The 57,148-nt window shown below is 38.0% G+C and carries 63 protein-coding genes, 1 other RNA gene, 1 pseudogene, 1 riboswitch and 1 other annotated feature (2 of these 67 running past the window's edge); of the genes and pseudogenes, 50 read left to right on the forward strand and 15 right to left on the reverse strand.

Going from position 1 to position 57,148, the window contains the following annotated elements; genetic code table 11:
* Positions 1–5,589, forward strand: the 3' portion of a protein-coding gene (locus FS458_RS09700) for a carboxypeptidase regulatory-like domain-containing protein (protein WP_144699900.1). The gene continues 2,604 nt to the left of window position 1, outside the view; the window shows 5,589 of its 8,193 coding nt (coding positions 2,605–8,193); its start codon lies off the left edge, out of view; its stop codon occupies positions 5,587–5,589.
* Positions 5,590–5,888: 299 nt separating this feature from the next.
* On the opposite strand, the gene FS458_RS09705 is transcribed toward FS458_RS09700, so the two are convergent.
* Both FS458_RS09705 and FS458_RS09710 read right to left on the reverse strand, forming a co-directional pair.
* The gene (locus FS458_RS09705; RefSeq protein WP_144699902.1) at positions 5,889–6,812 is read right to left on the reverse strand and encodes a S66 peptidase family protein; all 924 of its coding nucleotides are present in this window, start codon (positions 6,810–6,812) and stop codon (positions 5,889–5,891) included.
* A gap of 112 nt (positions 6,813–6,924) precedes the next feature.
* The gene (locus FS458_RS09710) at positions 6,925–8,004 is read right to left on the reverse strand and encodes a nitric oxide synthase oxygenase (RefSeq protein WP_144699904.1); all 1,080 of its coding nucleotides are present in this window, start codon (positions 8,002–8,004) and stop codon (positions 6,925–6,927) included.
* Between the two features lie 109 nt (positions 8,005–8,113).
* On the opposite strand from FS458_RS09710, the gene FS458_RS09715 reads away from it, so the two are divergent.
* The 3 genes from FS458_RS09715 to FS458_RS09725 all read left to right on the forward strand — a co-directional run bounded on the left by FS458_RS09715 (position 8,114) and on the right by FS458_RS09725 (position 10,514).
* Positions 8,114–8,602, forward strand: a complete 489-nt coding sequence (locus FS458_RS09715) for an NUDIX hydrolase (RefSeq protein WP_144699906.1) — start codon at positions 8,114–8,116, stop codon at positions 8,600–8,602.
* A 10-nt stretch (positions 8,603–8,612) separates the two neighbouring features.
* Positions 8,613–9,092, forward strand: coding sequence for an HIT family protein (locus FS458_RS09720; protein ID WP_260858546.1), 480 nt, complete (start codon positions 8,613–8,615; stop codon positions 9,090–9,092).
* A gap of 289 nt (positions 9,093–9,381) precedes the next feature.
* Positions 9,382–9,485, forward strand: a riboswitch (purine riboswitch).
* A 165-nt stretch (positions 9,486–9,650) separates the two neighbouring features.
* On the forward strand, positions 9,651–10,514 hold the full coding sequence (locus FS458_RS09725; RefSeq protein ID WP_144699908.1) for a 5'-methylthioadenosine/S-adenosylhomocysteine nucleosidase: 864 nt from the start codon (positions 9,651–9,653) through the stop codon (positions 10,512–10,514).
* Positions 10,515–10,552: 38 nt separating this feature from the next.
* On the opposite strand, the gene FS458_RS09730 is transcribed toward FS458_RS09725, so the two are convergent.
* A complete protein-coding gene (locus FS458_RS09730) occupies positions 10,553–10,981 on the reverse strand; it encodes a MarR family winged helix-turn-helix transcriptional regulator (RefSeq protein ID WP_144699910.1) in 429 nt (142 codons plus the stop codon).
* Positions 10,982–11,148: 167 nt separating this feature from the next.
* Between FS458_RS09730 and FS458_RS09735 the strand changes: the two are divergent.
* A pseudogene (locus FS458_RS09735) lies at positions 11,149–12,385 on the forward strand (MFS transporter).
* A gap of 93 nt (positions 12,386–12,478) precedes the next feature.
* Here the strand turns inward: FS458_RS09735 and cyoE are convergent.
* The 4 genes from cyoE to FS458_RS09755 form a co-directional block, all read right to left on the reverse strand.
* Complete coding sequence (cyoE, locus tag FS458_RS09740; protein WP_144699912.1) at positions 12,479–13,393, reverse strand: heme o synthase; 915 nt, start codon at positions 13,391–13,393, stop codon at positions 12,479–12,481.
* Positions 13,394–13,588: 195 nt separating this feature from the next.
* Positions 13,589–14,056: a DMT family transporter gene (locus FS458_RS09745; protein ID WP_144699914.1), complete on the reverse strand. Its 468-nt coding sequence runs from the start codon at positions 14,054–14,056 to the stop codon at positions 13,589–13,591.
* Between the two features lie 18 nt (positions 14,057–14,074).
* On the reverse strand, positions 14,075–14,503 hold the full coding sequence (locus FS458_RS09750; RefSeq protein WP_144699916.1) for a DMT family transporter: 429 nt from the start codon (positions 14,501–14,503) through the stop codon (positions 14,075–14,077).
* Between the two features lie 63 nt (positions 14,504–14,566).
* On the reverse strand, positions 14,567–14,884 hold the full coding sequence (locus FS458_RS09755) for an ArsR/SmtB family transcription factor (protein ID WP_144699918.1): 318 nt from the start codon (positions 14,882–14,884) through the stop codon (positions 14,567–14,569).
* Positions 14,885–15,017: 133 nt separating this feature from the next.
* On the opposite strand from FS458_RS09755, the gene FS458_RS09760 reads away from it, so the two are divergent.
* The 6 genes from FS458_RS09760 to FS458_RS09785 all read left to right on the forward strand — a co-directional run bounded on the left by FS458_RS09760 (position 15,018) and on the right by FS458_RS09785 (position 18,669).
* Positions 15,018–15,275, forward strand: coding sequence for a hypothetical protein (locus FS458_RS09760; RefSeq protein WP_144699920.1), 258 nt, complete (start codon positions 15,018–15,020; stop codon positions 15,273–15,275).
* A 506-nt stretch (positions 15,276–15,781) separates the two neighbouring features.
* A complete protein-coding gene (locus FS458_RS09765) occupies positions 15,782–16,195 on the forward strand; it encodes a MarR family winged helix-turn-helix transcriptional regulator (RefSeq protein ID WP_144699922.1) in 414 nt (137 codons plus the stop codon).
* Complete coding sequence (locus FS458_RS09770; RefSeq protein ID WP_144699923.1) at positions 16,186–16,533, forward strand: DUF3147 family protein; 348 nt, start codon at positions 16,186–16,188, stop codon at positions 16,531–16,533. The genes FS458_RS09765 and FS458_RS09770 overlap by 10 nt, the downstream gene beginning before the upstream one ends.
* A 35-nt stretch (positions 16,534–16,568) precedes the next feature.
* Positions 16,569–16,763: a DNA-directed RNA polymerase subunit alpha C-terminal domain-containing protein gene (locus FS458_RS09775; RefSeq protein WP_144699925.1), complete on the forward strand. Its 195-nt coding sequence runs from the start codon at positions 16,569–16,571 to the stop codon at positions 16,761–16,763.
* 35 nt (positions 16,764–16,798) lie between these two features.
* A complete protein-coding gene (locus FS458_RS09780; protein WP_144699928.1) occupies positions 16,799–17,725 on the forward strand; it encodes a GNAT family N-acetyltransferase in 927 nt (308 codons plus the stop codon).
* A 32-nt stretch (positions 17,726–17,757) separates the two neighbouring features.
* Positions 17,758–18,669: an alpha/beta fold hydrolase gene (locus tag FS458_RS09785; protein ID WP_144699930.1), complete on the forward strand. Its 912-nt coding sequence runs from the start codon at positions 17,758–17,760 to the stop codon at positions 18,667–18,669.
* 37 nt (positions 18,670–18,706) lie between these two features.
* On the opposite strand, the gene FS458_RS09790 is transcribed toward FS458_RS09785, so the two are convergent.
* A complete protein-coding gene (locus FS458_RS09790; protein ID WP_144699932.1) occupies positions 18,707–19,117 on the reverse strand; it encodes an NUDIX hydrolase in 411 nt (136 codons plus the stop codon).
* An 83-nt stretch (positions 19,118–19,200) separates the two neighbouring features.
* Here FS458_RS09790 and FS458_RS09795 point away from each other — a divergent pair, with 83 nt between their 5' ends.
* The 7 genes from FS458_RS09795 (at position 19,201) to FS458_RS09820 (ending at position 24,116) form a co-directional block, all read left to right on the forward strand.
* Positions 19,201–19,761 carry an AAA family ATPase gene (locus tag FS458_RS09795; protein ID WP_144699934.1) on the forward strand — a complete coding sequence of 187 codons (561 nt, stop codon included), beginning with the start codon at positions 19,201–19,203 and terminating at the stop codon, positions 19,759–19,761.
* 171 nt (positions 19,762–19,932) lie between these two features.
* Positions 19,933–20,658 (forward strand): hypothetical protein, encoded by a 726-nt coding sequence (locus FS458_RS09800; protein ID WP_144699936.1) that lies wholly within the window; start codon positions 19,933–19,935, stop codon positions 20,656–20,658.
* A 20-nt stretch (positions 20,659–20,678) separates the two neighbouring features.
* A complete protein-coding gene (locus tag FS458_RS09805) occupies positions 20,679–21,086 on the forward strand; it encodes a GntR family transcriptional regulator (protein WP_144699938.1) in 408 nt (135 codons plus the stop codon).
* The gene (locus FS458_RS09810; protein WP_144699940.1) at positions 21,083–21,937 is read left to right on the forward strand and encodes an ABC transporter ATP-binding protein; all 855 of its coding nucleotides are present in this window, start codon (positions 21,083–21,085) and stop codon (positions 21,935–21,937) included. The genes FS458_RS09805 and FS458_RS09810 overlap by 4 nt, the downstream gene beginning before the upstream one ends.
* Positions 21,938–21,940: 3 nt before the next feature.
* On the forward strand, positions 21,941–22,336 hold the full coding sequence (locus FS458_RS21200; protein WP_313957523.1) for an ABC transporter ATP-binding protein: 396 nt from the start codon (positions 21,941–21,943) through the stop codon (positions 22,334–22,336).
* 12 nt (positions 22,337–22,348) lie between these two features.
* A complete protein-coding gene (locus tag FS458_RS21205) occupies positions 22,349–22,873 on the forward strand; it encodes an ABC transporter ATP-binding protein (RefSeq protein ID WP_313957524.1) in 525 nt (174 codons plus the stop codon).
* Positions 22,866–24,116, forward strand: coding sequence for an ABC transporter permease (locus tag FS458_RS09820; protein ID WP_144699942.1), 1,251 nt, complete (start codon positions 22,866–22,868; stop codon positions 24,114–24,116). The genes FS458_RS21205 and FS458_RS09820 overlap by 8 nt, the downstream gene beginning before the upstream one ends.
* 66 nt (positions 24,117–24,182) lie before the next feature.
* Here the strand turns inward: FS458_RS09820 and FS458_RS09825 are convergent, their stop codons facing one another.
* Positions 24,183–25,118: an RNA polymerase sigma factor gene (locus tag FS458_RS09825; protein WP_144699945.1), complete on the reverse strand. Its 936-nt coding sequence runs from the start codon at positions 25,116–25,118 to the stop codon at positions 24,183–24,185.
* A 151-nt stretch (positions 25,119–25,269) separates the two neighbouring features.
* Here FS458_RS09825 and FS458_RS09830 point away from each other — a divergent pair, with 151 nt between their 5' ends.
* Genes FS458_RS09830 through FS458_RS09840 form a run of 3 tightly spaced genes read left to right on the forward strand, consistent with a single transcriptional unit; the run spans position 25,270 to position 26,959 of the window.
* Positions 25,270–25,635, forward strand: coding sequence for a serine hydrolase (locus tag FS458_RS09830; protein ID WP_144699947.1), 366 nt, complete (start codon positions 25,270–25,272; stop codon positions 25,633–25,635).
* A 17-nt stretch (positions 25,636–25,652) separates the two neighbouring features.
* On the forward strand, positions 25,653–26,060 hold the full coding sequence (locus FS458_RS09835; RefSeq protein ID WP_144699949.1) for a hypothetical protein: 408 nt from the start codon (positions 25,653–25,655) through the stop codon (positions 26,058–26,060).
* Positions 26,057–26,959, forward strand: coding sequence for an aminoglycoside phosphotransferase family protein (locus FS458_RS09840; protein WP_144699951.1), 903 nt, complete (start codon positions 26,057–26,059; stop codon positions 26,957–26,959). The genes FS458_RS09835 and FS458_RS09840 overlap by 4 nt, the downstream gene beginning before the upstream one ends.
* 46 nt (positions 26,960–27,005) lie before the next feature.
* On the opposite strand, the gene FS458_RS09845 is transcribed toward FS458_RS09840, so the two are convergent.
* Positions 27,006–27,917 (reverse strand): NAD(P)-dependent alcohol dehydrogenase, encoded by a 912-nt coding sequence (locus FS458_RS09845; RefSeq protein ID WP_144699953.1) that lies wholly within the window; start codon positions 27,915–27,917, stop codon positions 27,006–27,008.
* Between the two features lie 440 nt (positions 27,918–28,357).
* On the opposite strand from FS458_RS09845, the gene FS458_RS20680 reads away from it, so the two are divergent.
* From FS458_RS20680 to FS458_RS09865, 5 genes are all read left to right on the forward strand, one after another.
* A complete protein-coding gene (locus FS458_RS20680; RefSeq protein ID WP_186320509.1) occupies positions 28,358–28,525 on the forward strand; it encodes a hypothetical protein in 168 nt (55 codons plus the stop codon).
* Positions 28,526–28,538: 13 nt separating this feature from the next.
* Positions 28,539–29,018 carry a DUF5662 family protein gene (locus FS458_RS09850; RefSeq protein WP_260858550.1) on the forward strand — a complete coding sequence of 160 codons (480 nt, stop codon included), beginning with the start codon at positions 28,539–28,541 and terminating at the stop codon, positions 29,016–29,018.
* 85 nt (positions 29,019–29,103) lie between these two features.
* Complete coding sequence (locus tag FS458_RS09855; protein ID WP_144700121.1) at positions 29,104–29,610, forward strand: sigma-70 family RNA polymerase sigma factor; 507 nt, start codon at positions 29,104–29,106, stop codon at positions 29,608–29,610.
* Positions 29,594–30,637 carry an anti-sigma factor gene (locus FS458_RS09860; protein ID WP_144700123.1) on the forward strand — a complete coding sequence of 348 codons (1,044 nt, stop codon included), beginning with the start codon at positions 29,594–29,596 and terminating at the stop codon, positions 30,635–30,637. The genes FS458_RS09855 and FS458_RS09860 overlap by 17 nt, the downstream gene beginning before the upstream one ends.
* Positions 30,622–30,927: a hypothetical protein gene (locus FS458_RS09865; protein WP_144700125.1), complete on the forward strand. Its 306-nt coding sequence runs from the start codon at positions 30,622–30,624 to the stop codon at positions 30,925–30,927. Before FS458_RS09860 ends, FS458_RS09865 begins: the two co-directional genes overlap by 16 nt.
* A 49-nt stretch (positions 30,928–30,976) precedes the next feature.
* Here the strand turns inward: FS458_RS09865 and FS458_RS09870 are convergent, their stop codons facing one another.
* Positions 30,977–32,629 carry an ABC transporter substrate-binding protein gene (locus FS458_RS09870; protein ID WP_144700127.1) on the reverse strand — a complete coding sequence of 551 codons (1,653 nt, stop codon included), beginning with the start codon at positions 32,627–32,629 and terminating at the stop codon, positions 30,977–30,979.
* A 100-nt stretch (positions 32,630–32,729) separates the two neighbouring features.
* On the opposite strand from FS458_RS09870, the gene FS458_RS09875 reads away from it, so the two are divergent.
* Positions 32,730–33,995, forward strand: coding sequence for an MDR family MFS transporter (locus FS458_RS09875; RefSeq protein WP_144700129.1), 1,266 nt, complete (start codon positions 32,730–32,732; stop codon positions 33,993–33,995).
* Positions 33,996–34,266: 271 nt separating this feature from the next.
* Here FS458_RS09875 and FS458_RS09880 read toward each other — a convergent pair whose 3' ends face one another.
* A complete protein-coding gene (locus FS458_RS09880) occupies positions 34,267–34,587 on the reverse strand; it encodes a hypothetical protein (RefSeq protein ID WP_144700131.1) in 321 nt (106 codons plus the stop codon).
* Positions 34,588–34,838: 251 nt separating this feature from the next.
* Between FS458_RS09880 and FS458_RS09885 the strand changes: the two genes are divergently transcribed.
* Entirely contained in the window at positions 34,839–35,129 is a 291-nt protein-coding gene (locus FS458_RS09885) for a hypothetical protein (protein WP_231607237.1), read from the forward strand.
* 15 nt (positions 35,130–35,144) lie between these two features.
* Entirely contained in the window at positions 35,145–35,771 is a 627-nt protein-coding gene (locus FS458_RS09890; protein ID WP_260858551.1) for a pyridoxamine 5'-phosphate oxidase family protein, read from the forward strand.
* Between the two features lie 54 nt (positions 35,772–35,825).
* Here the strand turns inward: FS458_RS09890 and FS458_RS09895 are convergent, their stop codons facing one another.
* Together FS458_RS09895 and FS458_RS09900 are read right to left on the reverse strand one after the other, a co-directional pair.
* Positions 35,826–36,611, reverse strand: coding sequence for an aminoglycoside 6-adenylyltransferase (locus FS458_RS09895; protein ID WP_144700133.1), 786 nt, complete (start codon positions 36,609–36,611; stop codon positions 35,826–35,828).
* A gap of 154 nt (positions 36,612–36,765) precedes the next feature.
* Positions 36,766–38,103 (reverse strand): FAD-binding oxidoreductase, encoded by a 1,338-nt coding sequence (locus FS458_RS09900; RefSeq protein WP_144700135.1) that lies wholly within the window; start codon positions 38,101–38,103, stop codon positions 36,766–36,768.
* A 281-nt stretch (positions 38,104–38,384) separates the two neighbouring features.
* Between FS458_RS09900 and FS458_RS09905 the strand changes: the two genes are divergently transcribed.
* From FS458_RS09905 to FS458_RS09930, 6 genes are all read left to right on the forward strand, one after another.
* Positions 38,385–40,562: an FUSC family protein gene (locus tag FS458_RS09905; protein WP_260858552.1), complete on the forward strand. Its 2,178-nt coding sequence runs from the start codon at positions 38,385–38,387 to the stop codon at positions 40,560–40,562.
* A gap of 156 nt (positions 40,563–40,718) precedes the next feature.
* On the forward strand, positions 40,719–41,255 hold the full coding sequence (locus FS458_RS09910; RefSeq protein ID WP_144700137.1) for a GNAT family N-acetyltransferase: 537 nt from the start codon (positions 40,719–40,721) through the stop codon (positions 41,253–41,255).
* Positions 41,239–41,664, forward strand: coding sequence for a flavoprotein (locus FS458_RS09915; protein WP_144700139.1), 426 nt, complete (start codon positions 41,239–41,241; stop codon positions 41,662–41,664). Before FS458_RS09910 ends, FS458_RS09915 begins: the two co-directional genes overlap by 17 nt.
* Positions 41,665–41,672: 8 nt before the next feature.
* Complete coding sequence (locus tag FS458_RS09920) at positions 41,673–42,161, forward strand: dihydrofolate reductase (RefSeq protein ID WP_144700140.1); 489 nt, start codon at positions 41,673–41,675, stop codon at positions 42,159–42,161.
* A 64-nt stretch (positions 42,162–42,225) separates the two neighbouring features.
* Positions 42,226–42,447, forward strand: a binding site (T-box leader).
* Positions 42,448–42,487: 40 nt separating this feature from the next.
* Positions 42,488–42,949 carry an HIT family protein gene (locus FS458_RS09925; RefSeq protein ID WP_144700142.1) on the forward strand — a complete coding sequence of 154 codons (462 nt, stop codon included), beginning with the start codon at positions 42,488–42,490 and terminating at the stop codon, positions 42,947–42,949.
* Positions 42,936–43,739 carry a protein phosphatase 2C domain-containing protein gene (locus FS458_RS09930; protein ID WP_144700144.1) on the forward strand — a complete coding sequence of 268 codons (804 nt, stop codon included), beginning with the start codon at positions 42,936–42,938 and terminating at the stop codon, positions 43,737–43,739. The genes FS458_RS09925 and FS458_RS09930 overlap by 14 nt, the downstream gene beginning before the upstream one ends.
* Positions 43,740–43,786: 47 nt before the next feature.
* On the opposite strand, the gene FS458_RS09935 is transcribed toward FS458_RS09930, so the two are convergent.
* Positions 43,787–44,158, reverse strand: a complete 372-nt coding sequence (locus FS458_RS09935) for a cyclic-phosphate processing receiver domain-containing protein (RefSeq protein ID WP_144700146.1) — start codon at positions 44,156–44,158, stop codon at positions 43,787–43,789.
* A 373-nt stretch (positions 44,159–44,531) separates the two neighbouring features.
* Here FS458_RS09935 and FS458_RS09940 point away from each other — a divergent pair, with 373 nt between their 5' ends.
* The 15 genes from FS458_RS09940 to FS458_RS10005 all read left to right on the forward strand — a co-directional run.
* Positions 44,532–46,808 (forward strand): DEAD/DEAH box helicase, encoded by a 2,277-nt coding sequence (locus FS458_RS09940; protein WP_144700147.1) that lies wholly within the window; start codon positions 44,532–44,534, stop codon positions 46,806–46,808.
* Positions 46,798–48,063 carry a ribonuclease H-like domain-containing protein gene (locus FS458_RS09945; RefSeq protein ID WP_144700149.1) on the forward strand — a complete coding sequence of 422 codons (1,266 nt, stop codon included), beginning with the start codon at positions 46,798–46,800 and terminating at the stop codon, positions 48,061–48,063. Before FS458_RS09940 ends, FS458_RS09945 begins: the two co-directional genes overlap by 11 nt.
* Before the next feature lie 412 nt (positions 48,064–48,475).
* The gene (locus tag FS458_RS09950; RefSeq protein ID WP_144700151.1) at positions 48,476–49,036 is read left to right on the forward strand and encodes a DUF1273 domain-containing protein; all 561 of its coding nucleotides are present in this window, start codon (positions 48,476–48,478) and stop codon (positions 49,034–49,036) included.
* Between the two features lie 82 nt (positions 49,037–49,118).
* A complete protein-coding gene (gpsB, locus tag FS458_RS09955; RefSeq protein WP_137789389.1) occupies positions 49,119–49,433 on the forward strand; it encodes a cell division regulator GpsB in 315 nt (104 codons plus the stop codon).
* 75 nt (positions 49,434–49,508) lie between these two features.
* Positions 49,509–49,919, forward strand: an RNA gene (rnpB, locus tag FS458_RS09960) — RNase P RNA component class B.
* A gap of 134 nt (positions 49,920–50,053) precedes the next feature.
* On the forward strand, positions 50,054–51,202 hold the full coding sequence (locus tag FS458_RS09965; RefSeq protein ID WP_144700153.1) for a THUMP domain-containing class I SAM-dependent RNA methyltransferase: 1,149 nt from the start codon (positions 50,054–50,056) through the stop codon (positions 51,200–51,202).
* Between the two features lie 107 nt (positions 51,203–51,309).
* Entirely contained in the window at positions 51,310–52,230 is a 921-nt protein-coding gene (locus FS458_RS09970; protein WP_144700155.1) for a tyrosine-type recombinase/integrase, read from the forward strand.
* Between the two features lie 659 nt (positions 52,231–52,889).
* Positions 52,890–53,156 carry a hypothetical protein gene (locus FS458_RS21210; RefSeq protein WP_144700157.1) on the forward strand — a complete coding sequence of 89 codons (267 nt, stop codon included), beginning with the start codon at positions 52,890–52,892 and terminating at the stop codon, positions 53,154–53,156.
* A gap of 31 nt (positions 53,157–53,187) precedes the next feature.
* Positions 53,188–53,871, forward strand: a complete 684-nt coding sequence (locus FS458_RS09980) for a UPF0489 family protein (RefSeq protein WP_144700159.1) — start codon at positions 53,188–53,190, stop codon at positions 53,869–53,871.
* Positions 53,872–53,880: 9 nt separating this feature from the next.
* Complete coding sequence (locus FS458_RS09985; RefSeq protein WP_144700161.1) at positions 53,881–54,231, forward strand: helix-turn-helix domain-containing protein; 351 nt, start codon at positions 53,881–53,883, stop codon at positions 54,229–54,231.
* Between the two features lie 72 nt (positions 54,232–54,303).
* Entirely contained in the window at positions 54,304–54,462 is a 159-nt protein-coding gene (locus FS458_RS20685) for a hypothetical protein (RefSeq protein ID WP_186320510.1), read from the forward strand.
* Between the two features lie 374 nt (positions 54,463–54,836).
* Positions 54,837–55,034, forward strand: coding sequence for a hypothetical protein (locus tag FS458_RS09990; protein WP_144700163.1), 198 nt, complete (start codon positions 54,837–54,839; stop codon positions 55,032–55,034).
* Between the two features lie 153 nt (positions 55,035–55,187).
* Positions 55,188–55,376, forward strand: a complete 189-nt coding sequence (locus FS458_RS09995) for a DUF5659 domain-containing protein (RefSeq protein ID WP_144700165.1) — start codon at positions 55,188–55,190, stop codon at positions 55,374–55,376.
* 19 nt (positions 55,377–55,395) lie between these two features.
* Positions 55,396–56,466 carry a hypothetical protein gene (locus FS458_RS10000; RefSeq protein WP_144700167.1) on the forward strand — a complete coding sequence of 357 codons (1,071 nt, stop codon included), beginning with the start codon at positions 55,396–55,398 and terminating at the stop codon, positions 56,464–56,466.
* Positions 56,467–56,691: 225 nt separating this feature from the next.
* Positions 56,692–57,148 carry the 5' portion of a hypothetical protein gene (locus FS458_RS10005; protein ID WP_144700169.1) on the forward strand. The gene runs 2,846 nt beyond the window's last position, so only the first 457 of its 3,303 coding nucleotides appear in the window; the start codon lies at positions 56,692–56,694; its stop codon lies off the right edge, out of view.

The raw sequence follows: 57,148 nt of genomic DNA on the forward strand, positions 1-57,148 counted from the left end.
ACTGTTTTCAATAGTACAACAGGAACACCCATTACAGGAGCATCTATTGAAGTAAGGATTCTAAATCTAAACGGTACGCCTATTGCATCTGCATTTACCGATCCAAACGGAATGTATGAAGTTCAAAACCTGGCACCAGGCACGTATGCGGTAGTGGTGAGTGCCAATAATTTTCAAACGAATACGGCAACCGTCATATTAACAGCCGGAGAAACAGAAACGACAAACATCTCCCTCGACCCATCACCAGGCAGTATTTCAGGAAATATTACAGGATCAGGCGGACCAATCAGCGGGGCGACAGTCAGAGTAACGGATTTGAACGGACTAACGATTTTGACGACGTTAACGGACGCACTAGGAAACTATTTAATTACAGGACTGGCGCCGGGGTCTTATAATGTTATCGTTTCAGCACCAGGTTTTCAGACAAATCAAACAGGAGCCATTGTTCAACCGAACTTAATCACGATTCGCAATGTAGACCTGCCTCCTAATCCGGGAACGATTGATGGCCAAATCTCACCGGCCTTTGGAGGAGGGACGATTCAGCTCTTTACAGCTGATAATATTTTAATCAGTTCCGCAACAACAGCTCCTGGAGGCGTGTTCCGATTTGATTCCATTGCACCAGGACAATACACAATAACAGCGTCATTGCCAAATTATCAGACAGCTGTTACAGGGGTTAGTGTTTTTGCGGATCAGACGTCATCGGTTTCACTGACGCTACAGCCGAACCCAGCCACTGTTTCAGGACAGATCACGAGTACATCTGGTACACCGATAAAAGATGCAATCGTGCAAATCCTCGATGCTAACGAAACGATCATTGGTTTAGGTTCTACTGATAGCAACGGAAACTATTCAATTGGTAACTTACCTCCAGGAACTTTCCAGGTGAGTATCACAGCTCAGAATTTTTCTTCACTGATCGCAGGGATCTCAACCACGCCAGGTCTCGTTATTTCTGGAGCGAATTATCAGCTAGAACCAAATCCGGGTGCGATCGCCGGTCAAGTGACCGATGAGAACGGAACGCCGCTAAGTGGTGTGACGCTCATCGTCCGTACAACAAACGGGGCTTTTATAGGCTCAGCTTTAACATCTCCTGCAGGAAACTATATTGTAAACAACCTTGCACCAGGAAGCTATACGGTTACGGCTAACAAAGACGATTTTTCCACTGTAACAACAGGCGCAATCGTTACGAGCAATCAGACTGCCGGTGCCAATATTCAGCTGTCGAGCACAGTCGGAAACGTGTCTGGCCAGGTTGTTGATCAGGACGGCAATCCAATAACAGGAAATGATATTCAAGTCCGCCTTCTGCATTCTTCGGGTCAGCTGCTCAGAGCGTTCCTTGCGAATCCAGATGGAACATTCATCGTTTTAGGTTTAAGTCCGGGCAGGTATTTTATAAACGTAAGTGCGGATCAATACAGCTCGAACACCGTTCCTGTTGATGTGGTTACAGGAACAACCGTACCGGTGACTGTACCATTAAGCTTATTGCCGGCTACAGTTACAGGCCAAGTGGTCAATGCCAGTTCTGGTGCACCGATTCCAGGGTCCGTCATTTTAGTAACAACAGTAAACGGAATCTTTATCAACCGTTCGATCAGCGGCAGCAACGGCGAATTCACCATCTCTAACATTCCTCCAGGAAATGCCGTTATCAGTACATCTGCTGATAACTTTGGATCGAATACGGCCACGATTTTTCTTAATCCAAATGAAACAAAGAACGTTATACTGCGCTTGTCTCCAACACCTGGATCTTTAAGCGGAATGGTTACCGATGTGCGAACAGGTAATTCAATACCGGGAACCATCGTAATCGTTTCGACCGATACAGGCGCTATTATTACAACTGCTGTAGCAGATCAATTTGGAATGTATTTGGTTCCTGATCTTAATCCGGGAACATATAGAGCCACAGCAACAGCGGATGGTTTTACAACAGATGCGGCGAGCTTCACCATTCAACCGAATGCGGCGAGTGTTTTAAGCTTTGCCCTGTCACCGTCGCCAGGTACCATTTCGGGCGTAATCAGTGACCGGCAGAGTGGCCAGCCGCTAGCAGGTGTATCGGTTATTGCCAGACAGCTGTCATCTGTCGGCCCAATTGTAGGAACTACGCTGACAAACAGCGACGGACAATATATATTCAGTGCGCTTTCGCCAAACTCTTATACCATTGTGGCGTCTCTGCAGGATTATGGATCAGAAACAGCATCTACTGTTGTTCAGCCGAATCAGACTACGACCTTAAACATTCTGCTTACAAATAGTCCGGGTTCTGTTACAGGTATCGTTACGAATGAAGATACAGGCGCTCTGCTTGCCAATGTTTTGATTCGTTTGTTCACAAATGCGGGCGTTCTCATCACTTCTGTGTTAACAGATGCTGCAGGCGGTTATTTTATAAACGGTTTCTCAGCTGGACAATACAGGCTCGTAGCCGTCGATCCGCGGTTTCAGAGAGAAGAAGTAACGTTTACAGTTGGACCAGGTGGAACGGCTTCTGTAAATATCGCTCTAAACCAAATTTTAGGAAGAATTGCCGGGAAAATTACGGATGCTGAAACAAGAGGTCCGCTCGTTGGAAGTGTTGTTATTGTCTTCCGCTCCACTGAAACAGATCCAATTGCCAGATCATTAACAGACAGTCTAGGAAACTATGTAGTGGCTGGCCTGCCGCCTGACACGTACAATGTGGTGGCAACCGCGGTCAATTATGCGAGAAACTCTACAGGAGCTGTAGTTACAGCTGATGAAACAACGATTACGAACATCGCTCTTATCCCGAACCCAGCAACCATTCGCGGAACGGTCCGCAGCACTTCCGGTGATCCGATAATAGATGCCACAGTAAAAGTTGTAAACTTAAATGGAGTCGTTGCAGGTACAGCTTCTACAAGCTCGGACGGGACGTATGAAATTTCAAATATTGCTCCTGGGACGTACACTACTGTGGTTACAGCCCCAGGCTTTGCGAACTTTACTGGAGGAATTACCATTGGCCCAGGAGAAGTTCGTCCAAATGTTAACTTTACACTTGAACCAAATCCAGGAAACATCCAAGGTGTTGTAAGGAATGCTACTACAGGTGACCCGGTAATCGGTGCGGTCATAAGTGTCATCAACTCCATTGGCATCATTATCCGTACAACGACAACAGATTCAAACGGCGCTTATTTGGCTTCAGGTTTAGCTCCAAACACGTATACCGTTAGTGCTGACAAGTTTGGTTTTTCTCCTAACACGGTTGGAGCCATCGTTACAAGCAATCAGACAACAAATGCATCGATCACGATTTCCACCATTCAAGGAGACATACAAGGTTCTGTTGTGGATGCAGCAGGCAATCCGATCGTAAACCGGCAAATTGCAGTAAAACTGACCAATACAAGCGGTGTGATTATTCGAACCATTATCACAAACAACTTAGGACAATTCTCTTTCCTTGATATACGTCCAGGAAGCTATTTGTTAAACGTGAATGCAGCAGGATTTCAGTCCAAAACCGTACCGGTCAATGTTGCAGCTAATGAAGTGACTCAAGTGGTTATTAATTTAGCAACTGCATTTGGAGCGGTACGAGGAACTGTTGTTGAAAGCGGGACAGGAACGCCGATTAATGGTGCGCGGATTACGGTAACCGATATCGCCAACATTGTGGTTGCAACAGGAATAACAGATAGCAATGGGCAGTTCTTCATTACCAATCTGCCGCTAGGTACGCTGAATGTATCTGCTTCAAAAACAGGATTCGGAAGCGCAACAAAAGGTGTTATCGTTCAAGACGGTCAAATCGCGGAAACGCGGCTAGAGCTAGTGTCGGATCCTGGTGAGCTCACAGGCGTTATTTCTAACCAGCGTACTGGAAATCCAATTCCTGGCGCTTCTGTTCGAGTTATTGACAGCACACAAAGTACGGTTACTTCGATTTTATCTGCTAACGATGGAAGGTATTCCGTATCTGGTTTAGCACCGGGCCGCTACCAAGTAAATGTTACAGCCGTGAATTTTGATTCCAGTCTATCCGGGGTTTTCATTTTAGCCAATGATACGACTGTAGAAAACGTTCAATTGAATCCAAATCCGGGAAGCTTAGCGGGTACCGTCACAAGTCTTACAACCGGTGTACCGATACCGAACGCTTCTATTGAGATTCGTGCATTTGGCGTTGCAGGTCCCGTTATAGCCGTTACCGTAACGAATAATGAAGGACAATACCGCGTGAACAGTCTTCCGCCAGGAGTTTATACGGTTGTGGCAAATGCAGCTGGTTTTGGAACAGCAGAAGCCAGTGAAGAAGTATTCAGTAATTCGGTGAGCATTCAAGATCTCGTTCTGCTTTCTCAAATTTCAGCTGTTGGTGGAAGGGTGACCGATCAAGGCGGGCAGCCACTCGCTGATACCCTCATAACCCTTGCAAAAGATGGAGCAGCAGTAGTTGTTCAGGTTCAGACTGATATAGACGGCCGCTATTTTATCGATAATATTGATGCAGGTTCATACAGCATCGTAGCTCTTAATCAGAACTTTCAGCAGTCGCTTCAAACGTTTACAGTTCAACCTGGAAATACAGCAACCATAAACTTCGTGTTAGCCGGCAACCCTGGAACGATCGCAGGGAGAGTGACAGACCGAGTTACTGGTCTTGCAATACCTGGTGCAGTAGTATTTGTCTTTAGCGCAAACAATGAGCCGATCACAAGTGACGTAGCAGATGCAGACGGCAATTATTCTGTAACAGGCTTAGCTCCTGGAACTTATTCCGTCCGTGCCACAGCTACTCGTTATGCAAGTGATGCAAGATTAATAGCCGTTACCGCGGGAACAGTAACAACAGCTGATTTTCAGCTTGCAGGAAACCCTGTTACGATCAGGGGGAATGTTTCATCAGATGTTCCAGTCTTTAATGCAATTGTTTCTGTATTCGATGAAAACGGATTATTCGTTGGCCGCGGAGCAACTGGACCGAACGGAAATTATGTAATCGGAAACTTGCCAGCTGGTATCCTTACTGTAACGGCATCAGCACCTGGCTTTGACGATCAATCACAAGTTGTAACAGCCCTGCCAGGGGACGACTTAACCGTAAACTTTGTGCTAGGTTCAGGGTTTGGTGCACTAGATGGAAGAGTGGTCAATGCCTTTACGAGACTGCCAGTTTCAGGGGCAACGGTTGTTTTGCGAAATGACGCTGCAAGCTTTGAAACGGTCTCAGGAACAGATGGTACCTTTAGCTTCGGAAACCTGGCGCCAGGTGTTTATTCCATTACCGTTACACAAAATGGATATCGCGTGTTCACAGGAACGGTAACCATTATAGACGGTGAAACGACAGAGATTATCGTTAATCTTTTACCTCTCGTGGTACCAAATGGCGTAGTTGTTATCATTAACGGTAAGCCGCTCTGTATCCCGGGAAGCGCGTGTCCTACGATCTTTACCCTTGTAAGAATCGATCTAAATGCTGGCTGTGCCGTATTAACTTACTTTGTTGACAGTCCAAGAGGTCCGGTACGCCGAACCCTTGTTGTAGGATTGAATTGTGCAACACTAGTAAACTATTAAAATAAAATGAATGAGAGATTGACCTTCACAGTTAAGGTCAATCTCTTTTTGTTGTTTAGCGGTAACGTGGTGTGAGTGGGTTGAGTTTTTTGTAGGGGGGAGGGTATACGGATGTGTGATGTTTGTCGAAAGTTGTCAACTCGCTGATATATGGTTGAAACTCGCCGTAATATAGCCGAAACTCGCCGGAAAAACTCCGGAATTTCAGGAATTAATCCATGAATTTCTAGAAGTAACACTTTGTATACCCCGTGTGGTATGGGGTGGGACACGTGCTAAGAGCGAAAAGATGCACTTTTCTATGGACTAACTGCCGGTTCCATTACGGTCAGTGTACGGTTAACCGTATTCATGTTTACGTTTACGCCTAAAGGAATCGCTGCTTTATAGTAGCCATGCGCACTTGCAAGGTTTACCATTAATGGCTTTCCAAGTGGAACGAGGAATTCATCAATCACATTTTCGTACGTTTTCCCATAAGCGGGCTGGCATTCCGTACATTCACCCATAATGATTCCGATGCAATCATCAAATTTTCCTGCAAGCTTCAAATGATTCAAATACCGGAAAATGGTATTAACAGGTTCATGAGTATCTTCTAGAAATAAGATCTTTCCCTTTGTGTCAATTTCATACGGTGTTCCTAAACTTCCTACAAAAGAAGTAAGATTCCCGCCAACAATCGGTCCCGTGACATTGCCGGCTACTTTACTGACAAGCGGAATTGCCGGCGGGTTGTTAATCGGCCACGGTGCAGTTAATTGAGTGACGCTATTGAAAAATTGATTATAGTTATATGATGGCGTTCTCTGGCGGAAATCTAAGAGCATCAGACTTTGAAACGTAACAAGGTCAGCAAATTGATAAAGAACATTCAGCAAAATGGTAATATCACTATAACCCGAAACAATCTTAGGGTTGCTTTTAATGACGTTGAAGTCCAGAAAGGGAAGAATGCTGGCAACGCCAACACCGCCTCTAGTAGGCAGGATCAACTTCACTTGCGGGTTTCTAAACATGTTCATTAAATCTGATGCCTGCTGCTGTGGCGTCCCGGCTAAAAATCCATTAGCGGCGTATACATAATCTCCCACCACGACTTGAAATCCCATGTTTCTTAATGTATTGATTCCTTCATTAATAATGTTTGCTTCTAGCGGGCTTCCTAATGTTACGATTCCGATTGTGTCGCCCCGTTGTAATTGACGCGGTTTCATTGCCATACATACAGCTCCCTCCATCGAACCAGAAAACCTCTTACAATTATATTTTGTTTGGGAGGAAGGTATGAAAAAAACGTCCAGATACAGTTCCTGAACGTTTTCGGGTCTATGGTTAGTAAGGCTTGTCTTGATAAAAAAAATTCGGCTTTACGATTTCGTTTTTATAAGGCTTATGAAAGATGTGGGTAGTTGCAGGAGACATCGGCGGAATGAGCCATGCCCAGTTTCCGGTTACTTTACGGCCACTCTCGGTTTCTTTTTCTTCAAACTTCTTAAACTGCTGCGCTGCCGTATGATGGTCGACGATACTAACACCTTCTTCTCTAAATGAATGCAGCACCGCAATGTTTAGTTCCACAAGTGCTTTATCTTTCCAAAGCGAGATGGAACTTTTCGTATCGAGGTCCATAAGTGATGCGATCTGTGGCAGCATGTTGTACCGGTCTTCATCTGCTAAGTTTCGAGCACCAATTTCAGTCCCCATATACCAACCGTTAAAAGGGGCTGCCGTATAGCGAATGCCGCCAATTTCAAGCGCCATATCTGATATAAAAGGGACACCGTACCATTTCAGCTGCAAATCCTGAAACCACTCATATTCCGGGTGGCGAATATCCACCTCGAGGGTAGCCGCTTCAGGCAGTTCAAAGATTTTAGGTGTGTTGTTGTTGATTTGAATCACGATCGGAAGGATATCGAACTTTCCGTATTTCGGCTCCCATCCTAACTCGATACATTTCTTCGTAAAATCGATAGATGCGGGGTCACCAACCACACCATCTTCTAAAACATAGCCCGCATAACGAATCAACTGGTGGTTCCAGATGCGAATGTGGTGATTCTCTGTTTTGGGTGAAAAAATCGTGATGGTTGGACGGATGCGCCCGTGATTTGTGGCATACTCCATATGTTCAATAATCGCTTGAAAGATGTCTTCTTCTGTTTCCAGATGTCGTTTATCGAATGTATTCATCTGATCCCAGAACAGTCTTCCAATACAGCGATTGCTGTTCCGCCAAGCGACTTTTGCTCCGTACTCTAATTCAAAGGGCGTGTGTTTGTATGTGCCTTCAAGATGGATTTCGCTCGTAATCTCGTTGATTCTGTTCTGAATTTCTTCTTCTGTTTTATTTAACTCCTGATAGCAGGCAGTGATAAATTCCGTTACTTCTTGTAAAAGATTGGTTTTCAAAGTAAAGCCCCCAACAAAATAAGTGTATTATTATAATAGCCGAGTTTTCAAGGAAATACCGCTCGGAAGTGTTACAAAAAACGTACATGAATCTTTGGGGGAATGATGATTGAGAGCTCCATACCAAGTTTTGGTTATACCATATCGAATCATAGGAAGTTATGTTAAGTACGCCATTTTAAAAAGAGCAGACCAAAATTATTGGCAAGGAATTGCTGGTGGTGGTGAAGGAGAAGAAACGCCGGTTGAAGCAGCAAGACGTGAAGCATTAGAAGAAGCGGGTTTAAGCGCATCGTGCAACCTTATCCAGCTAGATTCAGTGACATCGCTGCCGGTAAAACATGTTGTTGGTCATTATTTATGGGGTGAGGACATATATGTTATTCCTGAATACTCATTTGGTTTGGAAGTGTTGAATGATGAGTTAACGCTCTCGAGTGAGCACTCTACATACAAGTGGGTTGATTATGAAGAAGCATTGACCTTACTTAAATGGGATAGCAACAAAACGGCACTGTGGGAACTATACGAAAGAATAAACAATCAGAATACAGAAAAGGGAATTAATACTAATATTGAAACAAAAATAAAAGAATGAGGTTTTAGCGGTGACGAATACAAGCTGTTTAATTTGTGAGCGTATTGAAATGATTGAAAACGAAACAAATCCTTATTTTGTTGCTGAGTTAGAAACAGGTTATGTGGTCATTGGAGATCATCAGTATTTTAAGGGATACAGTCTTTTTCTATCTAAACAACATAGGACCGAACTTCATTTTTTAGAGAACGACGTCAAAAATAAGTTTTTGATTGAAATGAGTCAAGTGGCTGAAGCCGTATATAAGGCCTTCAATGTTGAAAAGTTAAACTATGAATTACTCGGGAATGGAGATTCGCATCTACACTGGCATCTGTTTCCCCGAAGAGAAAATGATTCACCAGTAAAAGGACCTGTCTGGTGGGTAAATCGTGAAGAGATGTTCTCGGAGGAAGTAAAGCCTTCCCCTGAAAAACTTGAAGAGATGAAAACGGAATTATACGAGGAATTGATAAAAATTACTCCTATTAAAAGAAGTTTCAAAGAGTGAGTCTAGTCGTGTCGTGCACTTAGAAAGTGTCGAAAATTAGCGAATGGCGTTTATTTCTTCAAAACGACTTAATGAGGCAATAAATAGACTTAATTTTTTTATTTTAGACTTAAGTCATACCGCTTTAGACTTAATTCACCTCTGCTTCCGTTTCATTGGGTAACAGAATGATTTTATAGTGGTCCCAACTAGATTTTTGTTAAAAAACGAACATTTAACTTAAAAATACGTAATATAGTTAAGGTTTTAGTTGAAATTATGAATGAATATTGTTATATTATCAAAGTAACATACATAAAAACGAATTACTCGTATATGCTCGGTAATATGGTCTGAGTGTTTCTACCCGGTTCCCAATGTAAGAACTGGACTACGAGTTGAAGTAATAGGTTGAGTTATATTTTGAAATACAAGTATGTCAGCCATTAATTTAGCAATATCACTTTGCTTAATGATACTTTGACTCCATTAGTCTAGAGGTAGAACGCATCTACATTCTCTAGGCTATTTTTATTGAGTATATTCGTGTAATACGTGACATCTGGAGGGTTATATATAATGAAGAAATACGGATTATTAGCAATCGCAGCTGTTCTATTTCTATCTGCATTAGCAGGATTTAATTTCAATCAAACAGCATCTGGAAAAGAAAAAGCAAAACAACCGATTATCATCCAAGGACCAATGCCGATTGAGGCTGAGAATTTTGCAAAACGTTTAAAAAACGTTAAAGAAGAAAAGTCCGGGAACTTTGTTTTCTATAAAGGAACACTGAATAACTATCCAGTTATTGTTACAAAAACAGGTAAAGGCATGGCGAACACGGCTGCAGCTACTGCTATTGCAATTGAAAAATATAAACCAGCAGCTATTATTAATCAAGGTACATCTGGTGGACATGATCCAAGCTTAAACGTATTTGATATCGTGCTAGGAAAAAGAACGGTTAATCTCGGGTCTTTAAAGACGCCACATAAAGAATCAAACGAAGGCATTCATCCTACATCATGGATTCCAATGGACTTGATGGCATCAGAAGGAAGTGCTGGGGAAGATCCGAATGCGGAAAAAGCGCGTTACTTTGAAGGTGATGCAAAGCTTTTAAAAGCGGCTCATGCTGTTAAAGATAAGTATACAAAAGGGAAAGTTGTAGAGGGTACAATCGGTTCAGCAGACGTTTGGAACAATGAAGTTGACCGTATCAAATGGTTCCATGAGAACTTTGGAACTTCTGTTGAAGAGATGGAAGGTGCATCTGCAGCACAAATTTCTAAAGCTTATAATGTGCCATTCCTAGGAATCCGCGTACTTTCAAACAACAAAACAAATGGCGGCCAATATGATCCTACAACAGCAGCAGCTAATCAAGACTATGTATTTGAGGTTGTTAAACAATACATCTCCATGAAAAAAGGTAAATAAGGATAAGGAAAACCCCGCTAAACATGCTTTAGTGGGGTTTATTTTTCTAATATGGCTTTATTAAATTTTTTTAACAGATGACCAAACTGTTGGCGTTCTTCATCTGTCCAATCGTCGGTAAGCACTTCAAAGCGATCAAGCCGAGCCTTTTTGTACTCATTAAAATCTTCTGTCCCTGATTCTGTTAACTGTAAGAAGTAAGCTCGACGATCCACATGATCTGGAACTTTGTACACATACCCTTTTTTCTCAAGTGACGCAGCTTGTCGACTGACTGTAGAGGTATCCAGCTGCAAGTTATCAGCGAGCGTCTTCACTCCAAGAGGTCCATGAACAGACAACTGATGTAAGAGAAGGTAGGCTGATCTGTCTAGATTACCAATTTTGTTTTTGGATGTGATCGAAGTGACGCGCCTTACAAGGACGGCCATCTCGAGTTCAATTCTTTCAAGTATGGAATTCTTCATCGTAATTGCCACCTTTGCATACAAAACTCTATCAACATGATAACCGATTAGAACAGCATTCAACAACACAATCATAAGTTTGACAGCTATATAGTTGTACTATACAATTACATAGTTGTATTATACAATTATTTATATTCATAATAAAATATAAAGGAGATGTGAGAATGTCATCAAGCACACAAAGTGTAGGCGGCGCTAAGGTTTCAGGAGCAACACTTGATAAACAAAGTTTATTTCATCAGCCGATCTCTGTATGGGCTGTTTTTTTCGCTTGCATAACTGCTTTCATGGGAATGGGATTGGTAAATCCAGTTTTACCTTCTATAGCTGAAAATCTTCAAGCATCACCAAGTGAAGTGACGTTACTTTATACAAGCTATAATGCAGTGATGGCTTTTGCTATGTTGATTACAAGTACCGTTTCGTCTAGACTCGGCAATAAAGGAACACTTTTGGCAGGGGTCTTTATAATTGCGACAGTATCCGCACTAGGGGGATTTGCTGATAACATATGGACACTAGTTGGTCTTCGTGCAGGTTGGGGACTAGGTAATGCTCTGTTTGTAGCAACTGCTCTAGCTGCAATCGTATCCCTTTCGAGCAGCGGAACAGCTAAGGCTATTATTCTGTATGAAGCAGCGGTAGGATTAGGAATCTCAATCGGACCTCTACTCGGTGGTACATTAGGAAGTATTTCGTGGAGATCTCCTTTCTTAGGAGTTTCTACGCTCATGATTCTAGCATTCCTAATTCTTTTGGTATTAATGCCTAAACCGACTACTCAGTTAGCTGTAAAAAAGAAAAAAGCGCCTTTATCGGCTCCGTTTAAAGCGATGAAACATCGTTCACTATTAGTACTTGGAATCGTTGCGGCACTCTATTGGTTTTTTTACGATCATGGCTTACGCACCATTTGTTCTTGGATTACATCCGAAGGGTCTAGGTTATGTGTTCTTAGGGTGGGGAACATTGCTAGCGATCACTTCCGTCTTTATGGCACCGAAACTAGAAAGAACGTTCGGAACGGTAAAATCTATGGCAATCATGCTTTTCTTATTTGTAGCTGATCTTGTAATCATGGGACTATTCACTTCAACTCAATGGGTGATCATTTCGGCGATCGTTTTTGCTGGAGCGATCTTGGGAAATACAAATACGCTGATTACAACAGCTGTGATGGAAGCTGCACCTGTTGAACGATCGACAGCTTCAGCCGCGTATAGTTTTCTGCGGTTTCTAGGAGCGGCGATCTCTCCTTACATGGCAGCAAAACTAGCAGAGATCTTCAATTTACATCTACCGTTTTATGTAGCAGCTGGATTCGTTTTCCTATCTATCGTTTTCATCGGTTGGAACTACAAACATCTAGCGCACGTAGACCGAATGGATACTGCGCATTAAAATAGTAGAGAAAAAGCCTGCTCCACGACTTGGAGCAGGCTTTTTGTTTATGCTACAAATGAAAAAGGTTCGGATTAACACCGAACCGATCTTCTAATTTAATATAAAAATACCAACTAACGAGTAAACGATGACTGTTGAAAACAGAATCGTCATATGGATTAGAGAATAGATAAAGAGCAGCTTTGCCCATTTCTCAGAATCCTTGTTTTTCTTGTACCCATAGATGCTCAATACGAGCCATCCCACGTTCATAAGTAGGGCAACTAACGTTAAACCTAAGCTTAAAGGAAGGAACAAAAAGCTTGTTAAACTCAATAACACAAGATAGATGTTTGTTTGTGTATAGGTTCTTTTTACCCCTTTTACAACAGGTAGCATCGGTATACGAGCTGCCTTATATTCATCGTGTCGGCGAATGGCGATGGCATAAAAGTGAGGCATCTGCCAGATAACTTGAATGATGAAAAGTGCGGCAATTGCAGGATGTGCAAGCGTGCCTGTCATGGCTGCCCAACCGATAAGTGGAGGCATCGCTCCTGAAATACTGCCTACCTCAGTGTTATAGATCGTTCTCCGTTTCGTCCACATCGTATAAGGAACGACATAGAAGAAAAGACCTAAGAAACCTAGTAGTGCCGCAAGCGGTGTAGTGAAGGCAAGAGCGATAATACCAAGTACAGCCATAATACCAGCGAGTGTAATAGCAAATTTCGTATCAATCTCACCAGTAACCGTAGGTCGGCTCTTCGTTCTTTCCATGATCGCATCAATATCGCGGTCATATACATTATTTAACGTACCAGCAGCACCGATTACTAAAATCGTTCCAATTAATGCGAATACAACATCAAGTAACTTCGTGCCAGGATCGATATCGTACGTATATAATGCCAGCGTAAGTCCAGCAAACATAGGAACGAGGTTAGACTTGATGATTCCCGTTTTCACAGTTTGTGACAGAATAGCTGACCGTTTTTGTCTTTCTACTTTTACAGTTTTCTCCATACTATAAGACACCATCTTCACAATAATTCTCTCTCTATATTATCCATATAGTGTAACCTTAAATCCACTTCTATTAAAGCACTAAATGAATTCCCAGTTCAAATAATAGAACACCTTAAGACACTTTACACAAAGGTTTTGTGAACGTTCTGTGAGGTTTATGTGATAGAAATGTGATACAAACGCTTACGTAGCTTATGACCGCTCCGTTTCCGCCCTTTGTTTTTTATTACCGATATATATAAAACGAAGCGCGATTAACATCAAAAGGATCGCGAGTAATCGCTCCCAAGTGAATGGAACGGATAGACCTCCAAAAAATCCAAAATGATCGATAACCATACCCGCAGAAAGCTGACCGATGACGGTTGCGATGTTAGTTGCGATAACACCGATTCTCGGCACAGCAACCACTGTTAAAAACAAGTAACCAACCCCAAACCAAACGGCTGCAAGCTGCCATTTTGGCGCTTCAAAGACCTTTAAGATGTTACCTTCTCCAAAGAAAAGAATCAGAATGGCTAATAGGAGTGCACCTGAGAAAAACGTTAAAAACGCAGCTTCATACGTACCGGATTTTCTACTGAATGCGCCGTTAATGGAGGATTGTGCACTAAGAAGCACACCACCTATGACTGATCCTAGAAGAATAATTATGTGCATGTTGTAATCCCTTCTTTCCTAAAAAATGAGCAGCAGTGAGATTGTCATGAGCGTTACTGCAATAAGTTTTTCTTTGTTAATGCGCGCTTTTGAACTTCCTAGCCAACCTCTGTGCTCAATAAGCATACTCATAGCCATCTGACCGATGATGACAGAAATCATAGCAATACCTACGCCAACAATCGGTATAGCTATGATTAAAATTGTCAGATAGATGGTACCTAGGACACCACCAGAAAGTTCCCACTTTGGCGCTTGAAAGGTATAGGCGAGAGAACCCTTACCTAAAAACAGAACGACGATTCCTAAAATAATGGCACCTACAAAAAAGTTATAAAAGCTGCTTTCTAACTTTCCAATCGTTTTGCCAAGTTCTCCGTAGATCGCTCCTTCAACACTAAGTGAAACTCCAGCAAGTAGTGCTAAAAGGTAAGTCCAAATCTTCATAAACAAAACCCCTTCATATTTACATATTTAAAATTATCGATATAAAAATAAAAAAAGAAGAACCTATAATTCTTCTTTTAGATAGGTAGCTAACTCTTGAATGTTCTTTTCATTTCTCCGATAGTACGTCCATTTGCCATGACGCTCTGATTCAAGCAAACCAGCTTTCTGCATCATCGATAAATATTGGGATACAGTGGATTGCGAAAGATTCGCTTTTTCCTGTATATCTCCCACACAGATACCGCCTTTTTCATTAATCGTTTTTGATAGATGAGCAGTAGGTTTATCAAAGTGTTGTTGAGGTTCTTTGAGCCATTTCAGAATGTCAAGGCGAATGTCGTTAGAAAGCGCCTTAAAAACATCGATAGGATTATTCATGTTTTATACTCTAATCGGTTTTTCTCGATATGTCAATTTGTTAAACTACTCTAGGAAATTGGAAAAAAATGAAACATATTAGCATCGTGAATCGTAATATTTAAGTATGAAATCAAATAGGAGGGATGTAAAAATGGAATCTATTTTATCTATTCTAGTCCTCATTACGTTGATTTTCTCTATTACATATGTCACACGTCAAAGGCGAAATCAAGGAATAACAGGTCTAAGAACAGCCTTAACATCAATCTGTTTTTTCTTGATCGCGATAGTAAATCTTGTAGCATACTGGTTTGATTTCCTTGGGGTATGGAGCTGGGGAACATCGGTTGTACTGTTACTGTTGGGGGCATATTTCACAAAGTATTTAAGAAGAATTGAGCAAGCTTAAAGTCATATAACAAGGAAAGTGAAACGACTAACTTTTATAGGTGAGAAAGGGAGCAGAGTAAAGCTGTGACCCTTTTTCATGTTAGGAACATAAGATTAGGATTTATAGTCCATTAAATTGGGTAATGAAAGAAATCCATATTTAGTAATAATGTCAAATGCTAAAAAATAGAGAAGATCCGGAAGGCGACTTGGAATGAGAAAACATATGGGCATCGTATCACTATTAATACTTTTATCCACTTTACTTATTTTGCAATTCATTATTGAAAATCATTTAAGTGAAACTGGGTTTATCATTCTACTAATTGGGGTTGTATTAGCGTTTCTTACAGCTTTAATTAGTATAAAAGGATTTTGGAGAACTACTGCTTTTAGTGGTATCGGTTTGTTCTTTATTATCTTTATTTTTGGAATCTTATCTTTCATAGGAGTAATATAAGTCTTTCTTTTATATCGTATTATAAGATATAATCTTAATTAACGATATAAAAAGAGGTGTTTATCATGCTTAATTCGTCAAAGTTAAATCAATATTGGACAGATATCTATTTTCACTTGCACTATCCACACGGAGAGAAAATTACTCATCAAGTGGTACGAATACTACAATTAATTGAAAAGAAAGATAGGGTAGTTGTGAATGATGTAGCAACCCATCTCAAGATCTCTCCCAATACTGCTTCTGAACATGTGAAGCGAATGATCCATAAGAAATATATAGAAAAGAAGCGTGATCAGAATGACGAAAGAAAAGTCATTCTTCAGTTAACGGATTTTGGGAAAAACGTACTTCACGAGAACACGAGTCTTGATGTAGAAAAGTTGAAACATGTTTTTAGTAAGATGGATGAAGTTGAACAAGAGTTAATCTCAAAGGCTTTTAAACTGCTTAGTGAGCGTGCAAAATCATGTATGTAGTTATGAAAATTCTAATATCTGCAGGAGTTATTGCAGCTGTTACCGAAATTGCTAAGAGGTTTCCTAGCTTCGGTGGGTTGATCGCTGCTCTCCCACTCGTTAGTTTGTTAAGCATCATCTGGCTTTATGTACAAGGAGAGCAGACCAAAACCTTAAGCAAATTTGCACTGGGAGTTCTTTCGGGATTTGCAGCGACTGCCGTTCTATTATTCATCGTTTATGTTTCTTTAAAGCAATCATTGTCACTAATGACTTGTTTAGGTTTAGGTATTAGCGGTTGGATTGGATGTATTTTGCTTCGAGAGGTAGCTATTAAGTTCATAAAAACTATAATCTGACGACAGGACATTAAATTTTGTAAAGAGGTGTAAAAATGCAAAATACAAATCTACCATTAAAATTAGCAAAACCGGCTGAAAGGGCTCTGACATCTGCGGGCATCACAACAATTGAACAACTAACGGATTGGAGGGAATCAGACCTTAAGAAATTACACGGAATGGGACCGAAAGCGATGGGACAGCTCCTTGCTGCACTGCAAGAAAAAGGACTGTCTTTTAAGGAATAATATACTGTTATAAACATAAAAAGGAGAACGCTTACATGTTACAGACTACACTTATAAAAGCAACAGTTAACGATGCAGAACAATTAACAGCCATTATGGAGAAAACCTTTGATTACGAAGCGGAAAAGTGGCTTTCGAATCGAGACATCATTGATTACAATATCCAGCCGCCTGGATACACATCCATTGAACTGACCAAATATATGATTAAAGAGTTAGAATATTTTAAAGTAATGTACGATGGGTTACTTGTTGGAGGAATCATAGCCACAATCTCAGGAAAGTCATACGGCAGGATTGATCGGATTTTTATTGATCCAGAACATCAAGGCAACGGGATTGGATCTACTGTTATCAATTTGATAGAAAAAGAATTTCCATTTATAAGAGCTTGGGATCTTGAGACGTCGAGCAGACAGCTTAATAACCATCACTTTTATAAAAAGTTGGGTTATGTTGTGACCTTTGAAGGGGAAGAAGAGTTTTGTTTTGTAAAACATATTAAGCAGCCGGTGCAGCATGAGAGTTTGTTGAAGAATCAAAATTTATCTTGTCAGCAATTTGAAAACTCTGATCTAAGTCACTCTGAATATTACCAAGTTACGATGGAAGGCAGTTCAGTGAGTAATAGTAATGTGAGTCATATACATATGAGCAATTGCAATTTAAGTCATTCTAAGTTTCAAAATATTAACTATAGAAAAACGATGTTTGCCGATTTAAATTTATCAGATAGTGAATTCATTTATGTAACGTTAAGTGGTGTGCAATTTACAGATACGAATCTTGGTGACAAGGCGAAACCTCTTGTATTGAATAGGTGCGATCTTACTGGTTCAAAACTAATAAATTGTGACCTCAAAAATGTTGAGATTGAAAAAAGCGATATCAGCGGTATGAAAATTAATAACATTCCTGTTGAAGAATTGCTTCAATTGTACTATCAAACTAGTAAAAACTAAGACCTTCTTTAAAGACGATAGGAGATGAACAAATGATACAGCAACTTAACGGTCAAGAATTTGAAATCAGAGGAAAAAAGCTATATGTAGAACAGTACGGTAGCCAGGATAAACCGGCCATCCTCTATCTTCATGGAGGTCCTGGGGAAGGTTGTCATGATTTTTCCTTCCATCAAGCTGAAAGATTAGGGGAGCACTTCAATCTTATCTTAATTGACCAAAGGGGAGTATGCCGTTCTGAAAACATAGAAAAGGACGAACCCTTTGGATTTCAAGATTTGATTGATGACTGTGAAGCTCTCCGTGAATACTTACATATAAAAAAATGGTCATTGATCGGCCATTCCTTTGGGGGCTTTTTAGCTCTAGCTTATGTTCGGCAGCATCCCGATTCTATAGAGAAAGTCATTTTTGAAGGACCTACCTTTGATTTTGAGCTAACATCCAGAAGTCTTATTAGAAAGACTGCTCATTTACTTAAGAAGTATGGGAAACATGAAGGATACGAAAAAGGATTACTGCTCGCTGAGGGAGATCATACCATTCGTGAATTAACAGAAGAATATATGAAGTTGAGTGATGAGTTAGGTGAAAACCGTATGGAGATCTATCGACATAATCATAATAACCCAACTGATTATGATTCATTTTATTCTGAAGAAGATTGGGACGAATTCTATGACCGTTCAGAGCGCCACTTCAACTTATTAAGAGAAGAAGGCAAGATATTTGATTCTTTGCTAGGTGACATTAAGTTTGTTAAAAATCCGATGTTATTACTCGTTGGAAAATATGATGCTTGTACGTGTGAAAAACATTTCGAGGTGTTCGAACGAGATGCTATTAACGGAGAAATCTTTATCTTTGAAGAAAGTGGCCACACTCCTCATTACGAGGAGTCAGAGAAGTTTAAACAAGTTGTCATTCAATATCTGCAATCATAATAAAAGGAAGACCATGTTTCGTTTGTGGTCTTCCTTTTCATTTTGTAATCACTTGTGAATTTAATAAATTCTGTATGATGTTTTGTGGAAGGTGTATTTTTAATTCTTCTTTTGTTACCCACATATAGGCTGAATGTTCTACGGATAACAGAACTTCGTAAGTATCAGCATGGCATAAGTAGGTTAGTAAAACGACTTTTCGAGTGGGGTCTGTAAAGAAGGTTGTTGCATAAAGAATGTGATCCACTGAAATGACAAGTCCTGTTTCTTCATTTATTTCGCGAATTAATGCCTGCTTGATCTCCTCTTCAAACTCTATTTTTCCACCAGGACATTCCCAAGTACCTGCTCCAATTTCATCTTCATCTGAACGTTTAACAATCAAATATTGATCTTGGTACATAATCAATCCTTTTACCACAACATGTATTTCATTTTCTCCGTTCATATTTTCTCTCCATATCTTATAGAATTATTTTCCTTTTTATAGTAGCATAGGATAATCAATTTTTAATAGTTAGAGGTGGAGCAATGAAACTCGTATTATTATTTGGCCCACAAGCTGTTGGAAAGATGACTGTGGGACATGAATTAGAGAAGGTTACGAAATTAAAGCTTTTCCATAATCACATGACGATCGACCTTGTTACGCCATTCTTTAAATATGGTTCTAAGGATGGGCGAAGACTAGTGAACTTATTTCGTTCAGAGATTTTCCAGACATTTGCGAAGAGCGATCAGTATGGAATGATATTTACATATGTGTGGGCGTTTAATTATAAAGAAGATTGGGAGTTTGTTGAAAGTGTGTGTCAGGTATTTGAGAAGCAAGGAGCAGATATCTATTTTGTCGAACTTGAATCGGATCTAGAGACAAGGCTCCAGAGAAACGTAACACCGCATCGCCTCGAACACAAGCCTTCTAAACGAAATCTAGCATGGTCGGAAACCGACGTAAGAACCTCAATGGAAAAGTACAGATTAAATTCTTATGAAGGCGAGATAAAAAGGAAAAATTATCTACGTATCAATAATACAAATCTAAATGCGGATGAAGTGGCCAAGCTTATTCAACATACTTTTAAATTTTAATAAAACTAGTAGAGACATCTCAATTGAGTTGTCTTTTTTTGTGTAAATATTAGCGGAATGAGTTCTTATTAAACTTTCTTTGGAAAAAGTGTGGAAAAACGATCACCATTGTTATATAGTGTGTATATAGATATGAACACTATAACAGTTACAAAAAGGTGGATGATGTTTATGAAAAGATGGCAACAAGCATTCTGGCTCTCGAAATTTGAACTACTACATTCAAAGAAAAGTATATTTACTTTACTGTTTCTATTAGTACCCTATTCGTTTTTCTTAACGGTTTCGATCCCTTCCTACTTAGAAGAACACTTTATGCTGTACGATATTTTCTTTTTGCTTATATTTGGAGTTGCAGCGATATGGGCTAAACCAAAGGAATATCAATATCAAAAAATCGCTGACGATATGTGGGCACAGCCATTTACGGTCTTTCTTAATCAACTCCCTATTCCGAGAGAAATTGTGGTAAGAAGCCGCTTTCTTATTTATTTTATTTACTCACTTCCGTTTCATCTAGCGGTTTTAGTGATCATGTATAGCTTTGGTCCTGAATTGCGACAAACGTTGCCGCCCCTTGAGTTTATAGCATTTTCTCTCATCTGGCTGAGCTTCGGAATTTGTTACGGAAGTGTATATCCGGCAAGTGATTCAGGAGATAAAGTCACGAATGTGAAGATGGCGTTTTACGCATTTGTTTTATTGGGAAGCTTCACGTTATTATTATTCGCTGTTCCTTATCTCTCGAGTCACGGATTAGTCGGACTTACCATTATGGTCGCGAGCAAATGGCCGATCATTTCATCTGTAATATCCATAATCGCAGCGGGAGTAAGTGTTACATTTTGGATGAAATATATGAAAAATCACATGAATAAATTGGATTATTTTCAGTAAAGAAGGGAGGAAGCTTTTAAATGGAACTTCCTATTAAGCTTTCTAGAGATTCCAGGGTTCCCATCTACCACCAGATAGAAGGACAAATTAAAGCACTAATTGTTAGTGGTAAGTTACCAGCAGGTTCACCTCTTCCTTCCATTCGAGCACTTTCAAAAGATTTAGAGATCAGTGTTATTACTACGCGGCGGGCTTATCAAGATTTAGAGTATGGGGGCTTTATCAAAACAACGCAAGGGAAGGGAACTTTCGTTGCTGAAGTGGAGGTAAAAAAGATGGAGAAGTTAGCAATATCATCTGTATCTGAGGCGATTGAAAAAGGTGTAGAGACCGCTCTTCGACACAATTACTCGGTAGATGAAATTCGATCTGTGTTTGAAGAAGTGCTAGCAAGACTAAAAGATAACGATCGAGGTGGTCATGCATGAAGCTTTGTACACAAATTGAAAGAGTAGAGAAAACAGTGGATGATTTCACAGTTGGTCCAATAAATTTAGAAATTGAACTTGGTACGATAACGGCACTAATTGGTAACAACGGTGCAGGGAAAAGCACACTCATCAAAATGATGATGAATCTTGTGAAACCGGACAACGGCCAACTGGTGCATTTTGGAGGAAGTATAAAGACCAGTGAACATTGGAAACAAGAAGTTGCCTATCAACCACAATCTGTTCTAGGTTGTGACTTATTAACGGGAAATCAACTAAGAGATTTAATGGCACCTTGGTATAAAAAATGGGATCAAGAAATGTTTATGAATCTTGTAAAGACATTTGAAATTGATCTGCATAAAAGGTTTGGAAAAATGTCTAAAGGCATGCAGCAAAAACTAAACCTTGTCTTAGCTCTCTCTAAGAATACAAAACTTTTAATATTAGATGAACCCACTGCCAATATGGATATACCTTCAAAACAAAAGTTAATGAATATTCTAGTTGATTGGATGGAGAGAGATGAGAGAGCAATCGTTATTGCTACCCATCATGTTGATGATATTAAGAAATTAGCAGATTACATCGTGATCATGAACGATGGCAAACTATTAGGAAAATATGAAAAAGAAGAATTAGTTTATCGATACAAGCGATATTGGTTTGAAGATGCACTAGGGATTGAAAAGATTCCTGGCGAGATTGACCGCTTGAACGATCGTTTGCTCATTTCTAATGATGTAGAACAAACTGACACATTCTTAAAGAAAAACGAGTTAAAAATTATGCAGTCAGAGGTTTTAGAAATGGAAGAAATAATAACTTATATGCTTTCGGGGAGGTAAGAGATGATGAATGAGTGCATATTGAAAGTAGAGAGCTTAGGAAAATCGTTCAAAGATAAGAGAATTATTTCGGATATCTCTTTTGAGGTACACCGTGGTGAGATCATGGGAATTCTTGGACCAAATGGGGCTGGGAAATCTACAACCATCCGTAACATTATGGGTATTATGTATCCAGATGAAGGATCCATTCATTTTCATGGGAATTCTGATATTCCTCGTCATAAAATAGGTTATTTACCGGAAGAAAGAGGTTTATATAAAAACGTAAACGTGATGGATATCTTGCTTTATTTTGCTGAACTTAAAGATTATCCACCAAAAAAAGCAAAAATACGTGCTCTGCAGTACTTAGAGAAATTCGGACTTGCTGGTAAAGAAAACACAAAGGTAGAATAGCTGTCAAAAGGAATGGGTCAAAAAGTTCAATTGATCGCGGCGATTATTCACGAACCAGAACTGCTAATTCTAGATGAACCATTTTCAGGTCTTGACCCCGTCAGCCAAGAGGTATTTAAAGACGAAATTAAAGAACTTGCAGCAAAGGGTACAGCTATTCTCCTTTCTTCTCATCAGATGAACCTGGTGGAAGAATTATGTGATCGATTATACATGATACATCGTGGTAAAAAAGTGATTTATGGTGAGATGGAAGATGTAAAGAGAGAATACGCAAACTTCAAATGTACGATTATTGGTGACAATCCTGAAGAGCTATTACGTAATATCCCATCTGTTCATCGCGTTGAAAGTAAAGAGGATCGATCTATTCTTTATTTAGAGCAAGATGTTCATATTCCAACCTGGCTTAGAGAGCTGCCAGTAGAGTTGAATGTATATGAATTAATAATCGATCGTGTATCCTTGCATGAGATTTTTATAGATATCGCTTCTGATAAGAACATGATTGTGAAAGAAGGTGCAAAGTATGCGTAACAGCTGGAAAGTCGCAAAGTGGGAACTGAAACGGAACATGAAAAATAAATCATTTATCATTTCACTTCTCTTGACGCCGCTTTTATTTATTGTGTTTGCTGGTTTTCCGACTCTCCTTGAAAAATTGGAAGGAGAACCTAATTCAGAGAACGTAACAGTTTACGTGAACGATGAACTGAACCTATTTGATGATGTTGATTCATTGGTTAAGTCTCAAAATTTATCTTGGAAGATGGAGAAAGCAACTGATGATCCAAAAAGCATTATTAAGAAGATCGAATCATCCGACAACCAAGCTTATGTGGCATTGACCGAGAATGCAGTAAAAACAGGAGAAGTGAAGGTTTTCGTAAGTAATGAGATGCCTGATACCTTTTCAAGTGAAGTGCAATTTCTAGGAGCACCACTGCGTCAGGTGAAATATGATCAACTAAATCTTTCGCCAGAAGTCGTTCAATCAATAACAAAAGGAATAGAGATCAAGTCAGAAGAAGCTTCCACACAAACTGATTCAAGTTCTGAAAACCCGTCAGATAAACAGAGTGCTGATGACAGCTCCATGGAACGCACAATCCCAGGCGCATTTGCTGGTATCGTACTCTTTTCGATCGTTATGACAGGAATGATGATTTTCCAGAGTGCCTCTCAAGAAAAGAAGGAAAAAGTAGCGGAGATCGTATTATCTTCCGTAACACCTGGAGATTTAATGCAAGGAAAAATCATCGGTTATTTCATATTAGGACTTGTTCAAGTAGGAACTTGGTTATTACTCATTGTTCCGATTGCAGCATGGAGATATGAGCTACCGGTCATGGAATATCTCTTTGTGCCTGAACTATTGCTCTTGCTAGCGATTTCTATTGCAGGATACTTGATGTTTGCTGCTATTTTCGTTGGTATTGGTGCAACAGTTGAAGATATGACAGCTACAAGCAATTTTCAAGGAATCGTCATGATGCTGCCGTTTCTTCCGCTCATATTTATCAGCCCTATATTGGCAAATCCGAGCGGCATCATCGCCCAAGTTGCAACCTATTTTCCACTTACATCTCCAAGCATCCTTATCCTTCGCCTGTCACTATTGGATGAATGGCCTTGGGTGGAAATCATTATAGCAATGGTCATCTTGTTAGCTAGTATTTGGCTGTTGATGAAACTAGCTGGTAAGGTGTTTAAGACAGGGATTTTACTTTATGGAAAAAATGCAACACCAAGTGAGATCTGGAAGTGGCTGCGTTACTAAGCAAATAGAAAGAAACTCCTCTTCTGATCGTTTTATTAACAAGAAGGGGAGTTTTTAATATACTTCTTATTCATTTTCCCAGTTAAGAGGAGGCTTGTTTAATTGTGGCTTGTATCCCAATTCTTTTGAAGCAGCCACTATGAACTCTTTTCTAAAAAAGAAGCTTCTATGGTATACAATTTTGTTATTTTCGACTTCTTGATATTGGATATCGTGTACAAGCTGACCTTGATCTGACTCAGCTAAGACGACAATAACAAATCTACCCCAAAGCTCACATTCCTTAGCATGATGACCTGGTAAGCCGTAGGCAAGTGATCCATTAATGATTTCATCCTTATTTACTTCTAAAAACCCTAATGATGCTTCGTAATGAGCTTGATCACTTATGAGTGATAGCATCCCTTCAAGATCGCCATGATTAAATGCATTCAAATAGGCTTGTATAATCTTTGATTTTTGAGGTGACCTCTCAAACTTTGGTTTAACAGATTGATGAATAGTGTTTTGTAACTTGTGTTTCGTTCTTCTTACTGAGGCATATACAGCACCAGGTGTTGTTCTTACGATACTAGCAACTTCATCGGCATGAAAACGGAAAATCTCCAAAAGAAGAAACACGGCTGTTTGTCGCGGGGTAAAAAGGTCATCTAACTTTAGAAGAGCTTCTTCTAACTCTAGACTGTCCGAGAATTCTTCAAATCCTTCATTTTCTTCCGAAAGAACGCCAAGTGTTCGTTTTTCTTTCCTGCAGAGGTCGATCCATGTATTTGTTGCAATCCGAAATATATATGATTTTAGGTTGGTAGGATGCCATCTTGTACAAAGTCCTCCTAATACTTTAAGCATCGTCTCTTGATACAAATCCTCACCATCCCAAGGTGAACCAGTAAGATATCTACAATAGTTCCACAGCGCTTCACTAAAATCACTTATTTCTTCATCAAGTCTTTGTCGTAATTCATTCGACTGTGTTTGAAGTGTATTTGTTGACTGAGACATGGGTAAAACTCCCTTCTTTTTTTACGTTCACTATGTACAACGAATATCATACTGAGAATTATACGCTTTTTTGGAAATTTTTTTAAAATAAATTGTGTTATGGTTAACTTGAATAAAAAATACAAGTTTATGGTGTGAAGGAGTAAACGATATGCAGAGTGTATTAACAACATTAAAGACTGTTGAATCAAGTCAATTAGGTATAATCATCTATTCAACTAAACAAAAAGAAGTTGTTTGTTCATTTAATCCTGACTTAATTGTTCCACTAGCCTCAGCCGCGAAAGTAATCCTTGGATACTGTATAACAAAATGGGTGGAGAGAGGATTGTTTCATTGGGAAGACTTGATTGAGGATTTCCAACTTGATAAAGAGGAGAACAGCGCCGTTTTATTTCCACATTTTCAAGGTAGAATGTCTTTGTCTTTAGGAGATCTTGTTGAAGTGATGATCGCTTGTCACGACAGTAAAGCAGCTGATAGCGTTGTGAAATTTTGTGGAGATTGGAGAAAGTAAATAGAGAGCTAAGTAGAGTGTATAATCACATAAATGTAACCTTTAATCCACGAGATGTTGAAAATCGTGGAGAACTTGGTGAAGTGCTTCAAGTTTTGAAAACGATATTTGAAGGGTACGAAGTTCAACCCCAATTGTGGTTGCCAGTAATGAATGGTCTAGTTCGCCCTGGAGATCATCTTGATGGAATTCCAAACCATCTTTTGAATCACATGAGCGGAGGTTTAGAAAACTTAGTAGTGGATATAGGGATTTTAGGAGAATTTCATCAACATCCCTTGCTCTATGTTCTAGGAGTCACTGATATTCCGAATCGTTATACTAACACCTTGTCTGATGAAAGAATAGTAGAGTCTATGAGGCTGTTGTACCACGAATACACCATTCAAAGAAAAGAACAGATGACTCAAGGAGAGATAGGATGAGTTACAAACTTCCTGATTTATTTATTGAACAGCTTAAAGGTGTTCATGGAGACGAAGCTAGTGAATGGCTGAATAAATTTGCAGGATTAATCGCTGACTGCGAAGAGATGTATGGATTACACATTAAACAACCTTTCAATCTTTCATATAATTTTGTTGCTCCAGCCACAAAAAGTGATGGAAGTGAGGTAGTTTTGAAAGTTGTGGTTGATCTGAAAGAATTTGAAGCTGAGCTACGTTCACTTAAGCTTTTGTCAGGTGAAAGTACTGTTAAAGTATTAGCATTTGATAGAGAACGAAGAATTATGATCCTTGAACGAATACAGCCAGGACAAACATTAGCAGAAATAGAAGATGATGATAAGGCTACTTTAATTGCTGCCAATGTGATGAAGAAGTTAATGATTCCTGCCCCAGTTGATTCTAATCTTTCGACTGTTCTTGATCGTGAATATACTTTGAAACGAATCTATCAAAATTACAACAGTTATCAACCTGTTTCAAAAGCGACCATAGAAAAGGCTTTATTCATTACAAAAAAATTAAACAGTTCTATAGACAAACCCTATTTACTTCATGGCGATCTTCACCACTACAATATACTAGCAAATGGAGATTCGTGGACGGTGATCGATCCTAAGGGTTTAATCGGAGACCGTGAATATGAGGTTGTTCAATATTTGCTGAATAAATTACCTGAACATGGAGTGGAAGAGATAACAGAAAAACGAATTGATATTTTTGTAGATGTATTGAATTTGAACAAAGAACGAGTTTTGTTAAGAGCCTATTCACATGCTGTATTAGCTACTTGTTGGACAATTGAAGATGGTCATGTGAAGGAAAGCTTTTTAAGTACCATTCAAGTCTTCAAACACTTAGTGAGGAAATACATATAAAAAGACGCACTTCTCTAGATTTAGAAGTGCGTTTTTTGATTGGATTTCAAACCACTCTTATGACAACATTACCTTTCTTACGGCCAGTTTCCACATATTCATGAGCTTCTGAAATTTGGTCTAGCATATAATAACGATCGATGACGGGTTTCATTTGACCTGATTCAATTCGTTCTTTTAAGAATACTAGATCCTCTTTACGCTCTTTTGCAATACCTTGCCCATCAACTGTTACGAATTTACCATTAGCAGTTAATGCATTGTGACTCTTAGACGTTGATGTTTTTCCTACAGCGTCAAAAATAATATCGTATTTTTTTTCCGATTTTGTATAATCCTCTTTTGTATAATCTACGACATGATCAGCTCCTAATGATTTAACCAGTTCTAAATTGGTAGGACCGCATACGGCTGTTACTTCAGTATCAAAAAACTTGGCAAGTTGGACAGCGGCTGATCCCACTGCTCCAGAGGCTCCATAGATTAAAATATTCTGTCCACTTTCAATCTTTCCTTTTCTTAAAAAATGCAGCGCTGTAGTCCCTCCAAAGGGAATGGCAGCGGCTTCTTCAAAAGTTACATTTTGTGGTTTATGTGCGACTATTCCATCTTCAGGGAGGCATATATACTCTGCATGTGCGCCAAATCGCATTCCGGTCATGGCATACACGTGATCTCCCTTTTTAAACCGAGAAACCCGCTGTCCGACTTCTTCTACAACCCCTGCTAATTCAACACCTAAAATTGGTTTTCGTGGCCTTCTTATCCCTAAGAATAAACGCATGGGTAACCAGTATAAGAGGGGGCTGTTAAACCCCCGAACCCTTACATCCCCAGTTGTTACAGTTGTAGCATGGATTTTAATAAGGACGTCGTTTTCTTTTGGAGCAGGTTTAGGGACTTGTTGAAGAATAAGCACTTGTGGGGAGCCATACTTCGTACACAATACAGCCTTCATAGAAAACCTCCTAATACATGTATTCATACATCTTATGTTCATTGCTTGAACTAAATTGATAAGTTTGAAATTTTCAGAAGGTAAAATGAGCCTTTTTAAGGAATGAAATAGGAAGCATAGATTATAGACATAATGGAGGACAGCTTATGAATATACTGAAACATTTTTTCTTTAGACGTTCTAAGAACAATATAGGAGAGCTCTGTGGACTTATTATACTCTTTTCTATTATTCAATTTGTTGATTTTGAACGTATTTGGGATGAGCCCTTTTACTTTATCTTTTTCATTTTAGGAAGTGGGACATTATATCGAATACTTGTAGAGATATTCGAAAAAATCCTAGGTGAAAAAAATAAAGTTGTAGGATCTCGATATACATTTATTACAATATTTGTATTTGTATTCCTGGTGAACTTTATTGAAAAATAGGTGATGAATATGACACTTTTTGATAGTTTTTACACGGCTATTGCTATTGTTTTCATACAATATCTGTTTGAAAGAATGAAGTACAAAGGAACACCATTGAAACGAACTGGACTATTAATCATTGAAGTAATCATTTTTACGCTGATTCTGTTTTATGGAAGTAAAATATTTAATTAGTGGGTGAAGAATTATGCCAGCATACGGAAAGTATCTACTTTATATCTTTGAACATAAATTGAATGTTTTTATAGAATGCTGGAAGCTAGGACTTTATATTCAAGCGTTTACACATGATCTATCTAAGTTTCATCCAGCTGAGTTTTTTACATATGCTAAGAAGTTTTATTCAGATGAGAAGCCGAGTGAAGAGGAATGGCAATATGCCTGGCTTCATCATCAACATCACAATAAACATCATTGGAATTATTGGGTGGTCGATCAGCTTAAAAAAGAAGCGGTGCCGATTCCCCGAAAGTATGTACTTGAAATGATCTGTGATTACAAATCTTTCTCAAGAAGATGGGGAAGGAAACGATCAGGACCAACCATATCGGATCGTTTAATCGCCAATCTTCTGACTGATCGAGTCATTTTGCATCCGAGCACAAGGAAAGAGTGTGCCCAAATAATTGAACAGATGGAATTAGTGAATGCTCAGAAATCGATCTGAGTATTTTTTATTGAAAAAAACAATTGTAAAATATTGCAACTTTTTCTATGGTTAAAACGTGGTTGATATGAAAGGGGGAGCGGTTGTGCAACTAGAGGATGTTTATGAACACTATATGAATGATCTTTACCGCTATTTGTATTCTCTTTCGAAGGATCACCATATTGCTGAAGATTTGGTGCAAGAAGCATTTTACCGAGCATATTTAACTTTGGCAGACTATGAGATCAATAACATTAAAGCTTGGTTGTTTAAAGTTGCGTACCATGCATTTATAGATCATCAAAGAAAGAATAAAAAAACGATTCTTACTGATGAGATTAAAGAAAATGTAGATAAGAGAGAAAATACACCGGAAAGTAAGATGTTAGAAAAGGAATCATTTTTATTATTAATGGAGGATTTAAAGTGTTTAAAAGAGATCGAAAAACAGGCTGTTCTGTTGTGCGATTTGAATGAACTTAGTTATCAAGAAGCAGCTGAGATTTTAAATATAAAGCTGAACACATTAAAAAGTCATATTTCAAGAGGTCGAAAAAAACTAGTAGAACGCGTTAAGGAAAGGATGAACCTAGATGAGCGACGAGCATAAACAGGATCAAAATAATGACGAAAATCTATATAAAGCTTACATGATGAAAACGAAAAATGATATTCATACCTCACCTTCTCTTTCTGAAGAAGAACAAAGAGAAATCATTCGAGTGGGGTCGAATACAGCTCGAAATGCTACTGTCATGATAAGCTTAGCGATCTTACTACTTATTCTACCCCTCATGACTTTAATCACTTATTTGTATTACGGTATTGGTGGTAAAGCTAACGCGATGATTGATGTAGTAGGAAAGACGATTTATGTAACACAACCTAATGTGAGTCTAGAAGAGATGGAGATTGAGAGTGAAATCGGATTGTTTTCTATGAATGTGACCTTTGATACGTTTAAGCGTATTGGTAGTGAAGATTATCTAGCAGAGAAGGTGGATGTATATTTTGGATTAGATAAGCCAAAATTCCCTGAAAAAATATCTTTTTTAGAACAGCTCCCTCCGATGGGTTATGGAATTGATGTAGTGAAGGATGGTCAGAAAGTGTATCATCCCGATGCAATGATTCCATTTAATACAACTGAAGCAGAAGATGTGCTGAATAATCTTCCTGACGGTACGGTAGCAGAAGCTTATCTTTCATTTTCACAATTAATGAAACCTAATGAAATTGAAAAAGTGTTACCGAAAGAGATGGAGATTCGTTGGTTAGCTGTGGATACAGGATTAGAAGCAAAGCAACTGGACAAAGAAGGTATTCCGATCACTCCAATCGGCTATCCTGCACAGGTTGATACTACAACTTGGTCACCTTTTGACGGAGATCAAACGAACGAGGAAGTATTTCTCGATATATTAAAGTTATTAGAAAAGAATGAACAAACTGCTGAGATTGTATCAAAGATAAAATCTCTTGAAATAAATGAAAGGCGTAAATATGTGGAAGACAACGGCATTCAAGTTTATGGAGCAGTTGTGACAGGGCCTGTTCCAGAGTTAAGGAAATTAGAACAGTTGAAAATTGTTCGCGCGGTAAAAGTAGGGGAGGTTAAATTATGGAACTGGAAATAAAAAAGAAAAGGAAAAGAAAGCTGCAGACGTTAACAGGATTTACTTCTTTTGTAATTGGATTACTCGCTCTAGCTGTATTAAACATTGGGCTATTAATAGAAACGATGGATATTCCTGACTTAATTCTGTTCCACTTACCCTTCCTTGGTGTTTTCTTAGGAGTAGTAGGGTTGTTTACGAAAAATCGTTCCAAACAGTTTGCTTGGTGGGGAATAGGCATAAGCCTTTTTATTCCTATATTTATTGGCTTAATGTTCGGGTTGTCATGGACCATTAACGCTAAACCATAAGTTCCAGTGAAGCAAAGGATCTGAATTGTCAGATCCTTTTTTTCTTTTACTAATCAATTGTAGGGCGTAACCAAAGTTTAGAAAAATCAACATATCCGAAATGTTTAATGTTCACGTTCATTAATTCAGTAGAAAAAGGAATATACCTTTTTTGATAATACAGTGGAATCATAATGGCTTCATCAATAAGTTCCTTTTCGACTTCAACATTCAGATTCGTCCATTCTTCAAATGGCGTGTGAACATATTGAGAGATGCGTTTTTGCCATTTTCTATTTTTTCCTAAAATTAAAGGGAGTGGGGCAAACCCGTTTGTTAAGAAAAAATAGAAAGATAGATCTTGATTCAACTCGAAAATTTCACCATGTATAAACATGTCTGTCTGATCTGTAAGCTGTTTATTAAAAATAGCGTCTTCAAAAGATACTTTTATCACTTTAACTGGGATGTCATATTGAGCAAACGTGTCGAGCAGCCATCTTGAAACTTCTTCTGTATGCTCAGCTATCCTGATAATAAGAGGTTCTGCGAATTCAGGCCGGTTAGCTCTCGGTATTGAATATGGTAGGCGATTTCCAATCATACAGCTGTTGTCATTAGGAATGGCTCTTGACTCATACTCTGGTATTCTATGACGATTCTCCGATAGAATTTGATGGATGTAATGCCGTACTTCCAAATCAGCTATCTGTGATTCTTTACGGTACGCATTCATAATAAGTACACCAAAGCCTGAATCACTCTCTACTTGAAAGGTTTCATGATGATCTGGTTCCATAGAGGAGTGATAAACGATTGGAAAGTCTTTCGGAACTTTTACGAACTCAACTGCATCAAGTAAAGGCCGCTCTTGGAAATGTTCTTTAAAAGCAACAAGCGTTGTTTTTTGATCAGTGTCTTCTTCGACCAAGAACGCTCCAGTCCCATATATTCTCCCTTTGCTTTCTTTGTAAATGCTCGATGTCATCATGCTTAACAACGGAAGTATATAGCTGCAGCCTCTAGAGTACAAAATATCGACCACGAGTGGAACTTTAGAAACAATTTCATCGATCGGTGTCCATAAATCTCTGTTTTGCTCATGAAATCGAAGCTTTTCTAAACAGTTGATTACATCTGTTGCTGTTAAAACAGATCCGTCGTGAAAGCAAACGTCTTTTCTTAAATAAAGTCGTAGTTTCGTAGATGAAACATCCCAGCTGTGAGCAAGTTCAGGTAGGATTTCTCCTTGGTCGGTTAACGATACGAGTCGGTTAAATACATTCGATACCATATTTGCGCTATGAGCGTCTGCGGCATCTAATGGGTGGAGGGTTCTAAACGGAAAGCGCTTTGGAACGACGAGTTTGTCTTTCGCTTTCTGTACAAAACCAAATTGCGTATGAAATTTGTTCATCAATCTTATCTTCGTATCCGTCGACCAATCATACATCAAATATTTACTGCTAATTTCAACCGGTTCATGATCCAACTTGAGAAGAACTTCATCTTCAAAGTTTTCTTCGATATTCTTCATCCATTCAAGACGTGAAACATTTCCTCTTCCTCGACCTGGGATAAAAGTTAACCATCCTTCATCGTTCCATTTTTTTAAGTATCTTGTAGTTTGTTTCTGGCTGATCTGAAGTGCTTCGGCAATCTCTTCTGTTCGTATATGACCTGATGGAAAGTATCTCCATAGAATGAGTAGTTTGTTATCCATGTTCTCCTCCAATTTAAAAGTAGACATGTTTTCTAAAATTGTCTATTTTTATCATTTGTAGTCTAGTTTAATATTACAATACAGAGAAGGAGGGGACAACATGGGATGGAGAGAATACCCCCAAAATATTAAAGTACGGTTGATTACATCGTTCTTTAATCGTGCCGTTTCTTCGGCCGTCATGCCATTTATGGCCTTATTCTTTGCAACTGAAAAGGGCAAAGTTTGGGCAGGTACATTTTTAATTTTAACAGTAGTCATCGGATTCGTTGTCAATTTAATCGGTGGTTACATTTCGGATCGTTTTCCCAGGAAGAAAGTGTTGATGACAACGTCTTGCTTAAACGCAGTGATGTTTTTACTTATGACCGTTAGCTTGCTGCCTGAACAAAATTGGATCCTGCTCTTTGCATTCGCTTATATAGGATTCACTGTTACAAGCAGTCTAGGCAGACCTGCCATGCATGCGATCATTATGGATTCGACGACACCTGAAAACAGAAAAGAAGTATATACGCTTGATTATTGGATGATCAATTTGTCTATGGCAATCGGTGCTGCTTTGGGTGGTTTGCTTTATGTGAGTCACCAGATTGAACTTTTTGTGTTGTTAACCGTTACTTCAATCAGCATTCCCATTGCTTATGGAATATGGTTACGAGATGAGTTCACTGGCTTTTTGAAGAAAACGCATGAAAATGTTTTTCTCGACTTGTTTCAAAACTATAAAGTGGCTTTAAAAGATTCTGCATTCGTGAAAGTGGTTATTGGTGGAACCTTCATCTTTTCAGCGGAATTTACACTGAACAGTTATATTGGGATTCGGTTGGCTGAAACCTTTGTATCTTTCCACATTGGTAATTTTGAGATCACTGGCGTTCGGATGCTCAGTATGTTAAACATCCAAAACATGTTGATGGTTGTTTGTTTCACGTTCTTAATCAACCGGGTTATGGATCGTTTTTCAAAGAAAAATGCTTTATTGATTGGGTTGTTGTTATACGGAATCGGTTACGTGACTGTTACGTCAGCAAACGCTTGGTATATATTACTTCTATTTAATGTGATCGCTACAATGGGTGAGTTAATCTACTCTCCAATTAAAGAAGCTGAAAAAGCAAATATGATACCTAGCGATAAGAGAGGATCATACTCTGCTTTTGCAAATGTCTCATTCAGTGGAGCAGACATGTTAGCACGTTCGACGATTATCTTAGGGGCTTTTTTAGTACCAGTAATGATGAGTGTGTATATGGGAGTCGTGATCATGATCGGTGCGTTTTTCATGTATTCTGGACTCTTTTTAAGAGACAAGGTCACAGAAAAAGCTGTAAAAAACGAGGTAGTTGCTCAAGTTGTAAAATAAACATAATTCAATATAGGAAGTTAACGAAATGATGTCCACCACAATTGAACAAAATTAATCTTTGTTCGATCCGTATGTACATCTATCATTAATTACGAGGTAATAACAAATAATTACGAGGTAAATTACAATAAATACGAGGTAAATCCATTTAATACCGTATATAAAATTATTTATCCGATTTTCGACACACTTTGATAATCGCTTTGAGATTGAAACCAGCAAGAAGAAAAGAAAATGAAGCTTGGAATCGATTCCAAGCTTCGATTTTTTATGAATTGGATTCTTTAACAGAAGCGATCTCGATCTTTTCTACAAACATGTTGAAAACGCTGCGTTTTTCTTCAAGCTTTTTCAGCTGTTGCTTCAAATCATTGTACTTTTCCTCAAAAGGTTGTTGATAGGTTTTCTTGATGTTCTTGATCATTTCTTCGTTGATGGTTGATTGAATGACTTGTTTCGTGATTCCGAATTTATAAGAATAAAGTTGAAGTTCTGTTTTCACTTTTTCGTACTCTTCATCTATTTCATTCTTTTGTTGCTCAATCTCATCTTTCCATTCCAGTAGAGCATCCTTTACATACGGCTCCATGTTTTGCCTCCTAACAGTGTTCATACTTCTGTCATTACTTTTTTATGTACTCTATACACTATTAAGAGAGAATGATTCATTTATGGGGGTATTTTCACTCGTTTACTAAATTTTTCCATAAACTTATTATTGAATTTAGATGAATTGAATTCCTTAAATTAATGAGCAGAGTAGAGAAAACGATATATTGCAGCAAGTGTAGTCATTCACGCTGCATAACAATTTCAAAATTAAAAGGGGTGTTGTGAAGCATGCCGGTATTTGGATGGGTTTTTCTCGTAATCGTGATGGGCGGAATCATTGTTGGTTCTTTTGTTCATAAGTATCGTTACCGTAACATGAATCTCATTTATACTGCATTTGGTCAGGAAAACTATTTTAATGTCATAGCCAAACTTAAAGCTGATGGTGTGGCATATAAAGTGAGAATTCCGGGGCAGGCATTTGGTGATAGAGAACGGCCAGTAATTGATAACACGCAATATGACATTTACGTCAAGAAAGCAGATGCACATCTAGCAGCGGATGCTCTTAGAAAATAAGGGGATGAAACGATAGTGAAAACTTTAGATTATGTGAACAGCCAAGAAGAACTGAGGCTTATGCTCGGAACTCCAAGTCTTAGGGGGCAGAATAAAGTTATTTCTAAAATAGATGAACATTGTAAAGACTTTATCGCTCATTCACCATTTTTAATTTTAGCTACGTCAGATCATGAAGGGAACTGTGATAGTTCACCTCGGGGTGATGCTGCAGGTTTTGTACATGTGATAGATGATCACCATCTCGTGATTCCCGACAGACCAGGGAATAAGCGTGTAGATTCAATGTTTAATATTCTCTCAAATCCGAAAGTAGGTTTACTATTTCTAATACCAGGAATGGGTGAGACGCTACGGATTAACGGTAAAGCTGCGATTATAAAAGATGAAGAAGTACTCAAAAAAATGGAAGTAGGGGGAAAAGCGCCACTTCTAGGAATTCTAGTTAATGTTGAACAATGCTTTATGCACTGTGGAAAAGCGTTTAAACGGTCCGGACTTTGGGAACCAGTACGTTGGGAAATGAAAGAATCTCTTCCGAACGCGGCAAAGATTCTAGCCGCTCATGTGAACCTACCTGAAATGACTGAAGAAAGAATCGCAAACGACCTAATTGAAGGCTATAAGAACAAGCTTTACTAGTTAGTAGTCTTATAGGAAACTTTCAAAAGCACTGCATGCAGTGCTTTTGAAAGTTTATACGTTTTTCTTCGGTTTCAACAACTCAAGTAAAGAATCATCTAGTGTGTATATTGAACTCTGCATTACGGTATGTATAAACAATTCTTTTAATAAAGAAGCGGATTCAACCATACTATCACACGTTATATCTTTTGGATAAGTTGAAAGGTATTTCTTTAGAAAATCATTATTTAACGAGTCGTAAGCTTTAAACTGATGAAGTTTTTTGTCCTCATTTAATGTCTGAACGATTAACGTATAATCTCTCATGGACTCTAGCATCTTTAGTGCATATACGAAATTATGGCGTTTCAATTCTTTGTCTAATCTTATGAAACAATAAACAAATTCGAAAACAGGATCTTCGAAAGTAGCATACTTTAAGGGTTTGTTTGAAAAAGAGCGATCCTCTTTTCCCATCTTCTCAGAGACTAAGCCTGTTTTGTCCAAAACTATTCTCCACAACGGAGATCTTACACTTAATGAATTCCTTTGAAGAATTGAAACATTGAATTCCAACGAGTTTTCTAGAATAACAATCAATAGGTAAATATTTTTTGAAAACTGCTTCTCTTTAATGATAACGGGATTCAAATCCTTGTAAAATTGCTGAATATTATCTTTCACTCCAATAACTTCATCCTCAGTTGACGTAGCTATCATTAGATCAATATCCGAGAATTCGTCTTTGTATCCCGTTACACCAGAACCTAATTGAACAACACCTTCAACCATAGGCAGCACATTTAACATATCGATCGTACGCTGAAAATAAGTATCTCTTTCTGTCGGAGTATACATAAGACACCTCGCATTATTTATATATTTTTTAATATTAACATAATTTGTAAAATCCTGTAACAGAAAATGCAACAAAGCTTACGACATCAACCCTAAAAAAAGCAATAGTTATCCGATCATAGAAATACCGGATAACTATTGCAAATATTAATTCTTAATAAAGTGGGGGGACACTCTGAGGATGGTTAAATACATTCTCAGGATCATATTTTGTTTTTACTCTTTGCAGCCTTGCAAAGTTTGTTGCCCAATAAGCTTTCCCGAAGTTTGGAATGTTTTCATCTGGGACGTTTACATAAGAACCTATCGTATAAGGTTTTAACTGCTGACGCACAGACTCGACTGATGCAAGACTACTCGCTTCTTCAGATTTATCGACCCATGTTGCGTTCCATTCTGTGTAAAATAACGGATCACGCCAATAGAAAGCTGTCTTGTCTTTTGGCACTCTGCTGATCGCACCGCCCCAGTTGGTAAAATAAAAATTGGATTCTGTTCCAGGTGCTTCTTCTAAAAATTGTTTCATTACCTTTATCGGTTCTTCTGGCCAAAGATTAGTCGCCCAAGAAGATGAGAATTTAAAGTTTTGGTCAGCATAAGGTGGCTCAGGTGGATCAAGGAAATCAATACAGTCTGGGTAGAAGAGCGTTTCAATGACTACTTCGGAAGGTGTCCCAGCATTAAGTAAAGGTTGTATGATTTGAATTAATTCAGGTCTTGAACCTAGGAAAAGGCCGGTTACCTGACATAATCCATTTACTTTGCTGTAGATCTCTATATAACTGCCTAATCGTGAATCTACAAACGGCATTAAATTCTGCCATGCTTCAAATACTGTTTCGAGCTGTTCCCATGGCCAAATAATGTTAAAGACCGTTGCTGTTTCAGGTGCACGATGAACTTTAAACGTATATTCGGTATTGTATCCAAACGTACCGCCACCGCCTCCTCTAGAGGCCCAAAACAAGTCTTCGTTGCAAGTTGGACTGGCTTTTAGAATCCGGCCATTTGCATCTACGGTCTCTAATGCAAGAAGGTTATCTGATATGACACCAATTGTACGTGAGAGTAACCCGAACCCCCCACCAGTTGTAATGCCTCCGATTCCAACGGTCGGACTATCGCCAAAGACAGCCATAAAGCCTTCTCGCGCGAGACCTTTTACAAGAGGTCCGACCCTAATTCCAGGTTGAACAGTAGCGATTCCCTTTTTCTTATCTAAGTGCACTTTATTCATGTCACCTGTGTCGATAACGATTCCACCCTTTACAACATTGAACTCTTTGTCTAGAGCATGACGGCCGCTTCTGACCCTTAATGGAACATCGTTCTCTCGAGCCCATTTTATTGCATTACTGACGTCACATGCATTTTGTGCAAATACGAATACAAGAGGATATGTGTTGACATAAGGGTTCCAGTTTCTAACGGCTTCATCATAGCCAGGGTCACCTTTAAAGATTATTCTTCCTGTTAACTCTGTAGATCCCATTAATTCCACTCCCGACAAAGACATATTTGTAGTTATATAAATGTATGCAGGAAATGCATAGTCGGTTAAAACCTTTTATGTAGCCGAGCTCAGTCAGAAAAACACTTATAAGGAGTGTATTAGAAAAAGTATGGTTAGTGAGTTAAAAAAAGTAAGGAATAAGGGAATGCTATAACTATCATTCCGTTTTCGGTATAGGGTTTACAAAAGCAGTTAACTTGGTTAAGAAACCACTCACATGATATCATTTTCCAATATAGTTTTAGAAAAGGAGGGGAACCGTGCAACGATTATATAACAAGCACCATTGGTTAGCTAAGATGGTAGCAGCTGACCCTGGATATGTGCGTTTGCAAAAAGCAGGAAGAGCTACTGCTAGTTTAATTCTTGCTGTATTCACTACCCTTCTTATCATGCGGTACACCGGTCACACTGGAGGCATCACACCAGCAATAGTTTCCGGTATGCTTGGGCTGATGGGTATCATGGTGGTAATGGATGACACAAAGCAAGAGATGAGAGTAACCACGTTATGGCTCGGAGTATCAGCTATGATGGGCATTACAGTTGGTTCCCTCGTTGCCAATAATGCTTATTACATAGATGTTGTTTTAGTGTTAAGTGTGTTTAGCAGTTTTTATTTCTCAAGATTTGGTACACGCTATTTTTCCTTGTTCATGATCTTCTTTATGACGGTGTATTTTTCTTCTGTTTTGAAATTATCCAGTGACCAGTTACCATGGTTTTATGTTGGAATCTGGCTAGGTGTAGCTTATGCCTTTATTCTTAATTTCTTCTTATTTCAAGATACAGCAAAGAATTTAAAAAGAAGCATTCATTCTTTTCATATCCAGAGCAACCTGACGCTTAACCTCTTGATCGAAGCCATGAAAGATAAGGAATCCAATGCTCAGCGGAAGAAAGAATTAGATAAAAACGTGGCCAAACTAAGAGATTATGCCCTTATTGTTTCTGGCTATATCAACGGAAATGATGTGAAGAAAATATGGCCAGGTCTCTTGCCTAACCAACTTCGACTATACGTGTTTGATACAGGTATGTTGATTGAAACGTTAGTTGACTCGGTTCGCGGATTAAAAACGGCAGATGCTCTACATGTTGAAGAGATCAAACAATCACTCATTGCTGTGACGGTTGCTGTTCGTGATGCTGAAGTACTCGCTCCACATGTGAAAGATCAAAATATTCTCCCTGCTGAAAAATCGGTTCAGCAACTTCGAATGTTAATCATGAAGCTTTTTGAACGAGAAGAGCCTCCACAAGGATGGATCTATCTTATCCGCCGAATTGAATCAATCGCTAATCACGTGATAGAAGGTGCTGTTACGATACAGCAATCTCTTTATTCTCAGTCTGAGGATAAAAAAGAGGAAGAGATCGTCGATAAAGTTGTGTATGAAGATACGAAATCTGAAGACAAAACGCTAAAGCCATCAACTAAAAAAGCGTATCAAGCACTTGTTGCAGGAATTCTATCTATTATAGTTGGTCTAGTAATCTCACCAGCACAGCCCTATTGGGTTCTTCTTACCGCCTTTGTCGTTCTTCTTGGAACAGAGTCCATCGGACGAATTTATACGAAAGGATATCAGCGTTCGTTAGGCACGATCATTGGAGCTGTTATCGGTTTTGTTCTTGCTAAACTTCTTTCCGGACAAACCGTTTTGGAAGTCATTTTTCTCTTTGTTGTTGTTTTTCTAGCGTTTTATTTAATGACCGTTTCCTACACGTTAATGAGTGTGTTTATTACTATGCTTATTGCGTTTATGTACGACCTTCTATTAGGTGGAATTACTTTTTCACTAATTGGATCTAGAGTACTGGATACGATCGCAGGAGCATCGATTGCTTTAGCTGTTTCTTATCTGATCTTTCCAAAGAAAACAAAAGTTAAGGTAGCTGAATCGATTAACGAATTCTTAGAAGAGCTCGCTCCTTTTGTCGCCGAATATGTGAGAGGGTTTAGAGAGGACGTAAACGTTAAGGATCTGTCAGAAAGTGCGTTTAAGCTGGATACGAAACTTCAGACGATCAGGGATGAAGCGCAATCCTTTCTTCAACGCCCGGGATCACCGATCTATGCTGATATGGTCAGTTGGATGACAAGGTTAGCTGCCATCAACTATTATGCAAAACATCTGGTTGCTTCTGCTTACAGAAAAGGATTCGATTATCCGGAAGAACTTCTTGATGGATTTATTCAGGTTGAGACAAAACTAAAGAACAACATCGATTCCTTATCTGCCCTTCTTACTGAGGATGAAGGGGAGTACGTTCTACAATCGTTAGAAGAAGAACGGGAGAAATTTGAACGTCTTGCTCCTAACCGAAAACAATCACAACGTGATCTCATTCATCACCTTTATTATGTATGGCGAATCAATCAATCCCTTGTGGAGTTAGGAAGTGAGTTGGGAGGAGTAAGAGAGAAGAAATAGTGAGGGATTAGATGTGAATCTATGATTTAACCGTTAAATAAGAAGGAAAGAACAGCAGCTTTAGAGTTGCTGTTTTTTTGTTTATAGGTAATTTTAGGAGGATTCACTTAATGAATACAGAAGGTTATTTTAAAATGAAGTGGAGGTAAAGGTTAAATGAACTCATTAAAGTCATTACATATTCAAAAAGCTTCTCTTGATGATCTTCAAATGGTTATTAGTCTATTAAAAGAATGTGCACAATGGATGAAAGACGGAAATATTGATCAATGGCGATATTTGCTAGAGGGTGGTGAAGATTTAGAAATCAAAAGTGCTATCGAAAGAAATGAGACATATACAGTGATGAAAAATGAACAATTGGTTGCTACCTTTACATTATCACCACAGCAAACAGAATGGGACGTGCATATCTTTGGGAAAGATGAGGTGGGAAATTGTCTATATTTACATAGATTAGCAGTGTCTCCGTCATTTATGAACAAAGGTATAGGAAAAGAAATCTTGAATTGGATTGAAATAAACGCAAATGAGAAACAAGATAAAGATAATATTATACTTGATTGTGTAGCAAATAATCGTAAGTTGAATCAGTTTTATGCTGATAATGGATTTCAATATATAGGCGAGAGTGATAGGCATAGTAAATATAGAAAACCACTTCTTAGGAGGGAAGATGAAAGAATCTTTTGATGAATTTTTTAAAGAGTACTTAGATAGTTGGAGACTTTTTTCAATAAAAGGAATTGAGAAGGTTGTTTCGCCTGATTATACAGCTCGTGAAATAAGGGGCAAGGAGGTATATGATTTTGGCTATGAAGAATCTATTGATGGATTGAATCATGCATTTAATGGGTTAAGAGGGAGGAACGCTGAGTGGATGCTAGAAGATGATGTAATCGTATCTTTAAAAGAAGATGAGATGCTGGCAATTATTTGGGCATCGCTAATTATCGATGATAAACCTATAAAAACGGCTAGCTTGTTCTTTCAGACTTTTAGATGGGAACAAGGAAGTTGGAAAATGGTAAGAAGCTATATTGAGGCAGAAATACCAATAGAAAAGATGCTTAGTTTAAAGCTCACCACAACAGAAAGGTAAGATTCGCTATGAACTTTTCAATGATAGCTGCTATGGACGAAAATAGAGTGATAGGTAAAGACAATGATCTGCCTTGGAGGTTACCGAGAGATTGGCAGTATGTTCAAAAGATTACGATGGGAAAAACCATTGTTTTAGGCAGAAAGAATTTTGAATCAATTGGTAAAGCACTGCCTGGAAGGAAGAACATTGTGCTTACGAGAAAAAGAGATTTCTCACCCGAAAACTGTTTAATTGTGCATTCTACAGATGAGGTGATACAAACATGCAGAGACGATGAAGAAGTCTTTATTTTCGGTGGAGAAGAGATTTATACGCAGTTTATGCCTATGGCAACTAAATTATATTTAACAAAAATACACCATACGTTTGAAGGTGATACTTACTTTCCTGAAATCAATGAAAGAGATTGGAAAGAGATTTCTAGAGTCAAAGGGATAGAGGACAAGCAGAATCCTTACACCTATTATTTTCATCAATACATAAGAATTATGTGAGTCGAAAAAATCAACTTGACAGAAAATTCTAATCATCTTATCATTAGTAAAAGTTTTCCATCGTTTAAACATGATGATTAGGAGTAGTAGGGGTTTAAATTGTTGATTAGAGAGCTGCAGAATTGGTGAGATGCAGTCAACAAATATCCTGAACTTACCTTGGAGTGGACAGACAAAAATGAAGTCTGTACGGTTAACCACCGTAATCAGGTTCTGAGGTTTGCGAGAATATTCTTGTGAACGAAGAAGAGTGGTACCACGTTAGGAATAGCCTTTCGTCTCTTTAGAGACGAGGGCTTTTTTTCTATTAAAGGGAGAGATGAAAAGTGAGTGAGGATTGTTTTATTTGTGCCAAACATAGAGGCACAATTGACACAGCAGGTGTGAAAATATATGAAGATGAATTTGTTTATGTTGGTCATATTGATAAAGGTGATCGCCCTTCTTATCTTGGTCATATTATGATTGATCTAAAGCGTCACGCATCAAGTCTCGGGGATCTTACTATCAAAGAAGCACATGCATTCGGTCAGATTATGGCTCGAGTAAGCCGTGCGGTGAAAGAAACTGAAAATGCAGAGCACATTTATGCACTCGTATCAGGTAATTCTGTTGCTCATCTACATATGCACATCGTCCCGCGTTTTCCCAATACACCAGAGGAATATTGGGGACCGAATGAAGTCTATGGTTGGGCAGAAGCTCCACTTGGAAGGAATGAAGATATTATTAAAGTTTGCGAACGTGTTAGAAATTATTTGGAGGAGAACACATATGAAGAATTCTAATTTGACCTGGGTTGGAAGTGATCAGACATTCGTTGATGAAATAGATATAACACGCGTACAAAATATTGCAGTAGGTAGATTTGGAGGTAATTCTGAAAGTGGTTCCTATAAAAACGAAGACGGATGTTTAGTATGGGGAAATGAAGCTGAAAATTGGGAATTCGCAATTGTTCTGGATGGACATAAGACAGCACAGAGTGTTGAACTCGTTATTAATCAATTTATAAAATACGAGAATGAGATCAAGCTTGTTCTCTCAGAATCTGCTGGTTCAGCACTAAAGAAATTAGATCATCTTATACTAGAACTATTCCAAGATCCTGTTTTTATGGAATCCTGCCGAAAGACAACGGGTGAAACAGCTTGTTTAATCGTTGTTCGAAAAGAAAAGTATTTATGGTGGTTTTCGGTAGGGGATTGTATTCTTCATCTATTTCATCCAGAACTGACAGCATTAGGTGAAAGACAGCTTGTTCAGCGAAGTTTTTATGAATGGGTTGGTGAAGTTAATACATTTGAACTTCCAGTACCTTGTTATAGTACGGGGAAGAAAGAAATGAGAAAAGGACTCAACCAAGTTTTCATGACAACTGATGGACTGACTGAATGTCCAGGTGTTTCATTTGAAGAGGCAACAGAGGTTCAAAAAGTAATGAGCGGTATGGGATTGGATGAAGGCGTTAAGTTTCTTTTGGATGAAATTAAAAGAAATCATGTAAGAGATAGCACAACTATTATCGCCTGGTCTGTTGAAATAGAGGAAACAGCTAGTTTGCCAAGTGATCTGTAAAGCTGCTTCCTCCTAATCTAGTTTTAGTTATATATGAATGGGATCTATTATTTAATATCACTATAATGCTGAAGCACACGTGGCGGGATATATTTAAGTGGAAGTGGACGTAAGGAAACAATGATAGTGTGAGGCATGATTAAGTCTTTTTGAGCTTGTTTAAGACAGTTGTACATGTTTTTGCCACCAACAGAATTCGCAGAGTGGATGGTTATTCGATTGGCAAATAACTTTTCATTGATCATCATTTTTACGAGCATAAGTCCATTTCTTGTTCTGCTCAATAAATCGTGATCTAAAGACAGATGTTCAATGTCATGGTTCCTCAGAAGATTCATACATTCATCTATCGTTTCAACGAAGACATATCCTTCAGGGGGATTACGATAATCATCCATAAATACACTGATCTTTTTCATTTTCTTGCACTCCCTTCCTTCAACGGAGGGTGACTAAGAAAAGTCTAATACCCCAAGTTATTTTAATATATTAATTATAACACATTAGTCCAAGGTAAGTTTATCACGTGGTTTAAATGAAACATCGTTTACTCCTTCCGTTATTAGAATAAAAGATAAGTAAGTATTTGAATAAATTAAATATTAAATCATTAAATTCTTTGTCATTTTCATTTTTCCTTCAAGAAAAGTAGGATTATTATCAAAAATTAACAAATAAGACTTAATATTGTATGATTTTGTTGAAAATCTCAATCAGGGCTTAAACATTTCAGTTTAAGTCCTTGTTTCTTTACGAACAAATATTCGTTAAAATAGTAACGAGGTGGTATTTATGTTTCGAAAAAAATCTATTCAACAAGTTATGGACGTTTTAAGAGAGCCAGAGCTAGCTAACCAAATTGTTCATTGGAAAACAATCGAGCCACGAGAAGCGGTTTCTGTGCCACTTCCTGACTCTTTGCATCCGAATATTCAATCCGCTCTTTTAAAAAGAGGGATTTCTTCCTTATATATACACCAGTTATCTGCATACGAAGCAGCTTTACGCGGAGAAAGCTTTGTAGCTGTTACTCCTACAGCTTCAGGAAAAACGCTTTGTTATAACCTTCCTGTACTGCAAGAGGTCGCTAATAATCCTGAGGCAAGAGCTCTGTATTTATTTCCAACAAAAGCTCTCGCTCAAGATCAAAAGTCAGAGATGAACGAACTGATCGATGAGATGGGATTAGATATAAAAAGCTATACGTACGATGGAGATACACCAGCAAATATCCGACAGGTCGTTAGAAAAGCGGGAAACATTGTTATGACAAATCCAGATATGCTTCATGCAGCTGTTCTTCCACATCATACAAAATGGGTATCGCTGTTTGAAAATCTGAAATATGTGGTGGTAGATGAGCTACATACATACCGAGGTGTATTCGGCAGCCATGTGGCAAATGTCATCCGCCGTTTAAAGAGAATCTGCAATTTTTATGGCAGTGATCCCATTTTTATCTGTACATCAGCAACCATTGCGAATCCAAAAGAGCTGGCTGAGCAACTCACTGGAAATCCGATGACGCTTATTAATAACAATGGAGCACCAGCGGGTCGAAAGCATTTTCTTTTCTATAATCCGCCAGTTGTAAATAAACCGTTGAACGTAAGGCGAAGCGCTACGCTTGAAGCCAGGAACCTAGCAAAGCTATTCTTGGAAAATCATATTCAAACGATCGTATTCGCACGCAGTCGTGTACGAGTGGAAATATTGCTTACGTATTTGCAAGAACTTGTAAAAAAAGAGTTTGGTACGAAGTCCATTCAAGGGTATAGAGGCGGATATCTTCCTAAACAACGACGTGCTATCGAAAAAGGACTTCGTAATGGAGATATCTTGGGAGTTGTTTCAACAAACGCTTTAGAATTAGGAGTAGATATTGGTCAGCTTCATGCTTGTATTCTCACTGGTTATCCAGGATCGATCGCAAGTGCATGGCAGCAAGCTGGGCGAGCGGGGCGTCGACAAGATGAGAGTGTTGTGATCATGGTGGCTTCCTCTTCTCCACTTGATCAATACGTGATTCAGAATCCCGATTACTTTTTTGAACGATCTCCAGAGTCTGCTCGGATGAATCCTGATAATCTGATTATTTTAGTTGATCATTTGAAATGCGCATCGTATGAGTTGCCGTTTCAAGAAAAGGAGAAATTTGGTGATCAAGAGATCGAGGATGTACTAGAATTTTTAGTAGATGAACAAGTGTTGCACAAGAGGGGGAAGCATTTTTATTGGATGAACGATTCTTTTCCTGCGCATAACATTTCACTTCGTTCTGCTTCACAGGAAAACGTTGTGATCATCGATCAAAGTAATGTGGCTGATGTAAAAGTGATCGGTGAGATGGATCGCTTTAGTTCGATGACGCTTCTTCACGAAGAAGGGATCTACCTTCATCAAGGTACACAATATCAGGTTGAGAAGCTCGATTACGAAGAAAAGAAAGCTTTTGTTCGTGAAGTAGATGTGGATTATTTTACAGACGCAAACCTCGCTGTTTCTTTGAATGTACTAGAAGTAGATAAAGAAACGTCACATGAACAGAATGCTAAAGCCTATGGTGATGTGATGGTAGTAGCAAAGGCAACCATCTTTAAAAAGATTAAATTCGAAACACATGACAATATTGGTTCAGGACCGATTCATCTTCCGGAAGAAGAGTTGCATACATCTGCAACTTGGCTAACGTTTGAAAATAACGAGTTAAGTGATGAGAAGCTTGAGGCTGGCCTGCTTGGGATCGCACACGTTTTGCGTCATGTTGCTCCACTGTTCGTGATGTGTGATGCAAACGATCTTCACGTTGTCCCTCAGGTTAAAGCGGTTCATAATCAACAGCCTACCATATTTATTTATGACAGATATCCAGGTGGAATAGGGCTTAGTGAAAAGGTGTATGGTTCTTGGGATACGGTTCTGGATCAGGCATTAGCTATGATTCAAAAATGTCCTTGCGAAAGCGGCTGTCCATCTTGTACGGGAACGTTAGAAGAAGGAAATAACAGCAAGAATCTCGCTATAAAATTGATCTTTCAAATCAAAGGAGCGACAGAACATGTCGATTAAAAACAAGCTGAATCGACTAAAAAAGCATATGGTCAACCCGGTCTTTGATCCTCCTGTTGAAAGTAAGCGAAATTTAGAAGATTCCACTGGTGAAAGAATTCAGCATGCGGACTATTGGGAGAAGTTTGGAGCTTCAGCTTATTTTTTCGAAGATGATTATTGTATCGTTCGAAAAGTAAAATACTCTATAGATACCCAATGGGGCCGTTATCAGTTTTCTGATGTTTTAAATGCTGTATCGAATTGGCAAGATGTTGATGCTGATCACCCACTACACGCCAAGAATCTTGACGCTGCTGATCTATTGTTCTTTGATACAGAGACAACAGGTTTGAGTGGCGGAGCAGGAAATACCATCTTTATGCTTGGAATGAGTCAGATTAAAGGAGATCATGTCTTAGTCCACCAATTCTTTTTGCCGGGTCCAGGATCTGAAGTGGCTCTTTACCATTATTTCTTAAATCATGTGAAGGAACTCCGGAACTTAGTCACCTACAATGGAAAATCGTTTGATTGGCCACAAGTGAAGACGCGGCACACTTTAATTCGTGATTTTGTACCTTCATTGCCAGAGTTTGGTCACTTTGATCTGCTGCACGGAGCGAGGAGGCTTTGGAAAGATACGTTACCAGCTGTAAAACTCTCTGTTGTTGAAAAAGAGATGCTAGGTGTGAATCGAATACATGATACACCTGGTTATCTTGCGCCAATGCTGTATTTTCAATATTGCAATGAAGGTGATCCTACTCTATTAGAAGGTGTTTTTCAACACAATGAGTGGGATGTTCTTTCTCTTATCACTCTTTATACACACATGTCTGGGATTGTAACAGGTAATGGTTTTAGAACTGAAAGAGAGACATATGAATCAGCAAGATGGTTTGAAGCCTTAAACCAAAAAGAACATGCGATGGCCCTCTACCAGGAAGTGCTGCAAACAGGAACTTCACTAACATCTCAATCAAAAAAATCTTTAGCCGCACTATACAAAAAGTCAGATGGGCTTGAGGTTTCTGTTCGATATTGGTTAGAGTTACTTGATGAGAATGATTTAGATGAAGAGCCGGCTATAGAGCTTTCTAAGTATTATGAGCATATTCAAAAAGATTATGAAAAAGCTCTTTACTTTGCAGTAATGGCTTATTCCAGGTGGAAGGAAAAAAAACGGTTAACGAAAAGGAAAGAAGAACAGGAAAAACAAGCGTTCGCGAGAAGAATCGAACGATTAGAACAGCGAGTCATCCAATATTCGTAAATATTCGTCAAATTTATGAATTCTTGCAAAATATCTCTTCTCAATTGGCTTTGTTTTTTGTAGAATATAAGAGGACATAAAAATGTTCTTAAGAAAATAAATTCCCCCTTTTTTTATTGCCCGGGTAAGCGCAAAAAACGCCATAAAAACTCATAATTCTACTGAGTTTTCGTCAATTTTCTAGAACGTTCGATTGTTTTCGCGCAATAACCGAAATTAAGAATAGGGAAATATATATTTTAAGCTATGGAGAGATGGTAAGTGAAGCAGTGGATTGTTGTTCTATTTTTTGTGATCGTTGGGTTAACAGTAATGATTGGCAATCAAATCAGTCACACAACACAAAACTTTTAATGAAGCCCCGGCTATAGACAGAGCCGGGTGTTTTTCATTAATAGGAGGTTTTCTAAACATGCTTCAAACACTGCTTGTCAGTGGCTACAAAGCTCATGAACTCGGTATTTTTAGTGATAAACACGAAGGGGTATACTACATTAAGAAAGCAATTGCTCAAAAGTTGGTCTCACTTCTGGATGAAGGGTTAGAGTGGGTAATCATCAGTGGGCAACCTGGTGTAGAAATGTGGGCTGCAGAAGTGGTATTTGAACTTCAAACAGAGTTTTCTGATTTAAAGCTAGCTGTTCTTACGCCGTTCTTAGAGCAAGAATCTCGTTGGAAAGAAAATGTTCAGGAAAAATATCATGAAATATTAGCTGGTGCCGATTTTGTTGATTCGGTTAGCCGCAAGCCTTATGAGTCGCCTGGACAGCTTCGAGCTAAGAATCAGTTTCTTGTACAAAAAAGCGATGCTGTCTTGCTACTTTACGACGAAGAAAAGGACGGTTCACCGAAGTATTATTTAGATGCAGCCAAACAAAAGCAGGAAATGGACAATTCGTACGAAATATTTTATATTACTCCTTATGACTTGGATGTTCTTGTACAAGAGGAACAATACAATCGTAATGAATAAATGAATCTAAAGTCGAAAAAAATTGACATTTAGGTCAGGTAGTGAAAAAATAATTTTAGAATCTTTGTGTGAGGTGATTCACATGAGTGAACAGCGTTTTCATTTAACGGCGAAAGAAATTTTGGAAAAAGACTTTAAACAAGGCTTTCGTGGCTATGATCAAGACGAAGTAGACAAATTCTTAGATCTTATTATTAAGGATTATGAAAATTTTCAAAAAGAGTATGATGCAGTTGTTCAAGAAAACAATCGACTGCGTAAAGAAGCTCAAAATTCTACTGATCATCAGCAAACACGCAGAATGTCTGCAGTAACTTCAAGCACGACGAACTCCGATATTCTTCAGCGTTTGTCTAACTTGGAAAAACATGTTTTTGGCAGTAAACTGTACGATTGATTCCAGTAATTATCCATTTGTTTTATTACATTCAGCATGCTATAATGAATCTTGCTTTTAAAAATTAAATCAATAGCGTTCGGGTAATCGCTGGATCTGATTTTTCAGGTTTAGAGGAAAGTCCATGCTCGCACGGATCTGAGATGACCGTAATGATCGTGCCTGGCCAAAAAATAAGCCAGGGTAGATTGGTTTGCTTGAATAAAGCTTACTGAACTAACGGCAGGGAACGCACCTAAGTCTTAATGATATGGTGTTAATACCTTGAAAGTGCCACAGTGACGTAGTCCCGATGGAAACAGAGGGAGTGGAACGCGGTAAACCCCACGAGCGAGAAACCCAAATTATGGTAGGGGAGTTTCCCATTTCGGAATTGAACGATTGGGAGAACAAGAAGCCAAGGCTTTTTGTAGATAGATGATTACCACCGGTGTACGAGGCTACCAGCCGCTTGCAGTACTAAGGAACAGAACATGGCTTACAGAACGTTATTGGTACCTAAATTAAAGCTGAATGAGGGCCCCGTTTACCGGGGCTTTTTCTATTTACATAAAAAAGTGCAGCTAAATAAGGGTATACTTATTAACATAAGAATTGATGATAATTAAGGAGTTCATATTATGACACAATTACGACTGCTAGCAACAGCCGCTATGGGATTAGAAGCACTCGTAGCCAATGAAGTTCGCGCTCTAGGTTTTGAAAATGTAAAAGTTGAAAACGGTAAAGTTTATTTTGATGGTGATGAGAAGACGTTAGTCAAAGCTAACTTATGGCTTAGAACGGCAGATCGCGTAAAATTAGTGGTCGGTGAGTTTAAAGTGGAGACGTTCGATGAACTCTTCGAGCAAACGAAAGCACTTCCGTGGGCTGATTTTATACCTGAAGATGGGGAATTCCCTGTAATCGGCCGATCTGTTAAATCCAAACTGTTTTCTGTATCTGACTGTCAAGCAATCGTTAAAAAAGCAGTAGTTGATAACTTGAAAACAGCTTATAACCGTAAGACGTGGTTTCCTGAGGACGGAGCTTTGTATCGTATTGAGGTTGCGATTCATAAAGATATTGCGACATTAACGCTAGATACGAGTGGTACAGGTCTACACAAGCGTGGATACCGTGAGTTGCATTCAGGTGCGCCGATTAAAGAAACGATGGCTGCAGCTCTAATCATGCTAACGAATTGGACACCTGATAAGCCTTTCGCAGATCCTTTCTGTGGATCTGGAACATTGCCGATTGAAGCTGCGATGATTGGACAAAACATCGCACCAGGACTAAATCGTGAATTTGCTTCAGAAAAATGGAACTGGATTGATAAAAAGGTCTGGTATGAGGCAGTTGGAGAAGCTCAAGATGTTGCGAAATACGATCTTCCTCTTGAGATTCAAGGATCTGATATTGATCATAAGATGATCGAAATATCTAAGAACAATGCAAACGAAGCTGGATTCGAAGACTTTATCACGTTTAAACAGATGCAAGTACGAGATTTTACGACCAGAAAAGATTACGGATGTCTTGTTACAAACCCTCCTTACGGAGAGCGACTAGGTGAGAGAGAAGAAGTAGCACAGATGTATCGTGACCTAGGTATGGCGATGAAACCGTATGATACATGGAGTGTGTACGTAATTACTTCAAATGAAAAATTTGAAGAATATTATGGCCGTTCAGCAACAAAAAAACGTAAGCTTTATAACGGAGATTTGAAGACGGACTATTATCAATACTTTGGAAAACGTCCGCCTAGACAGCACCAGTCGTAAAGGGATTTAGGGATAAAAAATACTTTGGTGATATTACACCTACGTAATTATGTTAGTAACCCACATTATTTTTCTAATGAAAATTTAGAGGAATGGTGTGGGTTTTTTTGTTGCTTAAATATGCGATTGAAGAATTTGTAGCCGATAGAGAATACCGAAATCTTTCAGTCTACACAATCAAAATGTATAAGACTGGTCTCATGCTTTTTAAAGATTGGTGTGTTGGTAAATCAATAATCAATATAGAAGATGTTACTACTTCGGTACTCAAAGAATACTTACAATATTGTAAAAAGGAATTGAAAAACAAGCCTACTTCACTAAATGGTAAAACAAGAGTGTTTAAAGTTTTCTTTAATTTCTTGGTTGATGAAGAAATCATTGATGAAAAAAGGAATCCTGCTAAGAAACTTAAATCCGTGAAGGAAGAGGTTAGGATTGAGGTTTTATCAGATGAACAAATCAAACAGATCTTAAACCACTTAAGAAGATTTAATTATAGGGGGAATTCTTTCGCAGCTTACCGTAATAGACAACTATTTGTCTTTCTTCTGTCTACTGGATGCCGCAGAGGCGAGATACCCCACTTGAAATGGTCAGATATAGATTTTGAAAATCAAGTAATTAGTCTTTACGGTAAAAAAAGACAAGTGAGTAGTATCCCTTTCACTCTAAAGTTAAAAAAAGAACTTGCAGAATATAGAATCTTTTTGAGGGAGTTTATCGGTGAAGATCCAGTTTATGTTTTTCCTACAGGAGATAACAAACAAATAACTGAGGAAGCTATTACTTATTTCTTTAAAACCTTGAAAAAAGCAATGAGTTTCACTGGAGTTAGACTTAGTGCTCACACTTTGCGTCACACCTTTGCTTCTAGAGCTCTTAAAGGGGGCATGGATGTCTTTTCGTTATCAAAGCTACTTAGACATGAAAATATCCAAATGACTCAAAAATACGTAAATCTGTGGGGGACAGCACTAAAAGAACAAAATGATAAATATAATCCGTTAAATTCTATTGATGTCTAGTAGTAAAAAAAGAAAAAAGGAGTAAAGCTGCGGGAACAGTCTTTACTCCAATAAATGTATTTTGTTGAATACAGACAACTGAATACGAAGTACCAGTTAAACCCTATTTTAAACTTTTTTAAATCGTTTATCAAGTAGGCTTATTAAAGTATGTACTCATTCTGGTATTTCCTTGCTGGAGAGCCGACTAATAGCAAGTAAATCAAACCTTGAAAGCTTATGACTTAAGCGATGCAATAACTAAGTCTAGGAAAGCTAATATACAGCACCCTATTTCTGTATGCTTTCCGAATGGTGTTAACGACCATTAACGGTTAGGAGTGGACGGATAGGAGTAGATATACTCGCGAGACAAGCCACATACCACTGCCAGGGCTATCTGAAGCAGTAGGCTTGCTAGGATGAAAAATCCTCGACAAATAGGGGCTGATATACGGATACCATAACCCGATATACAAAAGTGTCGCTTGTCTATTGTCATTGATTTTTTTAGTCTTTGACAGTAGGCAACAACTGCACATAGCCGTATTCCATACCCTCAACCAAAAGTAAAAGGTCAAACTCATAAAGTCAAGCTTAGTTAATAAAAAAAGTTACCTAAATTACGTCTTGTATCCTATAATTGTATTATATTGAAACTATTGGAAGTAGGGGGATTAATGAGTATTAGATCAATGCTTGTAATTGGATTTTCAGTTGTATTGGCAATCTTTTGTTACAGTAAGTTTGTAGAAGTAGAGTCATCTAAAGTAAGTAGCGAGGAAACGTGCGAAGATCCGGGAATAAAAGGAAATAAAACTACTTATAATGGAGAGCTTATCTATCATGTACCAGGTGGAAGGTATTATGATGTTACAGATGCTGAAGAGTGGTTTTGTACAGAAGAGGAAGCAGAAGAAGCTGGTTATAGAGCAAGTGAGTACTAATAAATAATTTCTAAGTAGAGGAAAAACATTTATGCATGAAGTTGAAATTAATAAGATAATTAGAAGTGTTATATCAGACAATAAAAGATATTTTTTCCCAAAGCAAAAAATATTTTTAATGAAAGATCATAACTGGGCATTTGCTGCATGGGAAGTAGCTAGATTACGGAAGTTAATTAATAAAGGTGCGTCATTATTTCACATTGATGCACATCTTGATTATTGCGAGCCATATGGTACGGTTGAAAAAATTACTAGTTATGATGATGCAATTATAGAAGCAAGTAAATTAGAGATTGCCGAATTTATTATACCTTCGATGAAAAACGGAACTTTGAAAAACTTGTTCTTTATTAGTGATGATAGGAATGTAACGCTAGATGAAAAGATAAACAGGGCGTATACATTAAACCATTTTGAAGATGAATATAAAAATCATTGGTACAAGCTTTCCGAAAATACCTCAACAATATTAGACCTAGATTTAGACTATTTTAATACAAACTATATGGATTACAACTCAAACTCCGTTTTAATGCACGAAAATATTATTCGGCACCAATTGAATCATTTTTATAAGTATATGCTTCCTTGGGATATTGTAACAGTTGCGGTTTCTCCAGAGCATTGCGGAGGGGCGAAAGAAGCTATATATTTGCTAAAATTATTCTTCGAAGAATTTAATGTTAATTTGAATAAGTATGAAGAATGGTAAGGTGATAACATGTACGGAGAAAGACTGAGATTACTTAGAAAATCTAGAAAATACACGATGGCAGAGATAGGTGAAATGGTTGGCATTGCTAAATCTTCTTATAATGGTTATGAAAAAGAACAGAAGAAACCACCTATTGATAAACTAATTAAATTAGCTGGTATTTATAATGTGTCTACTGATTATATTTTAGGTTTAACGGATGATCCATTCCCCAATACAGACAGAAAGAATCTTGCAGCATTCTTAAATCAAGATGACCTTTATTGGGATGACTATAAACTTAGTGAAAATCAATTAAAACCAATCCGAGACATTTTTATCAACATAGTTAAACTTCAAGAAGAGTTGGCTAAATAGGTAAATTTTTTTATAACCGAGTACACTACTTGTTGTACTAATTCGATGATCATATTAGGGGGATATAGGAACATGCTAAATGATGTAACATTTGTAGACAATGAAGCTGAGGAAAAGACGATTAGTTATCTTAGAGAAGAAGATGAAAATGTACAAGCTCATAGAGAAGCGTATCTTGAAGCATTTAGTAAGCCAGGAGCATATAAGAGGGATTTGGAAGAAGTTAAGTAAGTTGAATATGGACGATAAAGCAGCCTTAATTATAGGGGCTGCTTTTTTTTGCTTAAAAAGTTTTCGACATCTATCGACAATATGCAATATAAATGAATAAATATTAATAAAAAGGTCATTAGAACTAAATTATATATACCTTTACCCTATATAAATACTGTATTTGCAGCATTAAATTTCAATTCTATAATCGTATACTTATTCGGAAAGTCGTTATATATTAATAATAGATAGAAAAGGAAGGAGATGGGAGAAATGGAACAGATGTAATATAAGCAAATTATTCAAAAATGTGCATAAAATATGGAAATACAAGCTAAGTATTTCTGTTTAAATCCCTAATTTTATCTAAAGTTGAAAGGTAGGTGAATATTATGAAATTTGAATTTGAAATTATGAAAGAAACTATTTTAAATCAAGTAAATAAAAATCTAGAAAAATCAAATCATCAATCAAAAATGGCTAAAGCAGAACTTGAAGTTTTAAATGCATTTCATGAAACAGGTAATATCTTAGATGAAGAACTTAACGTTACTATTGATGTTATTGAAAGAGTCAGGAAACATACATAGGCAAGAGCAGTTGTAAAAAGGGAACTATCATATGGTTCCCTTGAATTTTAATCTTCAACACGGCTAACCGCCGTGTGTGGCGGAAGATAATGAGAATTTATTATCTCCAATAAATAATCTTATAACTTAATCAAATATTGGAGGTTTAACATAATGGAAAATATTAAAGAGAAAGACTTTGTAGTATTTAGTCAACGAATGGCAGGTTACTTAATGATGAATAGCTGCAGATTGAAAAAAATGAAAGTTGATAAAGACAACTCTACAAAATTTGTATATTTCTTTTCGGATAATGAGAATGTTCGAAAGTTAGCAGATCAGTATAAATTTAAAATCAAATAAACTAAACGGAGGGTAATTATTGAAAACAGAAAAATTAAAACCTGGTCAGACGATTAAGAATTATAAAGTTTTATGTGAGTTTTTAGAAGTGCCAGTTAAGAGTAGCAGCAAAAGTAAGATGTATCAATTTAAAGAATTAGAACGTTTTTGTAAATTTAGAAAATCAGGACACAACATCCTTATAGATGAAGTATACGAAACACCTATAGAAAAGATTGAAAATAGAGGGAAGAGTGCTGGAAGTCGAAGGAGTATTTACGGTAATGCTATTCAATTATTGATTGCTGATTTACTTGCTCAATCTGGTGGTCACATTTCCATAAGTAGAAGTAGATTATTAAATAGAATCGGAATGATAAATAATAATTATGGCGGATGTGGTGAACTTGTTCCAAAACTATCCAAATACACTAGAATTAATGAAAAAGTTATTTATGATTTCTACAACACAAGTAACAGTAACTTCAAAAGTACAATTGAATCTGCATTAAATAATCTTATGGATAAACGGATCATCATGTTTAACACAGTAATTAAGATTAGAGAAAAAGGAGAATTTACAACAAGGATTGCTTCAGAAAACGAACTATCAGTCATAATGGATTGTGAAAAAGAAGTCCTTGAGGAAATGAAATATCAGAAAATGTCCCTTGTAAGGATTTCTAGGGACTGGAAAAAGTTTAAAGGTAAAGTAAAAAAATATCTAAATGAATATAGTCATATTGAATACTATTATACCGCCTATGATATTACTGTAAATGAGAAATACATAGAACAAGAATTAAATGAACTCGCAGACTTATTACTTGAAGAAGTTAAACGAGAAGAAGAAAAGATTAACTTAAATACTACCGTAATAGATAACTTGTTAAAGAATGCTGAACACAGAAATGAAAATTCATTTACAGCAGGTAAGATGGGAAAAGTTAGATCAGAAGTTACATACATAGATAATATTAAAAAATTGGCTAGTCTGCTAATTGATAAAAATACATCTGACATTACTCAAAATGTAATGGATGTATCACTTGAAACACTTCCACAAGACTTATTAGACGACATAGAAGAAGCATTTTTAATGTTCGGGTGAAAAATGACACCTTTCAAGTACCTATAAGTACAATCTTAAACATATAGGTATCTGAAAAGTATCAAAATATATTTTATAAAATTACAATCCGAGTGAAAAACGAAGTTTTGAACTCGCAAGCTAGTAAATGGAAAGCACTTCTCCATTTACGTAGCGCCATCTTTTGAACTTGTATTTTCTACATAATAATCAAATTACCAATAAACAAAGGGAGTAGATAAAAAGATGTCACTTAAACGTAAACAAATCACAGTTAATCAATTTCATTTGAACAACCTTCAAGATAATAATGGAAAGTTAACTATCGCTGAGCCAGGAAGAGAAATTGCCCATTTCCGTAATTTTTACATACAAGCAATTGAAACTATTTTAGATAAAGATATTCTTGATAACACATACTTCATTTTAAAGTTTGATGAAATTAAAGATGATGATGTTGAAACATTAGAATTATACACTCGCACACTTAAAGAGGGAATCTGGTTAAATGATATTCGTTATGTGAAATCTGTAAAGAGTCCATCAATGGTTCGTACTCAAAAAACGTTATTTGTTCGTGAGGATATTGCTAAAAAGGTGCTTGAATATGTCTCACTTAATAAAATTCCTACTCATACAGTCGTTTCTAAGTTGGAAGCTGCCTATGGGATTAGCTTATCTTCAGTGCTAATGGTTGAGTCTA

The organism is Fictibacillus phosphorivorans, from assembly GCF_007673525.1.
Lineage (GTDB): Bacteria > Bacillota > Bacilli > Bacillales > Fictibacillaceae > Fictibacillus > Fictibacillus phosphorivorans_C.

What these genes read in the sequence shown, in the direction of transcription:
- FS458_RS09705 (WP_144699902.1), bottom strand. Translation starts at nt 6,812, where the DNA reads ATGGCAATGAAACCGCGTCAATTACAACGGGGCGACACAATCGGAATC.
- FS458_RS09725 (WP_144699908.1), top strand. Translation starts at nt 9,651, where the DNA reads ATGAAGAAATACGGATTATTAGCAATCGCAGCTGTTCTATTTCTATCT.
- FS458_RS09730 (WP_144699910.1), bottom strand. Translation starts at nt 10,981, where the DNA reads ATGAAGAATTCCATACTTGAAAGAATTGAACTCGAGATGGCCGTCCTT.
- cyoE (WP_144699912.1), bottom strand. Translation starts at nt 13,393, where the DNA reads ATGGAGAAAACTGTAAAAGTAGAAAGACAAAAACGGTCAGCTATTCTG.
- FS458_RS09745 (WP_144699914.1), bottom strand. Translation starts at nt 14,056, where the DNA reads ATGCACATAATTATTCTTCTAGGATCAGTCATAGGTGGTGTGCTTCTT.
- FS458_RS09750 (WP_144699916.1), bottom strand. Translation starts at nt 14,503, where the DNA reads ATGAAGATTTGGACTTACCTTTTAGCACTACTTGCTGGAGTTTCACTT.
- FS458_RS09755 (WP_144699918.1), bottom strand. Translation starts at nt 14,884, where the DNA reads ATGAATAATCCTATCGATGTTTTTAAGGCGCTTTCTAACGACATTCGC.
- FS458_RS09760 (WP_144699920.1), top strand. Translation starts at nt 15,018, where the DNA reads ATGGAATCTATTTTATCTATTCTAGTCCTCATTACGTTGATTTTCTCT.
- FS458_RS09765 (WP_144699922.1), top strand. Translation starts at nt 15,782, where the DNA reads ATGCTTAATTCGTCAAAGTTAAATCAATATTGGACAGATATCTATTTT.
- FS458_RS09770 (WP_144699923.1), top strand. Translation starts at nt 16,186, where the DNA reads ATGTATGTAGTTATGAAAATTCTAATATCTGCAGGAGTTATTGCAGCT.
- FS458_RS09775 (WP_144699925.1), top strand. Translation starts at nt 16,569, where the DNA reads ATGCAAAATACAAATCTACCATTAAAATTAGCAAAACCGGCTGAAAGG.
- FS458_RS09780 (WP_144699928.1), top strand. Translation starts at nt 16,799, where the DNA reads ATGTTACAGACTACACTTATAAAAGCAACAGTTAACGATGCAGAACAA.
- FS458_RS09785 (WP_144699930.1), top strand. Translation starts at nt 17,758, where the DNA reads ATGATACAGCAACTTAACGGTCAAGAATTTGAAATCAGAGGAAAAAAG.
- FS458_RS09790 (WP_144699932.1), bottom strand. Translation starts at nt 19,117, where the DNA reads ATGAACGGAGAAAATGAAATACATGTTGTGGTAAAAGGATTGATTATG.
- FS458_RS09795 (WP_144699934.1), top strand. Translation starts at nt 19,201, where the DNA reads ATGAAACTCGTATTATTATTTGGCCCACAAGCTGTTGGAAAGATGACT.
- FS458_RS09800 (WP_144699936.1), top strand. Translation starts at nt 19,933, where the DNA reads ATGAAAAGATGGCAACAAGCATTCTGGCTCTCGAAATTTGAACTACTA.
- FS458_RS09805 (WP_144699938.1), top strand. Translation starts at nt 20,679, where the DNA reads ATGGAACTTCCTATTAAGCTTTCTAGAGATTCCAGGGTTCCCATCTAC.
- FS458_RS09810 (WP_144699940.1), top strand. Translation starts at nt 21,083, where the DNA reads ATGAAGCTTTGTACACAAATTGAAAGAGTAGAGAAAACAGTGGATGAT.
- FS458_RS21200 (WP_313957523.1), top strand. Translation starts at nt 21,941, where the DNA reads ATGATGAATGAGTGCATATTGAAAGTAGAGAGCTTAGGAAAATCGTTC.
- FS458_RS21205 (WP_313957524.1), top strand. Translation starts at nt 22,349, where the DNA reads ATGGGTCAAAAAGTTCAATTGATCGCGGCGATTATTCACGAACCAGAA.
- FS458_RS09820 (WP_144699942.1), top strand. Translation starts at nt 22,866, where the DNA reads ATGCGTAACAGCTGGAAAGTCGCAAAGTGGGAACTGAAACGGAACATG.
- FS458_RS09825 (WP_144699945.1), bottom strand. Translation starts at nt 25,118, where the DNA reads ATGTCTCAGTCAACAAATACACTTCAAACACAGTCGAATGAATTACGA.
- FS458_RS09830 (WP_144699947.1), top strand. Translation starts at nt 25,270, where the DNA reads ATGCAGAGTGTATTAACAACATTAAAGACTGTTGAATCAAGTCAATTA.
- FS458_RS09840 (WP_144699951.1), top strand. Translation starts at nt 26,057, where the DNA reads ATGAGTTACAAACTTCCTGATTTATTTATTGAACAGCTTAAAGGTGTT.
- FS458_RS09845 (WP_144699953.1), bottom strand. Translation starts at nt 27,917, where the DNA reads ATGAAGGCTGTATTGTGTACGAAGTATGGCTCCCCACAAGTGCTTATT.
- FS458_RS20680 (WP_186320509.1), top strand. Translation starts at nt 28,358, where the DNA reads ATGACACTTTTTGATAGTTTTTACACGGCTATTGCTATTGTTTTCATA.
- FS458_RS09850 (WP_260858550.1), top strand. Translation starts at nt 28,539, where the DNA reads ATGCCAGCATACGGAAAGTATCTACTTTATATCTTTGAACATAAATTG.
- FS458_RS09860 (WP_144700123.1), top strand. Translation starts at nt 29,594, where the DNA reads ATGAGCGACGAGCATAAACAGGATCAAAATAATGACGAAAATCTATAT.
- FS458_RS09865 (WP_144700125.1), top strand. Translation starts at nt 30,622, where the DNA reads ATGGAACTGGAAATAAAAAAGAAAAGGAAAAGAAAGCTGCAGACGTTA.
- FS458_RS09870 (WP_144700127.1), bottom strand. Translation starts at nt 32,629, where the DNA reads ATGGATAACAAACTACTCATTCTATGGAGATACTTTCCATCAGGTCAT.
- FS458_RS09875 (WP_144700129.1), top strand. Translation starts at nt 32,730, where the DNA reads ATGGGATGGAGAGAATACCCCCAAAATATTAAAGTACGGTTGATTACA.
- FS458_RS09880 (WP_144700131.1), bottom strand. Translation starts at nt 34,587, where the DNA reads ATGGAGCCGTATGTAAAGGATGCTCTACTGGAATGGAAAGATGAGATT.
- FS458_RS09885 (WP_231607237.1), top strand. Translation starts at nt 34,839, where the DNA reads ATGCCGGTATTTGGATGGGTTTTTCTCGTAATCGTGATGGGCGGAATC.
- FS458_RS09895 (WP_144700133.1), bottom strand. Translation starts at nt 36,611, where the DNA reads ATGTATACTCCGACAGAAAGAGATACTTATTTTCAGCGTACGATCGAT.
- FS458_RS09900 (WP_144700135.1), bottom strand. Translation starts at nt 38,103, where the DNA reads ATGGGATCTACAGAGTTAACAGGAAGAATAATCTTTAAAGGTGACCCT.
- FS458_RS09910 (WP_144700137.1), top strand. Translation starts at nt 40,719, where the DNA reads ATGAACTCATTAAAGTCATTACATATTCAAAAAGCTTCTCTTGATGAT.
- FS458_RS09915 (WP_144700139.1), top strand. Translation starts at nt 41,239, where the DNA reads ATGAAAGAATCTTTTGATGAATTTTTTAAAGAGTACTTAGATAGTTGG.
- FS458_RS09920 (WP_144700140.1), top strand. Translation starts at nt 41,673, where the DNA reads ATGAACTTTTCAATGATAGCTGCTATGGACGAAAATAGAGTGATAGGT.
- FS458_RS09930 (WP_144700144.1), top strand. Translation starts at nt 42,936, where the DNA reads ATGAAGAATTCTAATTTGACCTGGGTTGGAAGTGATCAGACATTCGTT.
- FS458_RS09935 (WP_144700146.1), bottom strand. Translation starts at nt 44,158, where the DNA reads ATGAAAAAGATCAGTGTATTTATGGATGATTATCGTAATCCCCCTGAA.
- FS458_RS09940 (WP_144700147.1), top strand. Translation starts at nt 44,532, where the DNA reads ATGTTTCGAAAAAAATCTATTCAACAAGTTATGGACGTTTTAAGAGAG.
- FS458_RS09945 (WP_144700149.1), top strand. Translation starts at nt 46,798, where the DNA reads ATGTCGATTAAAAACAAGCTGAATCGACTAAAAAAGCATATGGTCAAC.
- FS458_RS09950 (WP_144700151.1), top strand. Translation starts at nt 48,476, where the DNA reads ATGCTTCAAACACTGCTTGTCAGTGGCTACAAAGCTCATGAACTCGGT.
- gpsB (WP_137789389.1), top strand. Translation starts at nt 49,119, where the DNA reads ATGAGTGAACAGCGTTTTCATTTAACGGCGAAAGAAATTTTGGAAAAA.
- FS458_RS09965 (WP_144700153.1), top strand. Translation starts at nt 50,054, where the DNA reads ATGACACAATTACGACTGCTAGCAACAGCCGCTATGGGATTAGAAGCA.
- FS458_RS21210 (WP_144700157.1), top strand. Translation starts at nt 52,890, where the DNA reads ATGAGTATTAGATCAATGCTTGTAATTGGATTTTCAGTTGTATTGGCA.
- FS458_RS09980 (WP_144700159.1), top strand. Translation starts at nt 53,188, where the DNA reads ATGCATGAAGTTGAAATTAATAAGATAATTAGAAGTGTTATATCAGAC.
- FS458_RS09985 (WP_144700161.1), top strand. Translation starts at nt 53,881, where the DNA reads ATGTACGGAGAAAGACTGAGATTACTTAGAAAATCTAGAAAATACACG.
- FS458_RS20685 (WP_186320510.1), top strand. Translation starts at nt 54,304, where the DNA reads ATGCTAAATGATGTAACATTTGTAGACAATGAAGCTGAGGAAAAGACG.
- FS458_RS09990 (WP_144700163.1), top strand. Translation starts at nt 54,837, where the DNA reads ATGAAATTTGAATTTGAAATTATGAAAGAAACTATTTTAAATCAAGTA.
- FS458_RS09995 (WP_144700165.1), top strand. Translation starts at nt 55,188, where the DNA reads ATGGAAAATATTAAAGAGAAAGACTTTGTAGTATTTAGTCAACGAATG.